Here is a 52,512-nt window from a genome sequence, read left to right on the forward strand (position 1 = left end):
GCCTTGTGCCCGGCCAAGCCCCGAAGGCCGCCTAGTAGAACATGAAGACGGACAGGCCCACGTTGTAGAAGACGACGCGCAGGCAGACCGCGCCGACAAGGGCCGCGACCACGGCCACGCCGCCGAACAGCTTCCAGCTGGCGGCGTCGCCCTTCTTGCGGGCGAGCACGCAGACGACCAGCGGCACGACCGCGCCCACGACCACGGCGCCGAGCCACAGCAGCGGGGCCTGGGCGCCCACGGTCGCGGCGGCGTCTGCCACGGCCTTGGTGGGGTGCGTCGGGTCGAAGTAGTAGCCCACCTGGGAGAACGCGCCGGCGCTCATCTGAATGAACGCGGCGTAGGCGGCGGTGCACACGGCGCCGATCGCGGAACCGGCCACGGCCGGCAGGCCGCAGGCGCCGGCATCCTCGCCCTTGGCGGCGAGCACCACCGCGCAGGTGGCCGGGCCGAGCAGGCAGGCGGCGCCCACGATGGAGAGCACCTCGAGCACGGAATCCCACGCCGGGCGCGCCGGCATCATGTAGGAGTGCGCGCACACCGCGGCCAACACGACCGAGATGGCGATGGCGACCCACGCCATCCACTTGGGCAGCGCGCCGCCGTCGTCGGACTTGCGGGCCATGACGAAGTACGCCACGGCGATCACCACGAACACCACGATCGCGATGAGCTCCTGCGTGATGCCGGAGGTGATGTGGCCGAAGCCGTTGAAGATGCGCTCCCAATGCTGCAGGTGGAAGAACACGGCGATGCCGCCGAGCGCCAGCAACACGCAGGAGACGATCGCCAGCAGCTGCTGGGACTTCTTCCCGGCGCCCTTGAGCGCCAGCGCGCCGGCTCCGCCGAGCACGCCGCAGCCCCACGCGGTAAGGGTGGTGAACAAAATCAGAGGCCATTGCAGTTCCATGATCTACTCCTCCCCTTGCCAATCGCGGTCGCGCAGGATGTACACGAAGCCGGGGCCGTTGCCCACGTCCGGCAGATGATGCACGTCGGACTGCTTGTATTCCTGCACGCATTCCTTCAGCGTGATGCGCGTATGCTCGGTCTTGTCGTAGCTCGGATCGCCCTCGGTCACGTCGACCACCCACGGCGCCTCGAACGAATCGATGCCCTTGTCCAGGTCGCCGAAGAAGCGCGCACGGCCGCCGCATTGAGCCACGCAAGCAGGCAGCTCGCCTTGCGCGATACGCTGTTCGCACAAGGTGCACTTCTCAACCACGCGCTCCTCGGTATTGAGGTAGCGCACGCCATAGGGGCAGCTCATGGCGCAGAACTGGCAGCCGATGCATTTCGACTTGTCGATCTGCACGGTGCCGTCCTCGGCGATGTGGCTGGCCCCGGTCGGGCACACCTTCACGCACTCCGGGTCCTTGCAGTGCTGGCACTGCACGGTCAGGAAGTACATCTCCACATCAGGCCACGTGCCGCAACCGTCGGCCTTCGGGTTCGGGCCGACGCGCAGCGTCTTGTTCCAGTAATCGCCCACCGGCACGTTGTTCATGGCCTTGCACGCCACGCTGCATGCCAGGCAGCCCACGCAACGGTTCAGGTCCGTTGCAATCGCATAATGGGTCATCTTCGCGCACCTCCTTTACGCTTCATCGCGAACGTCGTAGTTCGGCAGCCATTCCTTCAGACGCGGGTCGGAGGCGTCGTGGATGATCTCGTTGCCGTTGTGATCGCACGGCACGGGATTGCCGAACGGCGAGTTCTCCGCCGTTGCCTTGTAGATGTTCACGGGGTACGCGCGCAAGTAGCTGGTGCCGGAAATGCGGTCCTGATAGCCTTTGCCCGTGGTGACCAGGCAGTTGCAACCGCACAGGTCATAGCCCTTGTCGGCCTGGTCAAGCTCGGGGAACCACCACTGGTGCTCCAGGTTCACCGTGCCGGGCGCGATGCCGTGGTACAAGTCGGCCACCTGACGGATCTTGCCGTTGTCGTTCTCGATCCACACCCAGTCGCCCTGCTCGATGCCCAAGCGCGCGGCATCCTGCGGGTTGATCTCGATGCGCGGCGCCGGCCACATCTCGCGGCACCACGGCAGCTGCCTGTGCTCGGAGTGGAAGTACACCGGGATGCGGCGGCCGGTCGTGGCGGTGAACGGATACTTCTCGTTCATCTCCGGGTCGGAGATCGGGCTCAGCGGCGGCTCCTTGTACGTGGGAAGGAAGTCTTCCTCGTCCTCGGGCATGAACGTCTCGATGAGCGTGTTCCAGATCTCCATCTTGCGGGTCGGCGTGCCGAAGCCAGGCTTGGCGAACTCCTCGAGCGCGTTCTTATCGCCGTATGCCTTCAGCGGCATCATGCCCGTCTCGTAGCGGCGATACGTGCCCCACGTGTCGGGAGCAGCCACCTTGGCGTCCTTCCAGCCGTTCTTCTGGAAGTCCTCCTTGTACTCCTCCCACGTGATGGGATCGCCCTGGCGGCCGGTGTTTAGCATGATGTCAAGGTTCTCGATGCGGTCGGGCCACTTGTTCTCGTCCGGACCCCACTGCTTGCCCATGTACTTGTAGATCATCGTGGCGATCTCGATGTCATGCAGCGTATCGGCAGGGGGCTCGATGGCGCGGCACGTTGCGCCCTGGCCGCCCGACGGGCCCTGAGAAAGACGCGGGCAGTCGGTCTCAAGCCAGTGCTGCGCGGGCAGCAGGATGTCGGCCATGCCGGCGGTCGGCGTCTTCCACAGGTCCTCGCACACGAAGAAGTCCAGGTTGGGGAACGCCTTCCACTTCTGCAGGGAGTTCGACATGCACATGAAGTCGCCCGTGGAGCACCAGCCGGCCTTCACCGGGTACGGGTCGCCCGTCTCGATGGCCTTCCACACGCTGGCGTCGTCCGCCCAGCCCTGCCACCAGCCCAAAAGCGGGTAATCCTCGATGCCGAGCGTCTTGTTGAACTCCTCTGCCGAGATGTTCGGGATGCCGGGGGCCACGGCGCCAAGGCCGGCCTTGAACACGAACTCGCCCTGGGTGCCGCCGCGATGGCCTGCAGGAACGTCCCAGTTGCCCGACAGGCCGATATAGGTGTCCATGGCGCGGCACATGGCGATGGCGTTGCAGCTGTGCTCGATGGCCAGCTGATATTGCACGCCGCCGTTGCCGTAGCCGGTGGACGGGTCGATGCGCGTGGCGTGGATCTTCGCAGCGCGCTCGATGGATTCGGCCGGCACGCCGGTGATCTCGGAGACCTTCTCGGGCGTGTACTCGGCCACGCGTGCGGTGAAGTACTCCCACACGGGCTTGACCTTGGATTTGCGGCCGTCCTTCAGCTCCACCTCGAACTCACCGTACAGCGCCGGATCGATGGCCGGGTCGAACGGGGTCGGATCGGGAACCCAACCTTGGCTCACGCCGGGCACCAGATGCTCCTGCATGCCTTCGTGGCCGGCCGTGGGCTTGCTCCACGTCTCGCCTTCCCACAGGCCGCTATCGGCGTCGAAGTAGGTCATGCGGTTGTTCAGGTTGTCCCACACCATGAACTTGTGCGGGTCGCCGTCTTCCTTCAGATCGCTTTCCTTGAGCAAGCGCGTCTTGATCTGGCACTTGCCGCTGGTGAAGCGGTAGACCTCATAGCCGGAGGGCTCCACGTCGTTACAAACCAGGAACGGCGCGTCGGTCCACTTCTTGGCAAACAGATCGTCGTACAGGTCGTTGTCGATCAGCACGTTCAACCAGCCCATGGCCATGGCGCCGTCGGTGCCGGGACGCAGGTTCAGCCAGATGTCGGCCTCCTTGCCCAGGTTGGTCATGCGCGGGTCGACCACGATGTGCGTGTCGGCCTTCTCGGCGACGTCGACCACGGTACGGCAGGCGTCGTCGTAGTTCGAAAGCTCCGGACCGGTGCCCCAAGACGTGTAAACCTTCGGGCGGCCGACCGTCTCCATCCACGATGCCTGCATCATGGAGTTCAGCGCGGTGGCGAAGAAGCGCGGGCCCTTGCACACCTGCCACGGGATGCACATGTTCGGGCTGCCGACCAGCTGGCCGAGCGCGCCGTACGCGAACATGCCCCAGATACGGCTGGTGCCCGACATGCCGAAGATGGACTCCCCGCCGTAGCGGTCCATCGTCTCCTGCAGCTTCTCGGCGATGGTGCTCATCGCCTCGTCCCAGGTGATGCGCACCCAACCGGGATCGTCCTCGCCGCGGGCGTTCGTGCGCTTCATGGGGTGGTACAGACGGTCGGGGTGGTACGCCGCCTGCAGCGACGCCTGGCCCTTGCTGCAATGGTTGCCCATGGAATGGAACGCGCTCTCGTCGCCTTCCGTGCGGATAGCGCGGCCGTTCTCGACGATGACCCACACGCCGCATTCCATCTTGCCGCAGCCGCGGCAGCAGGAACGCACGCGCTTGGTCTCGCCAGCCTTGCTTTGGGTAGCGCTGCTCGACTCGGCCAGCGCGGCACCCGCAGGCGCAACCACGGCAGCGGCAGCCGCGGTGGCGGCGGCCAGCTTCGTGAACGCGCGGCGCGTCATATTCAGCTTGCCCATGCTCTCCTCCTTCTCTCGTCCTCTCGCTCCCGCGAACACGCTGCAGCAGCATCGCGTCGCGGGGAGGAAAACGCTCCCTCGGGCGCTTCCCCGAGCATCAAGCGACTTCGCCTGCATTGCCGCCGACGTGTTGCGCTCAGCCCTTGCGTTTTCACAACGCATCCGAAGATAGCGGGTGCTATAGGGCTTCGAAATCAGGCACGAGGGTCGATTTCGCAATATCGTGCGATATATATGAGACGTTTGACCTGGGGTTTTGCGAACTATAGAAATCAAGGTTCCGGCAAACGCCTCCTAAGCCCTCGAGCATTCGTATAATGAAAGCAAGTTGATATGGGGTTACCGGGGGAGCAGGTTTTGGGGAACTTGAAGACGAGCAAGGATGACAAAGGGGCGCGGCGTCAAGCCGCAGGGCTCATCACGCCCGCCATCGTCGGCATCGGCGTGGCCCTGGGGTGCACGCTGGCTTGGCCGCTTATGGCGTTTCAGAGCATGAATCTCTACGTGGGGCTTGCGCACTGCGAATGGATTCTCGATCGGGCCTACTTGCTGTCCATCGTGGCAACCACCGTCACGTTGGCGCTCTGCGGCATCTTCCACAAGCAGTTCGACCGGCTGCTGGGCTCGGTGCCGGCGCGCTACCTGTTCCCCATCGGCATGGCCGTATGCACGCTGCTGGTGCTGGGCGCAGGCAACGAGGGGACGGTCGGCACGGCGCTCGTCACCGCGTACGGCATAGGCACCGGCGTGTTCTCCGCGCTGTTCCTCATGAACTTCGGCGCGGTGCTGGGCGTGCTGTCGCTCAAGCAATCGGCCGCGGCCATCGCCATCGGGTACCTGGCATCCACCGTGCTGTTCTTCGCCTTCCTGTTCTTCGGGCGCTTCGAGTCCGTGCTGTTCTGCGCCAGCATGGGCCCGGTGGCCGCGGCGTTTCTGTTCTACGGGGTTTCCAGCTTGCAGATCGACAAGAAGCAGGCCAACGCATTGCCGCGCCAAGCCGATCCGGAAGACCCTGCCGAGCATCGCCAGCTGCTCCGCTTGATTTGCGCGTTCGGCCTGACGATGCTCGTGTGCGGCGTATCCTACGAGCTGTCGCGAACGCTGTACGTGCAGATGGGGCAGTTCGCCAGCAGCGATGTGGCGCCTTACGCCGTCGCACAGGCCTGCATCACCACGCTGACCGCCATCGGATCCATCGGCGTGGCGCTCGTGCTCATCACCTCGAAGGGCGTCCGCGGCCCCGAGGCGTGCTACCGCCTCATCACCACGTTTTTGCTTGCCGGTGCGTTGCTTCTGCCTGCACCGATGCTGTTTCCCGACGTACCCGCCTACCTGCCGTTGGCCATCGACGTCGCCGCGTTCCAATGTCTGGGCATGGGCATGTGGATTCTCGTCGCCGGTCTATGCCGCCGCTATCAGACCTCGTGCCTGTTCGCGTTCGGGCTTATCCGGGCCGCATGGTCGGCGGGCCCGCTCGTGGGTATGCTGATCGGACGATGGCTGTGGTATGGCGTCGGGCTCGATGTCGCCGGCGCGTTCACCGCAGCATGCACATGCGTGCTGCTTACCGCGCTTGTGAACAACTTCGTGTTCACCGAGAACACGCTCGCCCGGGCGCTCAGCATCATGCCGACCGATCGCAAGCAGCGATTCCAAGACCGCTGCCGCGCCGTCATCGAGCGCTACGGCCTGACCGAACGCGAAGGCGAGATCATGATCATGTTCGCGAAAGGCCGCAACCTGCCCTACGTGCAAGAGGAGCTTTGCCTGTCGAAGAGCACCGTGAGCACCCACCGCCAGCACATCTACCAAAAGCTCGGCGTGCACTCTGCCCAAGAGATGATCGACCTGATCCAAAAGGAGAACGGGTAGAGAGCGGCTGGGACATCCGCGATGCGATATGCTGTTGGGCAAAACACGGAAGGAGGCCTTATGCGGGCTTTGGTGCAGCGTGTGACGCATGCGCAGGTGGATATCGATGGCGAAACGGTTGGCTCGTGCGAGCGCGGGTACCTGATTCTGCTGGGCGTGGGCGCGGACGACGGCCCCGACCAGATCGAGCGGCTGTGGAGCAAGATCTTCAAGCTGCGCATCTTCGAGGACGAGAGCGGCAAGACGAACCGCTCGCTTGCCGACGTGGACGGACAGGCGCTCATCGTTTCGCAGTTCACCCTATACGCCAACTGCAAGAAGGGCAACCGACCCTCGTTCACCGGCGCCGGCGCACCCGACCAGGCCGAACGGCTTTACGAACAGTTCGTCGAACGCGCCCGCCAAGACGTGCCGCATGTGGAAACCGGCCGCTTCGGCGCCATGATGCAGGTCAGCCTGGTCAACGACGGCCCCTTCACCATCTGGCTTGACACCGATCAGCTGTAAGGCTTGCAGGGCGGCTGTGCGGCACGCGCATGGCGATTCCGGACACCCCAGAGGCATACCCAAGCGCGAGCCACAGCAAATAAGACAAGCAGGGGCGAGCAGCCCGGATTCACCCCCTTCAACCTAAAACGCAAAAAGGAAGCCGCCCGTGGGCGGCTTCCTTCGCATTCCGGTTGAATCCCGTTTGCTAGCAGTAGAACAGGATGTCGTTGTACGTGGGGACGGGCCACAGGTCGTGCGCAACCACGATCTCCATGGCGTCCACGCCCGCACGCAGGCGCTCCATCATCGGGACGATCTCGTGCGCGTACTTGTTCGCCTTCTCCTGCTCGTCGGCCAGGTCGCGAATGGCCAGGTGCGCGGCATGCAGCTCGTTCAAAGCGTCATTGATCTCCTTGATGCCGTCGACAACCGTGTTGAGCAGCTGATCCTGCACCGAGGTGTCGATACCGGCGCAAGCGGCCTTCATCTCGTTAATCTCGTTGGCAACGAGCGTGGCGTACTTGTTGATGGCCGGCAGGAACGTACGGCGCGTCATGCGCTTCATCGTACGGACCTCGATGTTCATGAGCTTCGTGTACTTCTCCAGCTTCACCTCGTAGCGGCTGCGAGCCTCCACCTCGGTGAGCACGTTGAACTCCTCGAACAGCTTGATGCTCTTCTCCGCAACATAGGCCGGCAGCGCGTCGGCGGTGGTGCGATTGTTGGCCAGGCCGCGGCGCTCGGCCTCGGCAGGCCACTCGTCCGAGTAACCGTTGCCGTTGAAGATGATGCGCTGATGCTTCTTCAGCGTATCCTTGATGTAGGCGATGGCGGCGGACTCGAACTCGTCGCCGGACTTGCCCTCCATGGCGTCGGCGAAGTCCTTCAGCGACTTGGCCATGGCGGTGTTGAGCACCATGTTGCAGTCGGCCAGGTTCACCGCAGAGCCCGGCATGCGGAACTCGAACTTATTGCCGGTGAAGGCGAAGGGGCTGGTGCGGTTACGGTCGGTGTTGTCCTTGAGGAAGTTCGGCAGAACCGAAACGCCCAGGTCGACGGCAACCTTTTCCGCAGAGGTGTACTCATGATCGTCCACCAGCGCGTCCACGATGGCGCCCAGCTCGTCGCCCAGGAAGATGGACACGATAGCCGGCGGGGCCTCGTTGGCGCCCAGACGGTGGTCGTTGCCGCAGGAGGCCACGGTCATGCGCAGCAGTTCCTGGTAGTCGTCGACAGCCTGGATGACGCCGGTGAGGAACACCAGGAATCGCAGGTTATCCATGGGGGTCTCGCCGGGATCCAGGAAGTTGGTCTTGCCGGCGGAAATGGACCAGTTGTTATGCTTGCCGGAGCCGTTGATGCCCTCGAACGGCTTCTCGTGCTGCAGGCACACCAGGCCGTAATGGCTTGCCAGCAGGCGCATCTTCTCCATGGTCAGGAGGTTCTCGTCGATGGCGCGGTTGCCGTTGGTGTAGAGCGGCGCCAGCTCGTGCTGCGCGGGAGCGACCTCGTTGTGCTTAGTCTTCGCCGACACGCCCAGCTTCCACAGCTCGTTGTCGAGCTCCTTCATGAACTCGTTGACCGTGGGGCGGATGGCGCCGAAGTAATGCTCCTCGAGCTCCTGGCCCTTCAGCGGAGAGTAGCCGAACAGCGTGCGGCCCGTCATGATGAGGTCGGAGCGCTTTGCATAGTCTTTCTCGCTGATCAGGAAGTACTCCTGCTCGGCGCCGACGGTGGTGATCACGCGGTCGACATGTTCGCCGAACAGCGCCAGCACGCGCTTAGCCTGCTCGTCGATGGCGCTCATGGAGCGCAACAGCGGGGTTTTCTTGTCAAGCGCCTCGCCGGTGTAGCTGCAGAAGGCGGTGGGGATGCACAGCACCTCGTCCTTGATGAACGCGTAGCTGGTGGGGTCCCACGCCGTGTAGCCGCGGGCCTCGAAGGTTGCGCGCAGGCCGCCGGACGGGAAGCTGGAGGCGTCGGGCTCGCCCTGGATAAGCTCCTTGCCGGAGAAGCTCATGATGGCGCGGCCGTCGCCGGTGGGATCGAGGAAGCTGTCGTGCTTCTCGGAGGTGATGCCGGAAAGGGGCTGGAACCAATGCGTATAGTGCGTGGCTCCCTTTTCAATGGCCCATTCCTTCATGGCATGGGCGACGACGTTGGCGACCTCAAGGTTCAAAGGCTCGCCCTTCTTGATGGTCTTCATCAAGTCTTTGTACGTTGCAGATGGCAGTCGCTCCTGCATCGTGTGCTCGTTGAACACCATCGAGCCGTAGATCTCAGGAATTTTCGACATAGGCGTGAGCTCCTTCATAGTTACCTTTCAGACGCGCGTTTCCCTTGCCACTGCAAGCTATAGGCTAGCGAACTAGTCAACTCTCGTAGCTTAGCATCTTGCACCAGCAAGCAGCACGTCAACTTGCTGTAACTTACGGTACCGGCGCTATGTTTCCGGCAGTTTTCAGCACTTGGAACGTTTCGTTACGGAAAGGGCGAACGCACCGGCTGCTTTTGCGCCCTAACAACGCGGAAAGCCCGCCCCGCTTTCGCGGAACGGGCTTTCCAGGCTTGCACGACCACGCATAGCGCAGCCAAAGGAAACAAACCTTAGCGCTTGCTGAACTGCGGGCGCTTGCGGGCCTTCTTCAGACCGTACTTCTTGCGCTCGACCATACGAGCGTCGCGCGTCAGGAAGCCAGCCTTCTTCAGCTCGGCGCGGTAGTCGCCAGCTGCCAGCAGGGCACGGGAGATGCCGTGACGCAGAGCGCCGGCCTGACCCGAGATGCCGCCGCCGTCGATGCGGGCGAGCACGTCGAAGTGATCCTGGGTATCCGTGACCTTGAACGGGGTCTTGGCATAGTCGAGCAGAGCCTCGCGGCCGAAGTACTCCTTGCCATCGCGACCGTTGACGGTCACCTTGCCGGTGCCGGGAACGAGGCGCACGCGAGCGACAGCGTTCTTACGACGACCGGTGCCGTAGTACAATGCTTCATTCGCCATGGTTTAGCCCTCCATCTTGATCTCGGTCGGCTTCTGAGCCATATGCGGGTGCTCGGCACCAGCGTAAACCTTCAGCTTCAAGCCCTGCTTGCGGCCCAGCGTGTTCTTCGGCAGCATGCCCTTGACGGCATGCTCGATGACGCGCTCGGGGTGCTTGGCCATGGCCTCAGCGAAGGTCTCGGACTTCAGTCCGCCCGGATGACCGGTGTGATGGTAGTAGACCTTGTTCAGCTCCTTCGTGCCGGTCACGCGAACCTTGTCCGCGTTGATGATGATCACGAAGTCGCCGGTGTCCACGTGCGGCGTGTACTGCGGCTTGTGCTTGCCCTTCAGAAGGGTAGCGGCCTTGGTGGCAACACGGCCGAGGACCTGATCCTCAGCGTCGATGATGTACCATTTGCGCTCAACTTCATGAGGCTTAGCGTGATACGTCTTCACTGTTTTTCCTCCATGTCCTTCCTGTTACGCTGTGCGACCACAGCGCACAGGGTGTCGTTTTTCAAAAGTGCAAGTCTGTATGCTGCCGGTTTCCTACGCCGGCGCGCTTCGTCGGGTCTGGACTTCCCTTCTTGGCGCTGCCTCCACCTTGCGTTTACGGGGCTTTTGAAAGCGAACTTTTATAGTCTACGGTTTCAGCTGCTTTGAAGTCAATGGGGCATGTGTGCCCATCTGGGGTTACTCCGCGATTTTCACACGGACTGCACGAATGCGGCGCCGCCCCGCACGCAACCGCGCTGACAAAACCGTCGCCGACCGACGTTCGCACCAGACCGACCCGCCCCGCCGAGCCGGCAATGCCAGGCGGCAAGCCCCGCCGCCAGTGCCGACCAGCGCCCCGGGCCGCTGCGCCACCAACCCATTACACCGGGCCGCCGCGCTGCGCCGACGATACCACCGATAGGCGGTTCGCCTGTTTCGCCATCGCCGAACGCAAACCTGCCGCGCAGCCGGGCCCACCACCTCTGCCGGCTGCTAAGCCCATATCATCCGACCCCCAGCATCACCCGACCTGCCCTGAACGCTGCCACCCCACCCGCCCCACCGACCCGACTCCTAGCGTTTTGGGCGGATGTCCGCCATATCCAACCACCCCTTTCTCCGCCTCGGGCCCTTTCGCGTTCGCCGTTCTTCACACCTCCCCCGAGTCCTGGATGGTTTTGCAGTTTTTGGCCCCCGTTTTTGACACCCGTCTGGAGTTCTGGGCGGTATTTCCTTCGCATCGTCTGGAAAAATGTTTGCGAACACAAACTATCAAGTCTCTGACCTGGGGTTTTCCGATACCTTCAACAACTGCACTCGCAATCATGGTTTCAAAACCGCCCAGAAGATTCTGAACACCCCACCGAAGCCCAATTCGGCGCCCACCGCAGCCCGCATCGCCGCTTCGCCGCAGCCCGTTTTGGCGCCTACCGCTGCCCACGTCGATGCCCACCACAGCCCGCACGATTCACACGAGACGAGATTTCGCATCCATCAGCAACCGAAGGCGAAACTTAGCCGTCCATGCAATCCGCAGCCCGGCAATCCCCCGGCAAACCTCCGCTGCGCTGCCGCCAAGCCGACGCTATCCCTGCAAGGCTCGCGGCCTCTTCTTGCAAGACCTCGCCAAGGGTTTCGCAAGACGACGGCGTCAAACTGCTAGCATGCCCGCGCATATTCCCGATGCGCTTGCCCACCGATGACACGAGGTCGCCAATGATCGCCTTATCCCACACTTCTGCCCTCCGATATCTGCGCAGCCAGTCCGAAATCAATAGGTTGCCGCCATCGAAAACGCCTTCCGCTTTCGGAATCTCGCGATACGACGCCCCGCGCCTAACGCAGCGGTTCGCCGCAATCGGCGATGGGACCGTTCACGTGCTCGCGACCGAACAGCGAAGGCGACGGTCCATCAGTTCCATAACATGCCACCTTGCCGAGAAGGTTCCGCCGAACGGCGTTGTCCATGTTGAGGGCGATATCTTCTGCAGCACGCCCGAGCTGTGCTTTCTGCAGATGGCGCGCGTACTACCTCTTCTTCAGCTGATCAAGCTCGGGTTCGAGCTGTGCGGATGCTATTCCCTCGCACCCGATGGACGCGCAATCGAGCAGCCGGCGCTCACCTCCAAGGACAGAATCGGCGACTTTCTCGGAAGCGCAAAAGGCGCACGCGGCATTGCGCGAGCCCGCCAGGCGCTGACGCATATAGCGGAGGGGTCGGCCTCCCCGAGGGAGACCGCGTTGGCCATGTTGCTTTGCACGCCGCCATGCTGGGGAGGCTATGGCTTTTCGAAGCCGCAGATGAACTATCCCGTTTGCGCCCCGGACCTGCGAAGGGCGCATGGCGTGCGGCAGTTTTATTGCGACCTGTTCTGGCCGAACTGGAACCTTGCGGTCGAATACGACAGCAAGGCGCACCACAGCGATGAGCGCAAGATCGTCGAAGACCAAACGCGAGCCACCATTTTGACGTCGCTTGGAATCAGCGTCATCTCGCTCCGTACGCAGCAGGTCGATGACCCGGTCCGCTTCGAACACGCCGCTGCCGCCATTGCCGCGCATCGCAAGCGGAAACGGCCCCTGCCCAAGCCCGATGCGATTCAGCAAGGCATCTTGCGCGAGTTCGCGCTGAACAGCGCATTCGATATTCACTAAGGATGCGCCGGCGCGGTCGGCACCACGGTCCGAGCGGGCGAAGTCGGGAGAAGGACGGGGTTCGGATAAAAGAAGCCAGCTCGACAGGCGGCAGGCTCGGGCAGACGAAGCTGCGCAAGGGATGGGAATTCGGAAGAGGAGAGCAACGCGACGGGCGGGGCCAAGACGGAAGGAGCTGAGCACCAGGCAGCAAACTCGAGCGGAAAGGGCCGACACGACAGGCGGAGTTCGGGCTAGAGAAGCCAGCTCGACGGACGGGCCGGGTGAACCAACCAGGGCATCGAGCGACAAACCTAGACGAAGACAACAACACGACAAACAGCGGATTCGAACGGATATAGCTGTGCAAGGAATAGCGAGGCCGAGCGGAAGAAGCCAGCGCGAGGGACTCTGGCGGAAGGAACTGCGCGAGTGCCGACCGGGCGAAACGAAGCGAACGCGCCCTTGCCCGCGACGAGGGCTTGCGCGGAAGCGGTCGCGAAGCAAGCAGGAGGGTTAGGCGACCGCAATGGGGTTGCCTAAACTTCTGGGCGGTTTTGCAGGCGAAAACGGCGAGGAGCGCCCTCTGACGCATGCGTTTCCCCAGGTCAGAAATATTCGGCACGAAATCGTCCCCCGAAAACCGCCCAGAAGTTCAGGGAAGATGTCAAATTTGGGGCCCATTTTCTGCAAAAGGGCCCAGAAGATGGGGAGCACGGCAAGTGCGTCTCCGAGACGGTTCCGGGCGCCAAAAGACAACGCCGAGAAAAGCACGAGTACAGCTCGAAACAATGTCGATGTCTTGCACTGTCGGTGTTGCGCATTGCCGATGGATTATATAAGCCGGTGGCAATACTTGACTGCATCGGCCTGCCGCCATATCAGCCCGTACACTCGGCCGGCACCGCGAAACCGCCAAACGCCGGGCGTACACCGCGCTGACATCTCGATCAGGTCGACGACCTCCAGTTGCACCCGGGATGTCCGTCACCCAGAGCCGCTTCGCCAACCCGCTGCCCCCGCTGGTCCGCCGCATCGCCTGGCCGACGCGCCGACCTGCACGCTTTGCCGGCATTGCAAGCCCACCTGTCACCGATTCTCCGCACCACGCTGCTCGCATCGCCACCCGCAGCCCGCCTGCTCGCCTGCTGCGTTTGCTTGCGGCGATAACTTGCTTTCTGGTTTACCAATAACCCGGTATTCTGAGCCTTTGATATTATGGTGCAGGCGGTAAGTTTCAGCAGGTGAACGGCGCCAACTCCGCCGCACAACCGCACATACCCGTCCCGCCCGCGCGCGGGACGCTCAATCCGGAAAGGACCGATCCATGCCAATCAGGATCCCCGACCAGCTGCCCGCGACCGAGCAGCTGGAAAGCGAGAACATCTTCGTCATGACCGAGCATCGAGCCATGCATCAGGACATCCGCCCGCTGCGCGTGCTGCTGCTCAACCTCATGCCGAAGAAGATCGAGACCGAAACGCAGATCATGCGCAAGCTGTCCAACACCCCGCTGCAGATCGAGGTGGAGCTGCTGCACACCATCTCGCATGAGTCGCGCAACGTCTCCCAAGAGCACCTGAAGACGTTCTATCGCTCGTTCGACCAGGTCAAAGACAACCGCTACGACGGCATGATCATCACCGGCGCGCCCGTCGAGCTGCACGAGTTCGAGGACGTCGACTACTGGGACGAGCTGTGCCGCATCATGAAGTGGTCCACCACCAACGTGCACTCCACGCTGCACATCTGCTGGGGCGCGCAGGCCGGCATCTTCTACCACTACGGCATCCAGAAGCACGAGCTGCCGAAGAAGCTCTCCGGCGTGTTCAACCATGACGTGCTCAAACCCTCCAGCCCGCTGGTGCGCGGGTTCGACGACCGCTTCTGGGCGCCGCATTCCCGCCACACCACCGTGTACGCCGAGGACATCGAGGCGGACCCGCGCCTGGAGATCGTCGCGCAGTCCGATGAGGCCGGCGTTTACATCGCCAAGAGCACCGACAGCCGCCACTTCTTCGTGTTCGGCCACCCCGAGTACGATACCGGCACGCTGCGCGCCGAGTACGAGCGCGACGTGAACAAGGGCATGGACGTCCCCGTTCCGGCCCACTACTTCCCCAACGACGACCCCACGCAGGAGCCGGTCAGCACGTGGCGCGCGCACGCGCAGCTGCTGTACACGAACTGGCTGAACTACTACGTGTACCAGACCACGCCTTACGACCTGAGCGACTTGGGCGCCGGCGAATAGGGAAACGCCATGCCGAAGCACTACACCATCAAACCGCAGGTCACTCCTTTGCCCGGCAAAGCCGGCAAGAGGCCGTCGACTGGAGCGGGGCGACAGTCGGCGAAGGAGGGCGCAGTGCCCGGATCCGCATCGGAGCAGCCCGCGAACGACCCCTTCATCCGCGCCGAGAACGAGGACGACGACGGCTACGATCCCTACTCGGACCGCCCGCCCACACCCGAGCCCCTGTTCCAGGAAAACCCCTGGGATTAGGGGGCGCTTCGAGGGAATCTGCCCCGCGAAAAACTCGAGCCCGCCATGGCTTCGCAGAGTTGGGAATCGGAAGGCCGCCCTCAGGGAAATCAAACCGACCAACAAACCGCGATGGGCCCGGAACGAGTAATCGTTCCGGGCCCATCGATTTTGATCAGAGAATCGGGGAACGCCTCCCGGCCCCTACTTGTTCGCCGTGCCGACGAAGAGCGGCTGCTCGTTCCAGGTGAGGAATTCCTCGACCGTGAGGTCCTCGAAGCTGCGGATCGCGTGCTCCACCGAAGCCTGCAGGGCATCCCATGTGCCGGCGTCATCGCTGTCGTATATGGCGAGCGTGCGGTAGCCGGCACCGCCGAGTGTACCGATAGCGTATGCGGAATCCTCAACGCCCCAGGTCAGCTCCTTGGACGTACCCATAATCTCACGAGCGCGGTCCCATACGTCGGGCTCGCGCTTCGTGGAACGCACGTCCTCGACCGACAGCACGCGCTCGAGATACGGGGCGAACCCGCAACGCTCGATACCGGCCATCAGGTAGGGCTTGGGGCTCGAAGAAGCCACCGTCAGATGCGCGCCCGCCTGAGCAAGCCCCTGAACGAACTCGAGCGCGCCGGGACGCGCCTCGGCGCGATGGCGGTAGAAGTCAAGCATGTACTCGTCGATCATGCCGACCACCTCGTGGTCGCTTTCGCCCAAGCCGAACTTCTCGTGGAAGAACGCGCCGCACTCGGGAATGCTCATGGGCGCCAGCGCCGCCACGTCATCGGCGGTCAGCGTGCCTCCTGCACGCTCGGCCAGCTCGTTTTGCAGCCCGTGCCACACGCCCATCGAATCGAGCAGCGTGCCATCGCAGTCGAACACCACGCCGATCTTGCTTGCGTCCATGACTCATCCTTCCCTTGCGTTTGCCTTTTCCCAAGCCTAGCAGGAAGCGCGCCCGCCCGCCAGAACTGCAGACCAACACCCGAAAACAGCAGCGGCGCCGAACGACCCATGGCCGTTCGGCGCCGCTAGGCTTCGTTATTCGATTTATCCGAAGCGATCGGGCGTGCGTTGCCTATTCCTTGACGCCGTACTGCTCGTAGTACTCGTCGATGGCGGCCTTGATGTCGTCGTTGATGACGACCTCGCCCTCGACCTCCTTGTTGTACAGGCACTCGACGACCTCGGCCATGCTGACGATGGACGCCACGGGGAAGCCGTACTTCTCCTGCACCTCTTTCTGAGCGGTGACCACACCGCCCTTGCCGACCTCCATGCGGTTCAGACTGACGATCAGGCCCTTTACCTCCACGTCGGCAGCGCCCTTGAGGATGGGATACGTCTCGTCGATGGACTTGCCGGAGGTGGTGACGTCCTCGACCATGATGACGCGATCGCCGTCGTGCAGGTCGGCGCCCAGCAGGTTGCCCTTGTCGGCACCGTGGTCCTTGACCTCCTTGCGGTTGCAGCAGTAGCGCACTTCCTTGCCGTAGAGCTCCTGCAACGCGATGGCGGTGACCACGGCCAGCGGAATGCCCTTATAGGCCGGGCCGAACACCACGTCGAAGTCCAGGCCGAAGTTGTCGTGGATGGCCTGGGCGTAGTACTTGCCCAGACGATGCAGCTGCTCGCCCGTGACGTACGCGCCGGCGTTCATGAAGAACGGGGACTGACGGCCGCTCTTCAGCGTGAAGCTGCCGAACTTCAAAACGTGGCTCTCCACCATGAAGTGGATGAACTCTTCCTTATACTGCTCCATGAAATCCCCTTTCGCAAAGAAACGGGGCGGGGAAACAATCCCTTTGCCCCGTTAAACCGGCTCCAGATAAAGTAGCAAATTCTCTTCGATTATGCCAACAAACGCGCTAGTCCTCAACGCGGATGACGCTGGGCTCGGCGCGCAGGACGTCCTCAAGCCCGCCGATCTCCTCGAGCACGCGGCGCACGCTCGCCTCGCTAGCGGTGTGCGTGACGTAGCTGAGGTTCACCGTCTCATGCTGGGCGCTGCCGCGCTGCACCACGCTGCGCACGCTAACGCCGTGCTTGGCGAACACGCCGGCCATGGCGGCCAACACGCCGGAGCGGTCGGCAACGGAGAAGCGGATGTAGTACTTCGTGCTCAGCTGCTCCATGGGAACGATGGGCAGGTTGTCGGTGCAGGTGCAGCCGACCACCGGCGGGATGCCGAGCGTCATATGGCGCGCAACCTCCAGCACGTCGCCCATGACCGCCGCGGCGGCAGGGCCCGCGCCGGCGCCCTCGCCGAAGAACATGGTCTCGCCCACGGCGTCGCCCGTGACGTAGATTGCGTTGAACACGCCGTTGACCTGGGCCATCTGATGAGCCTTCGGCAGCATGGTGGGATGCACGCGCACATCGATGCCCTCGGACGTGCGATGCGCCAGCGCCAGCAGCTTGATGACGTAGCCCATGTCGTCAGCAGTGTCCATGTCGAGCTGCGTGATGTTGCGAATGCCCTCGGTGTAGACGTCGTTGAGCTTCACGCGGCTGTTGAAGGCGATAGATGCCAGGATGGCGATCTTCGCGGCGGCATCGAAGCCGTCGACGTCGGCGGTGGGGTCTGCCTCGGCGAAGCCCTTCGCCTGAGCCTCGGCCAGCGCATCCTCGTAGGACAGGCCGTCGTCGACCATGCGCGTGAGCATGTAGTTGGTGGTGCCGTTCACGATGCCCATGACGGAGGTGATCTCGTTGCTGATGAGCGAATGCTTCAGCGGCTGGATGATGGGGATGCCGCCGCCGACGCTGGCCTCGAAGCCCACTTCCAGATTCTTCTCTCGGGCAAGGTCCATAACCTCGTCGCCGAAGGTGGCCATGAGCGCCTTGTTGGCGGTGACCACGTTCTTGCCGGCACGCAGGGCGCCGAGCACCACGTCGCGCGCGGCGGTGGTGCCGCCGATCAGCTCGATGACGATATCGATCTCGGGGTCGTTGATGATGTCGTTGAAGTCCTCGGTGAACAGGTGCAGCACGCCGCGCGCCTCGGCCTGCTCGGGATTGCGCGAGCACACGCGCACCACTTCCATGTCGACGCCCAGATGGCGCTTGAAATCCTCGCGATGGTTGCGCAGGATGTCCAGGCAGCCGCCGCCGACGGTGCCCGTTCCCACGAGTCCAAGTTTGATGGTCATATCTCCCCCTTCGAAAGGTTGAAAAGCTGTGCCCGAAGCGCCGGGCGGGTTTGGGATGGCTATGTTGCAAACCAGAGGATACCGCAGGAACGCCGGCGCCGCGCGCCGATGCCGCCCACAGGCCCCCTGGAGCCGGCGAGACGACCGCCAAGCCCGCAAAACCCGCGAAAGCGCGAAATATGCGGCGGGCGGCGGGGCTGGCGGCTGCCGGGTGGGCCCCAGCGCCGAACGAGCCCGACCGCCCCAACGCGTTTAGATATCGCGATGATACAGGTCGGCGTAGGTTTCGCGACGGGTGACCACGCGAGCCTGGCCGTCCTTCACGAACACGATGCCGGGGCGCGGCTGGCCGTTATAGTTGCTGGCCATGGTGTAGCAGTACGCGCCGGTGCCGAACACCGCGATGACGTCGCCCAGGTCGGGCGTCTGCAGCGGCATGTCGATGACCACCGCGTCGCCGCTTTCGCAGTGCTTGCCGCACAGCGTGACGATCTCGGTGCGGGGCTGGCCGGCCTTGTTGGCGATGGTGGGCTCGTAATCGGCGTGGTAGAGCGCCGTGCGGATGTTGTCGGACATGCCGCCGTCGATGGCCACGTACTTGCGGATGCCGGGCAGCGTCTTCAGAATGCCGACGGTGTACAGCGTGAGGCCCGGGGTTGCCACCAGGCTGCGGCCGGGCTCAACGGCCAGACGCGGCAGCTTAACGCCCAGACGTTCGCAGTTCTCGCGAACCGCGTTGACCGTGCATTCGGCGAACTCGTCGATAGTGGAAGGCTTGTCATCGGCCTTGTAGGCGATGCCCAGGCCACCGCCCATGTCAAGCTCCTCGACCTCGTAGCCGTAGGTCTCCTTCACGCGGGCGATGAACTCGACCATGACCTGCACGGCCTCGGCAAACGAATGCAGCGCGAAGATCTGCGAGCCGATGTGGCAGTGGAAGCCGGCCAGGCGCACGTTCGGGGCCTCAAGCGCGTCCTTGACGCACTTGAAGGCGAAGTCGTTGAGCATGGTGAAGCCGAACTTGCTGTCCTCGCAGCCCGTGCGGATGTACTCGTGCGTGTCGGCCTCGACGCCGGGGGTGACGCGCATGTAGATGTCCTGCGTGACACCCAGCTCGCCGGCGATCTTGCTGATGCGGCCCAGCTCGATGCGGCTATCCACCACGATGCGGCCCACGCCCGCCGAAATGGCCTCGCGCAGCTCCTGCGGCGTCTTGTTGTTGCCGTGCACGAACACGCGCTCCATGGGGAAGCCCGCCTGCTGCGCGCACCACAGCTCGCCGCCGCCGGACACGTCGAGGCACAGGCCCTCCTGCGCGACGATGCGCGCGGTTTCCTTATTTAGGAACGCCTTGGAGGCGAAGATGACGTCGGAGTTCTCATAGCGGCTGCGGAACGCCTTGAGGTAGGTTTCCATGCGGTTGCGCATGTCGGCCTCGTCCATGACGTAGAGCGCGGTGCCTTCCTTATGGGCAAGCTCCACCATATCGACGCCGCCGACGAACAGGTAGTCGTCACGCACCTCGGCGGTCATGGGCAGCACGGCGCCCAATTCCATGGTAGTGCGGTTATCAGGTTGCTTGGTGTGATCCGATGGTGCCAAAGACATAGGCGCGCTCGCTTTCTCGCAGTTCCCGGTGTCAAGTTGCAATTGGCAAACTGACGCTGTTCTCAATCCGTTCCATAGTATCAGGCTCGAACGCGCACCACTGTGTCAACCTGGTAAATTCGAGTGCAAATAGCAACGGCTCGGCAACCCCTACCGGCCGTTCCCTGGCACGAAAAAAGCCCCCGCGTTCGCGAGGGCTTTGCGTATGAGGTTACGTTTGCCGCGCAGGTGCGTTTAGTTGCGGGCAGCCATGTAAGCCAGGCCGGCGGCGGCGGCGAACAGCACCACGAATTCGCCCAAGAGCGGCGCCACGGTGCTACCGAACCACGCAAGGCTGATGGCCGGGGTCTGAGCTGCCACCAGGGTGAAACCCGTCAGCGATGCCACGGCAGAGGAAGCGATGGCGCACACCGCGATCGCGATTGCCAGCAGGGCGACGAACCCGACGAGCATGGTAATCGGGGTATGGTTTCCTTGGATCTGCTTTACGTTCGTTGCTGCGTTCATTTTAACCCGTCATCCTTTCTCGCTCGCCTGAATCCGTTTCAGGCTTCGGTCTACTTCACCGTTTGGCAACGTTGAAAATCTGTTCCTTGACAACTTCGTTGCGTTCGGTGCGATTGCCAATCTATCAGGGCTGCGCTAGAAGTGAAGATGTCCGTCGATTTCTTCACTATTCGGACACTTTTCGCCAACATTTTGTGCACTTGCACAAAAATACGGTCAATAGAAATACTCTTAACCGATAGGCTATGTGAATATATGTTTCACCAGGTTATCGATAGAAAATCGATTTTTGCCCTGGCGAATCGGCCACTAAAATACTGGCCGATTGATCTACGCCTCATAAGAAAATTGTTCAAGACTATCTGTTTGCTTTTACGTTTTAAAGAGCTTTTTGCAGTGTTCACAGAAGCCCCACCAGGCCTTTACGCGTGCGGTACAATTTGAGCCGCGAAAACATGCTATCGCGGCGAATCCCGCCCGATCGGCACGGCAACAACCGTCAACGTCACTTAAGGAGGCAAAAATGGCGAAACCCGAACCGTCCATGGATGAATGGCTCAAAGAAGCGAAGCAGGACCCGAAGGCCGCGCAATGCGGCATGTTCCTCACGCACAACGGCGTGGTGCGCATCACGCCCAAGGCGCAGGTGCGCGAGGGCGTCGAGGGGCTTGGCGATGTGGCGCAGGTCGACTTCAGCTACGACGCCGAAGGCCTTGAGCAGGCCGTCAAGGAGGCGCTCACGTGGCCGGGCGTCTATTATGTGCGCGTATGGCTCAACGAGGGAGTGCTGAACGTGGGTGATTCGCTCATGTACGTGCTCATCGGCGCCGACATCCGCCCGCGCTGCATCGACGCGCTGCAGCAGCTGGTCGGCAAGATCAAGAACGAGCTGGTGGTCGAGAAGGAGATCTACGCGTAGGCGAGACAGCCGGGCTTAAACAAAAATGGGGCGGCGGGTTCCAACGAACCCGCCGCCCCATTCATTGATGAGCGAAACGGTTAATGCGACGCCGTACTACTCGCGAGAGCGCCTGCGATAGGCAACCACCGCTGCGACAACCGCCGCCAAAAAGAAGCCCGTCGGCACAGGCCGACGGGCTTCTCTCGTTACTATGAAGGTAAGGAAACGCCGCGCTTAGCGCTTGCTACGCCTCTTTGCCACGACGGCGATTCCCAGTGCGGAAGCACCCAAGGCCAAGGCCACAAGGGCGCTCGGGGTCTGATCGCTGGTCTCGGCCAACTCATCATTGGAAGCTACTTGCTGCTCCTCGGGCTTGTTGCCGGAATCGTCCTTAGACCTATCGTCGGACTTAGACCTATCGTCGGACTTATCCTCGGATTCGCCGGCAGAATCCGCCTTAACCTCGTACTTGTTCGTGATGACACCCTCGTTGCCGACAGTAGCGTTATCGGTAGTATAGCCACTGACGTCTGCCTGGGTAATCTTATAGTCAACGTCATGACGCTCGCCGTTGTCGTCATAGGCGTACTGGCGAACGCCGGTGTACGTGACGGTATACGTGTCGTCGCCATTGTCCACAACAGCGGGCAGCATATCAGAAGCGACGCCATCAGCGGTCAGCGAGAGAAGTTTGGCGTAGTCCTCGGCGCTCGGGCGCAGACCGTCCTTGTTAGAGGAGTCTTTCCAGGCGATCGTAGCGCTGACATCGGTATAAGCGGGGACGATGGTGAGCGTGGCAGGGACGATGCGGATGTAGTTATAGCCGCAGATGTCGTCGCCGACCACCATCTTGTAGGTATAGCCATCGCTCATGACGACATCACCAAGGCCCGTGCGGGTTTTTGCGCTGTTGCTCGTGTAAGCTTCCGGAATCTGCTCCGGATCGGTCGTATAGGTAATCGCGTACTCGCCAGGCTGCTCGCCCGCCTTGCGGCTCAAACTAAAAGCCGAGAGGTCAAGCGGAGTCGTGGGATCGCCGACGATCAGGCTCAAAGTGGCTCCCAAGGTCGGGTCGGCTTCGCCCTCGACCTTCGTGGCATCCTGTTCCATGAACTCATACAGCGTCAGGATGTTGTGCCGCACAAAGTGAGAGCCGTTTCCCGCGTAATTGCCGATAAAGTCGATCCGCTCCCAAACGAAACCCGAGCTTACCATGCTGTCGTCGGTTGCAAGCCAGGTATCGCCGGCGCCCGTGTCACCACGGTCGCTTTTAAAGCAGAAGGATCGGTTGAAATCCGTTCCCTCCACAAGGTCTTTACCACCGTCCTTGACCGTAGACCTGAAGTGATGGGACTGACCGTCATACCACGCACTCTGAGGACCGGAAACCTCCGGCGTTCCGTAGCTTTCCGTCTCGTCAGCCCATGCGCTTACCGGCATCGCAAGGGTAAGCGAGACTATTAGCGCCAACGCTACAATGCCCAGTGTTTTTCTGAATCCTTTCATTGTTTAACCTCCTTGACAGATTCAGCTATCCGGATCGCTATTTCGCGATCCCCCAACCTATGCTTTGCCCGGTACCGGTGCATACCGACGCAAATCGCCTGTTCCATAAGCCGCCGCTATCAGTTCATCTACTGCGTTACCAGCGGCTGTAACAGTTGGTTGACCTGGTCCGTTGTTAGCTCGGCGGATTCAGCCTTCTCTGCTGGAGGCCTCAGTCTGGGCTTCTCTTCCCTTTCCCGTTATCGCCTTGCGTTGCTCGTTTTTCGTCTGGTTCGCAATCACGAAAGGACCGGGTCGTAAGAACCCCGATCAGCTATTTACAACGCTATATGCGTTCGAAAGCTGCCCCCCGTTTTCGGAGTGGCATGGCTCGACTTTGATAAGCCCTTCTCGGCTCATGCGCGTGATGGCGCGGTCGATGGTCTTGACGCTGCAGCCCATCAGCTGAGACAACTCCTTTTTCGTTGCCTGCGCCGCACCTGATATGGTCGTTTGCGCGGCGATATAGCCGAGCAGACGCTCCTGCGTGGGAGTTAGCGATATATCACTCTCATGTATCTTGCGCATATCTGCCTTTCCGCGCATACGTTGTATATACGGGCGTAAGCAAATGCAGACGTTTGCTTACAGCCCCCTCGGCCTGATAAAGCGTTACTCGTTTCGGAGTGCAAAACGCTTTATCAGGCCGTTTCTTTTCACTCAGTCAGTGAAATTAATATAGCCGACCACTCAAGTAATGTCTAGATTATTTGCCAACATCAAAAATCGGTATTGGCAAACGATGCGATTCTTGCTATAAACGCAGCTATTTGTGTGGGGTTGTGACGTCCGCTGGCCGCTGCTTCACCCACTTCAAGAACGTTGTATGCGAAACCCCCAGCGATTCCGCTGCCTGCCGGCTGTTCAAACAGCCGTCTTCCCACTTGCGGTGCACCGCATCGAACTCCTCGGGCACGGCCAGCGCCGGGCGCCCCAGCTTGACGCCGCGCGCACGCGCCGCCGCAATCCCCTCCGCCTGGCGCTGACGGATGTTGTCGCGCTCCACGTGCGCCACGTAGCTGAGCAATTCCAGCACGATGTCGGCGATCAGCTTTCCCGTCACCCCGTGGCCGGACGTCGAGCGCGTGTCGAGCAACGGCATGTCCAGCACCACGATGTCGACGCTTCTCTGTTTGGTGAGCAACCGCCACTGGCCGAGTATCTCGTCGTAGTTACGGCCAAGGCGGTCGATGCTCTTCACCACGAGCACGTCGCCAGTTTGCAGACGTTCGAGCAGCGATTGATACCCGGGACGATCGAAGTTACGCCCGCTCAGATAATCGACGAACACGGATTCCTCTGAAACGCCAATGGCGGACAGGGCATCGAGCTGCCTGTTCAGGTTTTGATCCTTGCTTGATACCCTTGCGTATCCATACATGGTCATGACTCGCTCCTTTCTGCGCCCGAAAGCGCACCAAGAACGGTCGGCATCGGCCAGTCTACCTATATAGCGTTCGAGCACAAGCGGATCTCGCGTGCGTTTCGGAACGGTTTACGATTCGAACCCCAATCGTGACGCCAGGACCAACCTAGCCACCGCAACTGCACATATCGCTTCGAGTGTACCGGGTCCCTTGCTTCGTTAAGAAACGTCCCACCTTCGCCCATGCCGCCTACGCACCTACGCGACGGTAAAAGGAGCCGAAGGCGCCTGCAACCCAAAACGCCCTGCCGGCAAAAGCCGACAGGGCGCTATCGATTCTCAAACGTTGCGCCGGCGGAATGGCCGGCGCATTCGCATTCTAGTCCGTGAAGTACTTCACGCCGCTTTCGAACAGGGGCATGAACTTGTTGCCCGGAACGTTCTTGTACAGACCGTCGCCGCGGCGCTCCACGTGGCCCATCTTGCCGAGCACGCGACCGTCGGGGCTGGTGATGCCCTCGATGGCCATGACGGAGCCGTTGGGGTTCACGTCCCAATCCATGCTGGGCTGGCCGGCCTCGTCAACGTACTGCGTGGCGATGCGGCCCGTGGCCTCGAGCTGGTGCTGCAGCTCAGGGCTGCACACGAAGCGGCCCTCGCCGTGGCTGATGGCCACGGTGTGGATATCGCCGGGCTCGCACTGGGACAGCCAGGGGCTCAGGTTGCTGGCCACGCGCGTGCGCACCAGGCGGCTCTGATGGCGGCCGATGGTGTTGAACGTGAGCGTGGGGCACTCGTCGTCCATGGGGCGGATGTCGCCGTACGGCACCAGGCCCAGCTTCACGAGCGCCTGGAAGCCGTTGCAGATGCCCAGCATCAGGCCATCGCGGTTGAACAGCAGGTCGCGCACGGCCTCGGTGACCTCGGGGGCGCGGAAGAAGGCCGTGATGAACTTCGCCGAACCGTCGGGCTCATCGCCGCCGGAGAAGCCGCCGGGCAGCATGATGATCTGGCTGTTCTTGATGGCCTCCACCAGCGCCTTCGTGCTCTCGGCAACGGCCGAGGGCGTGAGGTTGTTGATGACCAGCGTGTCGGCCACGGCGCCCGCCTGCTCGAACGCGCGAGCGGAATCGTACTCGCAGTTCGTGCCCGGGAACACGGGGATGATCACACGCGGGCGCGCGATGGTGCCGTTGTACGTGAGCGGCAGGCGGTTGTCCACCGTCACCTGCTTCACGGCCTCGCCCTCCTGGCGGTACGGGTACACGCTCTCGATGGCGCCCTCCCATGCCTCCTGCAGCGCGGCCATGTCGAGCTCCTCGCCCGCGGCGATGAAGCAGTAGTCCTCGGTAGTGGTGCCCAGCACGACCACGTCCAGGTTGTCGGTTGCGGCGGGCAGCTGTGCGTTATCTGCCAGCTCCACCAGGAAGCTGCCGTACGCGGGCGCGAACAGCGCGTCGACGTCGACGTCGTCGAGCTTCACGCCCAGGCCGTTGCCCACGCACATCTTGAACAGCGACTCGGCCATGCAGCCGTAACCCGGCGTGCAAACCGCCAGCGCAGCACCGTTGCCGATGAGCTCCTGCACGGCGTCCATGGCCGCCAGCGCATCCTCTGCCGCAGGCGCGATGCCCTCGGCGTCGTAGCAGCGCGGGGCGACCAGCGCCACGCGATGGCCGGCACCCTTGAACTCGGGGGACGTCACGCGACCGACCTTGCCCACCGCCGTGGCGAACGACACGAGCGTGGGCGGCACGTCGAGCTGCTCGAAGCTGCCGGACATGGAGTCCTTGCCGCCGATGGAGCCGATGCCCAGATCGACCTGCGCCATGAGCGCGCCCAGGACGGCAGCCGTGGGCTTGCCCCAGCGCTTCGCGTCGCCGCGCAGGCTTTCGAAGTACTCCTGGAACGTCAGGTACATATCCTGGCGCTTGAAACCGGCAGCCACCAGGCGCGCGACCGATTCGACCACGGCAACGTACGAGCCGGTGAACTGGTCGGCCTCGGTGAGGTAGGGGTTGAAGCCCCAGGCCATGCCGCTGCACGTGGTGGTCTCGCCGCCCACGGGCAGCTTGGCGACCATGGCCTGCGCCGGCGTCAGCTGGTTCTTGCCGCCGAAGGGCATGAGCACCGTGGCCGCGCCGATGGTGGAGTCGAAGCGCTCGGACAGGCCCTTGTTCGAGCACACGTTCAGGTCGGTGACCAGGGAATTCATACGCTGCGCAAGGGTATCGCCTTCCCACGTGCGCTCGTAGGCGCCCGCCTGGCCCACATGCACGGCCTGCTGCTTCGGCGCGCCGTTGCTCGCCAGGAACTCGCGGCTGAGGTCGATGATGGCGCTGTCGTTCCACATGACGCGCACGCGCGCATCGTCGGTGACCTCGGCGACCACGGTGGCCTCGAGGTTCTCCTCGCGCGCATAGCGCAGGAACTCGTCCACGTCGGAAGCGGCGATAGCACAGGCCATGCGCTCCTGGGACTCGGAGATGGCCAGCTCGGTGCCGTCCAGACCCTCGTACTTCTTCGGCACCTTGTTCAGGTTGATGCGCAGGCCGTCGGCCAGCTCGCCGATGGCGACGGACACGCCGCCCGCACCGAAGTCGTTGCAGCGCTTGATGAGGCGCGTGGCCTCGCCGCGGCGGAACAGGCGCTGGATCTTGCGCTCCTCGGGCGGATTGCCCTTCTGCACCTCGGCGCCGCAATGCTCCAGCGACTCCAGGTTGTGCTCCTTGGAGCTGCCCGTGGCGCCACCGATGCCGTCACGGCCGGTGCGGCCGCCCAGCAGCACCACCACGTCGCCCGCCTCGGGCGTCTCGCGGCGCACATGGTCGGCAGGCGTTGCGGCAACAACGGCGCCGATCTCCATGCGCTTGGCCACGTAACCGGGGTGATACAGCTCGTTGACCTGGCCGGTTGCCAGACCGATCTGGTTGCCGTAGCTGGAATAGCCAGCAGCGGCCGTGGTGACCAGCTTGCGCTGCGGCAGCTTGCCGGGCAGCGTCTCGGACACGGGCGCCAGCGGGTTGGCGGCACCGGTGACGCGCATGGCCTGGTACACGTAGCTGCGGCCCGACAAGGGGTCGCGGATGGCGCCGCCCAGGCACGTTGCCGCGCCGCCGAACGGCTCGATCTCCGTGGGATGGTTGTGCGTCTCGTTCTTGAACAGGTACAGCCAGTCCTGCTCCTCGCCGTCGACGTCCACCTTGCACTTCACCGTGCAGGCGTTGATCTCCTCGGACTCGTCCAGGCCCGTGAGCACGCCCTTGGACTTGAGCCACTTCGCGCCGATGGTGCCCATGTCCATCAGGCAGACGGGCTTGGCCTGGCGACCCAGCTCGTTGCGCATGTCCATATACTGGTCGAAGGCGGCCTGCACGCGCGGGTCGTCGATGGCAACGTCGGTCATCTCGGTGCCGAACGTGGTGTGGCGGCAGTGATCGGACCAGTAGGTGTCAATCATCTTGATCTCGGTGATGGTCGGGCAGCGGCCCTCGCTCTGGAAGTACTGCTGGCAAAACGCCAGGTCGGCCTCGTCCATAGCCAGCTCGCGGTCGGCGATGAACTGCGCCAGGCCCGCGGCGTCAAGGTCGAGGAAGCCCTCGAGCACCTCGACCGGCTCGGGCTGGGGCTGCGCCATGGCCAGCGTGTCGCGCTGCTCAAGCGTTGCCTCGCGCGCCTCGATGGGGTTGATGACGTAATGCTTGATGGCCTGGACGTCCTGATCGGACAGCGGGCCGGACAGCAGGTACACCTTCGCGCTGCGGACCTCGGGGCGCTCGCCCTGGCTGATCAGCTGGATGCACTCGCTTGCCGAAGCCGCGCGCTGGTCGAACTGGCCGGGCAGGAACTCCACGGCGAACACCTGCGCGCCGTCGGCCTGGGGCAGCTCGGTCGAGGCGACATCGACCTGGGGCTCGCTGAACACGGTGGGAACGCACTGATCGAACAGCTCCTGCGAGATGCCCTCCACGTCGTAGCGGTTCACCAGGCGCAAACCCTCGAGCGAGGTGATGCCCAGGATGCTGCGCAGCTCGTGCGCCAGCTGCTGGGCCTCAACGTCGAAGCCGGGCTTCTTCTCCACATAGATGCGGGAAACCATGGACGTCCTTCCTAGTCGTATGTGCAGATGGCGAGCCATCCGCGATCGTGCGGGACAAGGGCGACGGCCCTGCCCCGCTTCCTTCCTAAAATGCAAGCGGGCACCGCGCGGGCACCCGTTTGTTTTCCGTCTTGCTGGGCCGAGACGGGCTGGCGGCCTGTTTGGCCGTGCCTACTCGTCCTTCTTCTTTTTGCCGAAGCCGAACAGGCCCTTCTTCTGGGGCTCGGACTCGGCGGGCTGCTCGGCCGCCTGCTTCTCGGCGGCGCGCTGCTGCGCCTTGGCCTTCTTCTCGGCGGCGCGCATCTCCTTGGTGGGGTGGTTGAGCACCTCGTCGGCGTACTTCTGGCGCGCCTTGCGGCACTTGCCCATGTCGATGTAGAGGGCGGCGATGATGAACACGTAGGCCAGCGCCAGGGTGACGTACATGATGGGCGCGGGCATGCCGAGGTTGTTGCCGGCGAAGCTGACCACGGTCAGGACGATGGCCAGGATCAGGCACACCCACCAGATCTTGCGCAGGCGCTTGTACTCGGCGGTAGGCGGGTTGTAGAACTGGCGATCGCGCTCGGCGTCCTTGGCGCGCTGCTGCTTGCGCTCGGCCTTCTTCTGCTGGGGCGTCTTCTTCGTGGACTGGATGCGCACCGAGGATGCGGCCTTCGAGACCGGCTTCGCGGAAGCGGCCGACTTGCGCGTGGCGCCCTTGCGGTCCTCGGATTGGTAGCGCTCGTTCATGGGGTTGCGTTGTGTCATTCTCACTCCTTCGCCCGCCTGCCGGCAGGCGAACCTTCTTCTGCTGCGGTCGCGTGCGGCGCCCCGCATCTCCTTCGGCGCGCGGCCCGGCTTGACGCCGGCGCCGCTTGCCTGGGGCCGATCCGGGACGCCGCATGCGCCCTTGCGAACCTGTACTGCTTATGCGGCCCTGCCGGGCCTGGGGCTAGAACTCGAACTTCTTGCCGGAGATCTTCTCGTAAGCCGCGATGTACTTCTGGCTGGTGCGTTCGATGACCTCCTGGGGCAGATGCGGGGGGTTGCCCTGACGGTCCCAGTTGGCGTTGAGCCAGTCGCGCACGTACTGCTTGTCGAAGCTGGCCTGGTCGCGGCCCGGCTCGTAGGCATCGCCCGGCCAGAAGCGGCTGGAGTCGGGCGTGAGCACCTCGTCGGCCAGGATAATCTGGCCGTCGATGACGCCGAACTCGAACTTCGTGTCGGCGATGATGATGCCGTTCTCGGCAGCGTGGTCGCGGGCGACGGAGTACACCTTGATGGCCAGGTCGCGCAGCTGCGTGGCGGCGTCCTCGCCGAGGATCTCCGCGCAGCGCTCGAAGCTGATGTTCTCATCGTGGTCGCCGATCTCGGCCTTCGTGGAGGGCGTGAAGATGGGCTCGGGGAGCTTGGAGGAGTTCACCAGGCCCTCGGGCAGCTGGATGCCGCACACGGTGCCCTGCTTCTGGTACTCCTTCAGGCCGCTGCCGGCAAGATAGCCGCGCACGATGCACTCGACGGGGAACATCTCGGCCTTCTTCACCAGCATGAAGCGGCCGCGCAGGTAGTCGGCGTAGGGCTTGAACTGCTCGGGCAGGTCGGCCACGTCGGCGCTGATCAGATGATTGCCGATGACGTCCTTGAGCTGGTCGAGCCAGAACAGCGAGATCTGCGTGAGCACCGCGCCCTTATGCGGGATCTCGTCCTCCAGGATGTAATCGAACGCCGAGATGCGGTCGGTGGCCACCATCAGCAGCTTGTCGCCCAGGTCGTAGATGTCGCGCACCTTGCCCTGTGCGTCCGGCTTGATATCGATTCCGCTCATGCCTGCTTATCCTTTCCCCATGAGAGTTGCGCCGGGCGCGGGCGGCGCCCAGCCGGCATTTGCGCGCCGTTTGCGGCGTGACTGTAACGTTGCCATTATCGTCTATTTTCCGTCGTCGTGCGACCGCCCGAACGGTATCCCCGTTTTCTGCGCATGTTGCTGCGCGCGTTGCTGCTCCTTCTGCTGCCGTTGCGCCTCGCGCTGCTGCTGGCGCTGTTGCAGCTGCTGCTCGCGCTGCTGCTGTTGCTGCTGGCGCTGCTGTTGACGCTGCTCGCGCTGCTCGTCGCCCTCGTAGTACAGCGGCAGGTTGATGGTGAAGCAGGCGCCCACGCCCTTCTCGCCCTCGACGTCCACGTAGCCGTTGTGGCGGTCGACGATCTCCTTCACCACGGAAAGGCCGATGCCCAGGCCGCCGCTTTCGCGCGTGCGGCCGGCGTCCGCGCGCCAGAAGCGGGAGAACACCATCTTCGCCTCGTCGGGCGAAAGGCCGATGCCCGTGTCGCGCACGGCGATAGCGCACATGCCCTCGTGGCTGGACACGCTGACGGTGATGGTGCCGCCTTCGGGCGTGTAGCGCACCGCGTTGGAGATGAGGTTGGCTGTGGCTTGACGGATCATGTCCGCATCGCCGCGCACGCGCACGCCGCGCTCCACCTCGTAGATGAGCTTGAGGCCCGAGTCGGACACGTAGGCCTCGTGCGTGGCGATGATGCCGCTGATGAGGTCGCCCACCTCGAGCACTTCCTTCTTCATGGGCGTGCTGCGATTCTCCAGGCGCGAAAGCTTCAGGATGGCGTCGACCAAACGGCTTAGACGTTTGACCTCGCCGTTCACCGTTTCAAGGCGCTCCTCGTCGGCATCGAACACGCCGTCGACCATGGCCTCGACCGTTGCCTGGATGGCCATGAGCGGCGTGCGCAGCTCATGCGCGACGTCGGTGGTCAGGCGGCGTTCGAGCTTGCGGTCGCGCTCGATGGAGTCGGCCATCTCGTCGAAGGTCATGCCCAGGCGCGCGATCTCGTCCTCGCCGCGGATGCCCGTGCGCGCCGACAGGTCGCCTTCCTTGATGGCGCGGGCGGTCTGCGCCATGGTGTTGACGGGGCGCACCAGGGTGCGCGCGAACAGGAAGCCGATGCACGACGCCAGCACGATGGCCAGCACCGTTGCGAACACCATTGCCTGGTAGGAGTTGTTGGAGAACTGCTCGTCGGCCTGCGTGAGCAGGGTTTCGCTTCCGTACACCCAGATGCGCACGGACCCTACGGCCGCACCGCCATACTCGATGGGCGCGCTGGCGAACTGCTGGCTGGCGCTGACCGGCGGCGCCAAGGTGCGCCCGCTGTCCGAGTTCGGCGACATGCCCGCGCCCGATTCGCTTCGGGACGACCCCGTGCCGTCGTCGATGGTGACCGCCGAGGAATCGTACACGGCCTTGCCCGTGGTGTTGTCGATAACGGCCACGCCCACGCCGCTGTTCAGGCTTTCGGCGTACTTCGCCACGGCCTCGACCTGCGGGTCGTGCAGGGTGTGGGAGGTGTTGTACACCTCCTCGATGCGCGTTGCCGTGCTTTCGGCGAGCGACTCCATGTTCTCCTGCGTGTAGGTATGGAAATGTTGCTGCCACACGAACGACAGCACGCCGATGGCCACCATGGCGGTCATGGCGGCGATCAGGGCGAACGCCATGGTCATGCGCGTGGTGTACGTCAGGCTGTTCCACCAGTTCACCACGCCCTGGTACGGCTTGCGCCTTTTCTTTTCCTCGGAGGGGCGCTCAACCACGACCGGCCCCGTGGTGGCGGAGCCGGTCGAAGGAGCGTCTTGCGTTGTGTTGGTATCGGTATCCACGTGGGCTCGCGGCCTTTCTTCTGGGAAGGGAGGCGCGGCCGAGCGCTGGCGGCCGCGCGGCGGCTAGCTTACTGACCCTGCTTGGTGGGGTCTTCGAAGCGGTAGCCCACGCCGTGCACGGTGTGCAGCCACTTGGGGTTGCGCGGGTTGTCGCCGATCTTGGCGCGCAGGTTCTTCACGTGGGAGTCGATGGTGCGCTCGTAGCCCTCGAAGTCATAGCCGAGCACCTTCTCGACCAGCTCCATACGAGAGTACACGCGGCCCGGGTAGCGGGACAGCGTGGTGAGCAGCTTGAACTCGCTGGCCGTGAGGTCGATCTCCTTGCCGGAGACCATGACCTTGTGGCCGGACACGTCGATGGTGAGCTCGCCGAACTCGAGCACCTCGCGCTGGGGCTCGGAATCGGCGTGCACGCGGCGCAGCAGCGCGCGGGCGCGGGCGACCAGCTCGCGCGGGCTGAACGGCTTGACCAGATAGTCGTCGGCGCCCAGCTCCAGGCCGATGATGCGATCCTCGACCTCGCCCTTGGCGGTGAGCATGATGATGGGCACGTCGGAGTTGTCGCGGATGGCGCGGCAGACGCGCTCGCCGGGAACGCGCGGGAGCATGAGGTCGAGGATGACCAGGTCGAAGTGGTGCTTGGAGAATTCCTCCAGCGCCTCCTGGCCGTCGCCGACGGCGGTTACCCAATAACTCTCGCGCTCAAGATATGCGGTTACGGCATCGCGGATGGCCTTCTCGTCCTCCACCAGCAGGATGCGCCTGGTTTCGTTGCTCATGGTTCACTCCTTAGGAAGCTGCTTTCCATGCTTTCATCACCTCGCACGCACGTCCCCTTTGCGCGGCCGTGCGGGTGAAGGGTGTTTGGGTTTATTGTAACAAGTCAAGTCAAACCCCCTCGCGCCTGTAGGCGAAATGACATAATTACCGCCATGGCAACCCAAAGGACACCACAGGGCGGCGCAGGCCGCCAACCCTCCCGAGCAACCCGCACGAGCAGACGAGCCGCGCAGCCGGCCCGCCCCTTGCGCGGCGCCTCCGCACGCCCGCGTACCGCCGGTCGCGGCGTTTCCGCACATGGGAAGGTGAAAAGCACGGCCCCGCGCGCCGCTTCCGCACCCCGGGCGGCGGCTAAGGCGAGCGCCCCTGCGGCACGCACCGCGCAGCGCACGCAGGTGCGCGCCCAGCGCGCCGCAGCCGGTCGCGCACGTCGCGATACCGGCACCTACGTAGGCGCCGCCACCCCCACCCCGCTCTCCGGCACGCCGGGTCTGGGCGGCATCGGGATCTCCGGCGGCTCCCCCACCGGCCGCGGCACCCCGCGGCCTGCCGTCGGCGACGGCGGGCAGACGCTCATCACGCGCCGCGGCCTGCTGTTGGGCGCGCTCGGCGTGGGCGTGCTGGCCGCTGCGGGCGCCGGCGTCGCCGCGGTCGCAGGCGGCAAGGGTTCTTCCACGCCCGACATCCAAACGCTGAAGGTGCCCACCGACGCCGTCTTCTCCATCTCCGACCTGTCGCAGGTGGAGAACACCGACGATTGCGCAGAGCAGCAGGGCTCCTACGACCTGCCCTACGGCTCCCTGGTCTGGTGCAACGATTCGAAGTTCGCCTGCTGCCTGATTCCCACGGAGAAGGCAAAGCCGCTGGCGCAGGTGGCCACGCTGGCCCTGTCGTCGGGCACGTCGGCCGTGGTGCTGGACAAGGCACGCGGGCAGGACGAGGGTTTCGAGATCTACGACGCGCGCTGCACCTCTCAGGGCGTGGTGTGGACCGAGGCGAACATCATGGACGGCACCTGGCGGATCTTCGCCGGGAAGCTGAACTCAAACGGCGACGCGCTCTCCAACATCCAGCAGCTCGACGAGGGTTCCTCCGATCAGTTCGAGACCCCCACCATCGCCGCCGTGGGCGGGCACGCGTTCTGGCAGGTCATGCCGCAAGCCGACAGCACCGTCACCGCGGCGTCGCTGATTGCGCAGCTCAAGAGCGCCTCCATGGGCAGCTCGGACGCCAGCGTGGTGTACGAGTCCGCCGGCCGCATGGCAACCGCCCCGTATGCCGCGGGCGACGGTGTGGTCATCACGCCGCGCGTCACCGGCGCTTCGTCGTATTACCAGCTCACGCGCGTGAGCGAGAACGGCAACGTCACCGATACCCTGACGCTTCCCGCGTCCATGAAGCCGCTCGAGGCAGGCTACGGCAAGACCGGTTTCACGTTCGCGTTCGACGCCACGTACAGCTACGGCGACGGCATCGCCAACTTGGGCACATACGCCCCCGCCGAGTCACCGGGCAGCGGCGGCTACAGCGCGCAGAAGTGGCTGCGCTTCGACCGCACGCCCACCACCGCGCCGGCGTGGTGCGGCAACTGGCTGATGGTGAAGTCCACGAGCGCCGTGTGCGGCGTCGACCCGCAGGGCAAGCGATATTTCGCGCTGTCCGCGGAGAACGGAGCCGACGACTACGGCGAGTGGCTGGCTTCCAGCGGCCAGAACGACACGGTGGTCACATACTCCAACATCGACTACACGCCCATCGGCGGCGAAGCCGTGAACTGCTGCCGGGTGAAAGTTTGGAAAACGAAATAACCGCAGATTGAAGGCCCCGCGTTCGCGGGGCCTTTTGCGTGGGCGGGGCCTGCGGGCACAACGACTTGCTGGTTTGCGGGTCGCGAAAAGATTGCGAGCGAGGGGCTTTTGCGGATGCGGGATTGCGAGCTGGCGGATTGCGGGCGCGAAGGAGTTGCCGACTGGCGGGCCTTGCGAGTGCGCAGGGCTCTGCGGGCGCAAGGGGGCACTCGCGACACGCAGCCGGACCCACCTGCCCGAGCGGGCTGAAAGCAAGCCGCGACCGCCTCTTCGCGGCTTTCCCGCGGGAGCGAAGCTGAAAGCTATATAGGGGAACTATGTTTTGTATGGCAAACATAGTTAGCTTTGGGTTATCCTTTTGACTTAGTTAACCTGCGCGTACATTATCGCCATTCACAGATTCGCCGGTACGGGGGCTTTTGCCCGTGACTCCGCATCGGTGAACCTCCAGATGATATGGGCGCAGGGAAGCGCACCCGCATAAACAATCGAAGAAAGGAAACGGGATGATCGAACGCAATGCGATTCGACGCGTCCTGGCCTCAGCGGGAGGCAATGCCTCCAAAGGCGTGATGGCCATGGCGCTTACGTTATCGCTGACCCCGGCGACGGCACTCGCCCAAACCGACGGCAGCGAAATAGAAGGGGCAGCCGGCTCCGATGCTACCAACACTGAAACGGCTGCCCCTCTAGCGAGCGAAGACGCGGAAACGTCTTCCAGCTCAATCGAGGATTATACCTTGTCGGGGGGCGAAAGCGCCGTCTCCGCGCAAGAAGCATCCTATGATTTGACGAAGATCGCAGACGGCGAATACCAGGGCAAGGCCGTAGCCGACTCCAACGATTCCCTGAACAAGGGCGATGAGTGGAACGCGGAGAGCTACACCGTCTCGGTTACGGTAACCGTTGCGGGTTCGAAGATCTCGAAGGTGAAAGTCGCCGACTATAGCTCTCTTGGTGATGACGACTGGGATCGCATGGACAGGGCCGTGAACGGCTACGATAAAAGAGGAACATCTTACGAGGGCGTTGTCAGCCAGATCGAGAACGCCGGCAATACCAACAGTATCGACGCTGTCACTACGGCGACAATCTCTTCGAACGCTATCAAGGCCGCGGTCGACAACGCCCTCCAGGCGGCTTACGACGAGCAGAATGCAAAGCCGGCAGAGGATGAATACACCTATGGTTACGCTGGTTTGACCTGGGCCGAGTATTGGGCAGCCGAGGGAGTCCAAGCTGCAGGATCCGCAGCAAGCTCCAGCGACCTGGACTCTCGCAACGAAGCCGATAAGGGCGCGTTCGACGCGGTCACCCGCGCCACCGCCAATCACGGCCTGCATCGCGGCAGCTATCAGTGCATGGCCACCATCTACACCAACGAGGGCGCAACCTTCGAGCTGGCGACCTGGGCCACCGACGGTAAGTCGTTTACCACCACCGACGGCAAGACCGTAACGTGGAACCGCGGCGCCATGACCTGCGATGGCGCTAGCTACACCCTGAAGGACTACGAGGTCACGGGCTTGAAGTACGTGCCGGTTAAGGTGAAGACCTCTGACCTGGACGCTTTCAAAGCAACGCATAGGTTCGTGGCGAACGGCGACACGCTCGCCGGCGGCTATGGCGAGGGGCAGCTTTCATCGTATTCCGGCCTGGTAGCCGATGTCGATGCCGACACCAACGGCCTGAAGACCGTTACGGTTTCCGATGGTTCCTGCAGCTTCTCCGCTGCGGCGACCGGCACGGATTCCGGCATCAAGGACCAGGCGCTCAAGACGGCTGACTTGGCCAGCATGGGCGCAACCGTCAAGGATGCCTCCGGTTCTTACGGCGAATTCCTTCGCGTTGACTTCACGCAAGGCTTCGGCGATCTTGGCGCCAACATGCAGGCGGTGACCTGGACGTACTACGGCAACGACGCAACGCGCACCAACGCGCTGGCTACGTTCGGCACGAAGTTCGCCGCCGATAACTGGATGCACAAGGCCATGGGCATCCAGCTTGGCCTGACCGATTCGCTGCGCTGCCAGCTGCCGGACGGCACCAACGGCACCGGCTACTGGACGGTAACGGTACATGCGCTCGGCTATGCCGACGCTTCTTGGGATTTTCAGGCGACCGATGACAACATCGTCGGCGCCAAGGAGCCTGTGACCGAGGCAACGAAGGCGCAGCTGCAGAGCCTGTACGACAAGGCCGCCGCACTTGATAAGTCCAAGTACACCGAGGACTCGTGGACCGCTTCTTCCATCGAGACGGAAACCGCCGAGACCAAGGAGCTGCTTGAGAAAGCCGACCTGAGCGAATCGGAAGCTGCCGAGCAGGTCAAACACCTTCAGGGCGCGCTCGATGTGCTGGTCAGCCTGTATCCCGAGGTTGGCTCATATGTGCTCATGAACATCCCGTACAGCGATTTCTACGCTGCGGAGCAGAACAACTCCGGTACGGATGTGGTGACTTCCGCCACGAAGCAGAAGACGCTGGCCGGTTCGTTGGTCAGCGGTTCCTACCACGTGAACGCGGACGGCAGCGACATCACGGGTGCCACGTTCGCCGTTAAGGTCAGCTCCGACGATATCGATTGGTCGAAGTTCAAGCGCGTGACGGATTCCGATTCCGTTGATATCACCACCTCCATCAAGGGCAAGACCTCTACGACGACCTATTCCGGTCGCGACGCCCTGTTCCAGGCACCTAGCTATTCGTACTACGTGCTGCCCGAGAACGAAACGCCGGCAAACTACAAGGAAGCCACGGTCGACGAGTCCGGCAACATGAAGTTCGGCGCGGTCGAAGGCAAGGACGCCGTCGCCCTGTCCGATGTTGCTGCCGAGTTCACCACCAACAGCAAATACGGCGATTACGAGATCGACTTCGGCAATCTGCGCGAGCAGATGGTCGACGCCGACGGCAACCAGGCGGTCGTGTACGGCGCCGTGGTGAACGCCGCCGATGAGGCCGGCAAGGTCGAGGGCTACGGCATGCGCGCCCTGGAGAACATCTGGAAGGGCAAGGAACTTGCTTGGAGCTGTGGCTTCGTGACCGAAGCACACGGCAGCCCGCTGAGCTCGACCTATTACAAATCGATGATGGGCAAGACCATCAAGTCGGTGGTGTTCTACACGTCCACCGGTACCTACACCGTGGCCATGGATCAGTATGTTCCGGTAAAGGTTTCCGCAGATGAAGGCGCCATTTCTATTCAGGAAAGCGCATCGCTCGACGATACTTCCCTCATTGGTATGAATCCGACGCTGCCTGAAGGCTTCGACGCCGAATACAGCATCGAAGGCTGGAGCGGCAATGTCGAAGTATCGAACGCCTCTTCCGGCCCTTACAGCTCCGTCGTGAAGATCCCGGCCGGCACGCAGCCTGGCAGCTACACGCTCGTTGCCGCCGACAAGAGCGGCAAGTACGCGCCCTTGAGCGCAACGTTCACGTTGACAACGGCGAAGAATGCTGCCGCGTTCGATGCCTCCAGTCTGAAGCTGACGGCCGCCGACGGTGCCACCGAGAGCGACCTTGCAAACTATCTGGGCAACATCTCCCAGGTTACGGTGAACAACGTGGTGTACAACGCCCAGGGCAAGGGCGCCGTGAAGATCATCAACGAAGACGGTTCCCTGAACCTTGCCGCCGCGAACAAGGACGGCTCCCTGGTGTTCGCCGCGAACGGCGCATATGAGATCGAGGTCGCAGCTACGGGCTACAGCAGCAATCTGCAGTTCACGTATGCCAAGGTTGCCGACAAGGCCGCGCTTGAGAGCGCCATCCAATCCGCCTTGCAACTCGACAACGGCGAGCACGCATACACGGCAAGCAGCTGGACCGCTTTCCAGGCAGCGCTCAATGCCGCCCGGGGCGTGAACGAATCCGTTTCCGCCACCGATGAAGAGGTTGCCAGCGCGCTTTCCGCCCTGCAGAGCGCCCAAGCCGCGCTCGCCGCAACCCCCACGGCCGATCAGCTTGCCGATTTGCGCGCGGAGATCGAAGCCGGTTCCAATCTGAAGGAATCCGATTACACGTCCGAAAGCTGGGCAGCGTATCAGCAAGCTGTGAAGGCAGCCGAGGAGCTCTTCGACAATGAGGACGCATCCACTGCCGACGTCGAATCCGCAACGGCCGCCGTGAAGCAGGCCCGCGAGCAGCTGGCGAAACCGACCGTCGAGAATCCGCCTGCCGGCGGCACCGGGACGGACGGATCGGGTAGTGGCTCCGATACCGGCAACGGCGACGGGACGGACGGCAGCGGAACCGACAGCGGCAACGGCAATGGCACCGACAGCGGGACCGACAGCGGCGCGGCAGCGAGCGCAACCGGCACGGGCGCCGCTTCCGGCCTTGCCACTACAGGCGACGTCGCCCCGGTGGCGGCGACGGGCGCAGCCGCCATTGGCGCGGCAGCACTGGCCGCGGTCGCGCGCTTCATGCGCCGCCGCATGCGGGAATAGATTCCGCACAACATAAAAGCGCAGGCGGCGAAGATGCGTTCGCCGCCTGCGCCAAAGCGATGCAGTGCAGCCTTATGGCGGAGCCCAGGCTCCGCCATAAGGCCGTTTGAAGGAGAAGCGAAGACCGTGACGGACCGAAAGACCGAAGAGCGCGCCGAGGCGGAGATGCACGACGCAACGCAAGGAATCGAAGAAAAGGGGGCGGGCAAGCACGCAGCGTTGCCGCAGAAGGCGGCTACAGCGGGTTTGTTGATGCCATCGGTGCTGACGGGCGTGGCCATTGCGCTGGTCGTGGCGCAGTACCAGCCGCTCGTGTTCAATCCCGACGCATACGCATCGACCGAGCAGGCTACGACGGAAATCAAACCCGTCGAGGTAACCGCAGAACGCCAGGATGCGCAACCCGCCACCGATGCGAACTACAGCGCGGCGGACTACGGAATCGACGCCTCCAACCTGAAGGACGGCACCTACACCGGCTCCGGCCAGGGGTTCAAAAGCACCATCACGGTGGCGGTGACCATCAGCGACGGCAAGATCATCGCAATCGAAATAGTGTCCGCGGGCGACGATGAGCCGTATTTCAGCAATGCGAAGAGGCTGATAAGCTCGGTCATCGCTGCGCAATCGACGTCGGTGGACACCATTTCAGGAGCAACCTACTCTTCAAAGGGTATACTCGTCGCCATCAAGAACGCTCTTGAAAAGGCCGCAGGCGGGACGGGATCGGACACGGGGGCCTCATCTGCCCCGGCATCCGCCGCTTCGGGCAAAAGCCACGCAACGTTGAACCCGACCCAAGTGCCGACGAGCGGCTACGCCGACGGCACTTACTGCGGCGAAGGCGAGGGCTACAAAAGCACCATTCGCGTGGCCGTGACCATCGCAGGAGGGAAGATCTCCAAGATAGACATCCTTTCCCAAGGCGACGATGCGGCATATTTCAACCGCGCGAAATCGCTGATCGCAACCGTCGTCGACAAGCAAACGACGGCGGTCGACACGGTGTCGGGCGCAACGTTTTCCTCGGAAGGCATCTTGGCCGCTGTCGAAGACGCCCTACGCCAAGCGGCAGTCAAGACCGGCAACGGCACCGCGGCAGATAAACCCTCGGACGATTCCGGCAACACGGGAAGCGGCGACTCGCCGAGCAAGCCCGACGTCGACGAGCCTTCGCAAGGTGGGCAAACCGAGACCCGCTACCTTGACGGAGATTACACCGTATACGTGAAGTGCGAGAACACCGAGGACCCCGACGCGTTCGAACCGTATTACCTGGCCATGACCGTTACGGTTGAAAACGGCAAGGCATCCGCGATCAAGGACGTGCACGGAACGAACAAGGCGACCGACGAGGACGCGGTGCTCGAGGAATACGACGAATCGAACGATGCGTATCTTGAATGGGCGGCGTTCGGACGCGTCGTTCGCGGCAAGGAGTACGTCGGCGTCGTCAAGCAGCTGATCGATCTGCACGCGGCCCCGAGCAACGTGGACGTCGTATCCCGCTCCACCTATTCCTCGAAGGCCATCGTGAAGGCATACGAGAAGGCGCTCGAGCTGGCCAACGAAGCCTACAAGAAGGCGAACCCGTCGGACGACGCCGCAACGGGCGATGCCGGCGGCTCGGACGCTGCGTCCGGGAAGGGCGAAACGGGCAGCACCTCGAACGGCGGAGGCGAGGCCGACCGTGCTTAACCTTCTCGTACGCAAGCGAAACCTCATAGCGAAAACCGTGAACGTTGCGGTTATCGGAGCGTTGGCGGTCGGCTTCAGCCTATGGGCCGCCGATGCCAACACCGCCGATGCCATGGTTCAAAAGCAGATTCAAGAGGCCGAGCGCGCGGCAACCCGCGGGCCGTATGCCGTCGACGGCGTGTTCACGGGCACCGCCCAAGGATACGGCGGGCCGGTGACCACGCAGGTCACCGTGAAGGATGGCTACATCGACGCCGTTCAGGTCGTGGACGCCCCCAACGAGGACGGCCCCTACCTGGAACAGGCCGTCAAGCTCATCGACGACATGATTGCCAAGCAAACGCCGAACGTGGACACGGTATCGGGCGCCACGTTCTCGTCGGCCGGCATCATCAACGGCGCGGTTCAAGCGCTTGAAGCAAGCAACTCCGGTCAGGCAGACGCCGCAACATCGGCAGAGGATGGCGAATAGCATGGCGAAGATCAAGACGAAGGCTCTGGCGCGCCATCGCCGCCTCATCCTGAATCGCGGAGTGCGCTGGGCGGTGCAGATCGCGTTCTTCATAGCGTTCCCCGCCGTGTTCAGCGCAGCGTTCAACGGCGTGAAATACGCATTTACCCAGATCGGAGCCATGCAGCCGATCGAGCTGAGCGCTTTTATCGTCACGTTGACGGCGGTGCTGGCGTTCACCGTGGTGTTCGGCCGCTTCTTTTGCGGCTATGCCTGCGCGTTCGGAACGCTGGGCGATGCCCTGTTCGCCTTGTTCTCCCCCGTGCGCAAGAAGCTGGGCATCGGAGCAAGGAAACCGCTTTTGCTCCCGAAGCTGCAACGCGCGCTGCAGCTGCTGAAATACCTGGTGCTGGTCGTCATTTGCGGGCTGTGCCTCACGGGCACGTGGTCGAGCATCTCGGGCTACAGCCCTTGGACAGCGTTCGCGGGCATCATCGCCGGCAACATCGACGGCATTGCGGCGGGCGCGTTCGTCATCCTCGGCGCCATCGCGCTTGGCATGCTGTTCGTGGAGCGTTTCTTCTGCCAGTTCCTCTGCCCGCTCGGCGCGGTGTTCAGCCTGCTGCCGGTGCTCCCCTTCTCCGCTTTCCGCCGCGATACCGCGCGCTGCGCGAAGAGGTGCGGGCTGTGCAAGCGCTCGTGCCCGGTGTCGGTGCACCCCGATCCCGATGCGCTTACCGCAGGCGAGTGCATCTCGTGCGGTCGATGCGCCGACGGATGCCCCCTGGAGAACGTGGCGATGCTGCGCGTGCCCAACCCGAACGCTGCGGCGGCGTCGAGACTCGCGGAAGCGCCCGGCGCTAAGAAGGCCCAGGTCAGGGAATATCTTGTACGTCTACGCGGCACCGAGGTCCCCTTGGTGCTGATCAAGGCGGCAGCGCTTTTCGCGCTGTTCTGGTTGTTCGCATAGGAAACGAAAAGGATTTAGTTGATGGAGAACGGAACGATCTCACGCCGAAGGTTCCTCATGCTTGCGGCTGGCTCGGTTTGCGCAATGGCCATGCCCGCATGGCTGGCAGGCTGCTCGGCGGCGCAAAACGACGAAGGAGGTGGCGCGACGGCGGATGACGGCGCCGATAGCGCAGCTTACGAGGTCCAATCCCTCACGCTGTTTTTGTTCGACACCGTCATCCAAATCAGCGCGTTATGCGCGCCCGAGCTGATGGACCGCATCTCCGAGCGCTGCCGATTCTTCGAGGACCGCTTCTCGCGCACGAAGGAAGGCAGCGATATCTGGAACATCAACCAAGCGCACGGCGCACCGGTGGAGGTTTCCGAGGAGACGGCGCGGTGCATCGAGGCATCGCTTGCGTATTCCGAGGCTTCGGGCGGCCTGTTCGACATCAGCATCGGCGCCGTTTCCAGCCTTTGGGATTTCGTCGAGGGCATCAAGCCAGACGACGATGCGATCAAGGAGGCGGTCAAGCACGTCGACTACCGAACGATCTCAGTCGATGGCACCACGGTAACGCTGACCGACCCCGATGCGATGCTCGACCTTGGCGGAATCGCAAAGGGGTTCATCACCGACGACCTGGTCTCCATGTTGCGGGAAGCGGGATGCAAAAGCGCCATGCTCTCCCTGGGAGGCAACGTCTACGTGCTGGGGGAAAGCTTCCGCGGCGACGATTGGAACGTTGGCGTGCAGGACCCCAATGGCGCGGCGAACGACGTGATCGCAAGCATCCCGGCACGCAACAAATCCCTGGTCACAAGCGGGCTGTACGAACGCAGCTTCACTGTCGAGGACGTGTTGTACCACCACATCCTCGACCCGCGCACGGGATATCCGGCGAAGACGGACCTGGCAAGCGCCTCGATCGTGTCCGACAGCTCCACCGATGGCGATGCGTATTCCACCACGCTGTTCCTGATGGGGCACGACAAAGCCATGGACCTGCTGAACTCCGACGAGCGCTTCAGCGGCTTGCTGGTTGACATGAACGACACAGCCACGGCGTCGAACGGTTCCAGGTTCACGCTCCTGAGCGAATAGAAGGAGGTAGGTGCAGCATGACGGTTGCTCAAAAGAGGGCATACAGGCGAATGAGGGTCAACGTTATTGCGGTGCTGGTCATCACGGCGCTTGCATTGGCTGCCGCCGCGGCAGCCAACGTGCTTGGCAACGCGGTCGACGCCCGGACCGCCGTCATCCAAGATGCAGACGGCAACACGTTCGCGATGCCCCTTTCCAAAGACGACGTCCTTACGGTGGCCTCGAGCGCAGGCACGAACGTGGTCGAGGTGCAATCAGGCAAAGTACGCGTGAGCGAGGCCGACTGCCCCAACCAAGACTGCGTCGATCAAGGTTGGATCTCGAATGCAGGGCAGCAGATCGTATGCCTTCCGCATAAGCTTGTGGTGAACATAACGGATGAGGACGCCGCATCTGCCTACGATGTTGTCGGGCAATAGCGGGCCGAGCGCTTCATTATGGCCGTAAATCCCCGAATCATCGCCACGCAGCGCCTTGCGCGCATTTCCCTTTTGAGCGCGCTTGCGCTTGTACTGAGCTATATCGAAGCGATGATCCCGCTTCCCGTGGCATTGCCGGGCGTGAAGCTCGGCTTGGCGAACGTAGCGGTGGTGGTAGCGCTCCTCGGGCTCGACATGCGCGCCGCCGCCGCGGTTGCAGTGGTGAAAGTGATGGCATCGGGTTTCCTGTTCGGGTCGCCGACGATGCTCATGTACAGCCTAGGCGGCACGGCGCTCGCGTTCGCAGGGAGCGCGGCGGTGTCCCTGATCCCCGGCCTAGGCGCAGTGGCGACGTGCATGGTGGCGGCGATCTTGCATAACACGGGCCAGATCGCGGTCGCCGCCCTGTTGCTGGGAACGCCATCGGTGCTGCTGAGCCTGCCGCCGCTCGCTGTGGCGGCTTGCGCGACGGGTTTCGCCACGGGCGCCGTTGCGGCAGGCGTGCTGGCGGCGCAGCCCGACAACGTGCATGCGGGCGAAGGCTTCGAAATCCCGCAACCCCGCGCGAAAAGACAAGCGCCGTCGGGTGGAAGAGGCTTCGCACCGCTTGCCGCCGACGTTGCAACGTTCGGCGCATATCGCCCCGGAGCGACGATCGCCCATAGGCTGGATCCGCGCGTGAAGATCGTCTTCGCAACGCTGTTCATCGCGGCGGCGTTCGTCGCACAGGGCGCTGCGGCGCTGCTCATCCTGCTTGCATCTGCGGTGGGCGTGCAAGCAGCATCGGGATCAAGCGCGCGAGCAGAGCTTCGTTCCTTGAAGCCGTTCGCGTGGCTTATGGCCTTCGTGCTGGTCTTCGATACGTTGTTCGTGAATTCAGGCGATGTCATATGGTGCGCGGGCCCGGCGACGATCACCACCGGCGGAGCGTCGTGCGCGATCGAGAACGTGCTGCGTTTCGCATGCGTGCTGCTCGGCACGTCGGCGCTTATGGCCACCACATCCCCGACGCAGCTCACCGATGGGTTCTCGCTGATGCTGCGCCCGCTTGGCCGCTTCGGCGTGCGCACGGCATCCGCCGGCCTAGCGATGAGCATGACGCTGCGCTTCATCCCCACGCTGACGAAGGAGTTCAACAAGGTGTGCATCGCCCAGATGTCGCGCGGCGCCGATTTCGCGAACGGCGGCGTTCTGCATCGCGCTCTTGCGCTCGTGTCGGCGCTTGTCCCCATGTTCGCCAGCGCATTGCGCCGCTCTGAATCGATCGCGTACGCAGTCGAGGCCCGCGCGTTCGGTGCTGCCGGCGCCTCGCGGACCTGCCTGCGCGACTACCGCCTTCGGCGCATCGACTGGGCGGTCCTTGCGACGGCGACGGCCCTTCCGCTTATCGAGCTGGCATTGCGGTAGCGACACGGGCGGCCTCGTTGGGAGGGCGGCTCGATTTATGCCTGCTTATCGGTTTTCACTATGAAGCCGAAGTAGATGATATGGCCGATCCATACCGCTGCCAAAATGAGCCGTCCGACGGGGACGCGGCCCATCAGGGCGAAGCCGATGGCCAGCAGCACCGTCACCGGGACGAGGATGGTGAGCTTCGCTCGCAGCGTCATGGAGCGCTTGGTCACGTAGCCCTCCAGCACCTGCTTGTACACCTTCGTGCCTTTGAACCAGCCGTTCAGACGCGCGGAGCTGCGGGCGAAGCAGAACGCCGCCACCAGGATGAACGGCGTGGTGGGCAGGATCGGCAGCACCACGCCGACCATCCCCAGCGCAAGGAACGCGAAGCCGCCGACGGCCCACAGGGTCTGGCCGACGCGGTGGCTGCCGCCCGTTAGGCGACGCGATGTCGCGTGGAATGGGCCGCTACCGCCGGGACAGGCCGCTTCCGCCGATCGGGCGGCATCGGGATATGCCGAGCCGGAGGACACCGCCTGCTCGACCAAGGCAATCTGCTCGTTCACGTTTCACGCTCGCTAACTGTTTCTATTCGCTAACAAATCTTGAGAAGTTTACCATGGCTTCTTTAGCGAGGCAATCGCAGCGCATGGTCGCCGCATTGAAGTTACCCACGGCTATCCGTGTGGCGGTTGTGCGGAGCCGGGCAGCTGCGGCCGATTAGCGCTTGCGCTCGGACGGAGGGCCGGGTATTCTATAGCTATTGAGATTGATTCTCATTAATGATTCCAAACGGAACCACTACTTCAGACGAGAAGGAGTATCACCATGAATAAGCGCACCGAGCTGCCCACCGCAGAGAATTCCTCCAACTTCAACCGCGTCGCCGGCGCAACCTGCCAGGTCGGCACCACGCTGGAGAACCTGAAGGCCGCCGTGTGCGGCGAGACGGGCGCTTCCGCCAAGTACGCCGCCTGCGCCAAGCTTGCCAAGGAGAAGGGCTACGAGCAGCTGGGCCGCCTGTGGGAGGCCACCAGCGCCGCCGAGCAGGTGCACATCCGCCTGGAGGCCGGCCTGGTCGAGGAGCTTGAGCCGGGTTACGAGCGCCCCACGGCCGACGCCCCCGAGCTGGAGGAGATTGACCTGAACCTGATCGCCTCCGCCAACGGCGAGATCTTCGAGACCTCCGACATGTACCCAGGCTTCATCGCTAAGGCCCAGGAGGAGGGCAACGACAAGGCCGTCCAGGTGTTCACCAAGGCCAAGCTGGCCGAGGCCGTGCACGCCGAGCTGTACCTGCAGGCGTACAACAACATCGACGCCGCCGATGACGACTCCTACTTCCTGTGCCCGGGCTGCGGCTACATCGAGAAGGGTTCCGCCGCCCCCGAGAACTGCCCCATCTGCGGCGCTCCCGCCAAGGTGTTCAAGCAGTTCTAAGCCGTAGGCAAACGAATCGCAAAGGCCGCCCACCGGGCGGCCTTTTTGCTGTTTGCTGCCAAAAATCGCGCGAGTGCGTGTCCATCCAGGGCCGAGCAAAAACTCGGTCCTTTTCGTTTCCGTCGAGGAATACCGGCAAGTACGAAAGGGGCTGCCCAAGTCGGGAAAGACACCAGCAACACGCAAGCGGCCGCCCGATCGGGCGGCCGCTTCGCTATCTATTTCCCCATCTCCATCAAGACTTCGCCTTCGAGCGATTCGACGCGAGCCGCGCGAACGCGGCCCGCTTCCAGCTCGATAAAGCCGACCGATGCCGGGAACCCGCCACGCGGGCGGCTGCAGCTTCCCGGACAGATGAACAGGCTTGCCGGGTACGCATCGCGGCCGGTGAGGATCTCGGGGATATGGGTGTGCCCGTGCACGCACACTTGCGGCAGCGGGTCGCCCGGCGCGATCGCGCGCGAGCCGTTGAAGCCGATGCGCGCGTCGTTGGGATAGTGCGCAACCAAGAAGCGCACGCCGTCGATAACCGGATAAGCGAACCGCGTCACGTTCTTGCCGTATTCGTCGTAGTCGTTGTTGCCCAGCACCGCCGTAGTGGGCGCCATGATCTGCAGCTCGCGCAAAATGCCGGGGTCGCAGATATCGCCCGCATGGATGATGTGGTTGCAATACGCCAAAGCGCCCAGCGCCGCATCGGGCAGACGCCCATGCGTATCCGAGACCAATCCAACCAGCTTCATGCAAGCATCACCTTCTCCTTTAGGCGAACAGCGCCCTACCCTTTCTCCACCAGATCGATCAGGTCCTGGTGCGAATGGATGTCCAGCTTCGCGTATATGTGCTTGACGTGGGCTTTCACCGTGTTGCGCGATACCACCAGCTGCTCCTGGATGTAGGCGCGGTCGCGGCCGCGCGCGAGCATCTGGAACACCTCGAGCTCGCGCGGGGTCAGGCTGTACTGGCTTGCCAGCGCCTGGCAGCGCTCATCGAACGTGGCCTTGGGCGTCTCGACCACCGCCGTCTCGACCGGCGTCACGCCGTCGATGACCTCGCGGAAGCTGAACCGCCGCAGCCCGATGAGCGCATAGCCGACGAACAGCAGGATCAACGCCGCAGCGAACAGGTCGAACAGCGGCGTGCCCATGCCGGCGAGCACGTTCGCGCGCACGCCCACCGCCGCACCCAGCGTAGATCCCAAACCCGAGATGCCGCGACCCCACGCGAACGCCGCCACCGCGCCGCGGCTGTTACGCGCCGCCACCGCGACGAGCACGGCCCATGCGACCATGTCGAACAGCGTGTTGCCCGTGGACAGCAGCAGCACCGTGGCGATGCTCGAGCGCGGCAAGTCCATGGTCATGGCCAAAAAGCCCGCCACGATGAACAGCACCGACACCTGCACGAGCAGATCGGCGGGGAAACGCTTCTCGGACAGCAGCGCCCAGACGGCCACCACGGCCACGGGCAGGATCGCGAAGAACGAAGACAGGGGCACGCCACCGACCTCGCCGAAACGCAGCGAGCAGCCGAACGCCACGCGGAACAGGAACAGGCACACGAACAGCTGGCTGGCCAGCGGCAGAAACGACGAAGGGCGCGTGACCGAGAAGTCGTGCGGCGCCTCGCCGGCCTGCGTCTGCTCGAGCACCGGGCGCGCATCGCGCCACGACAAGGCCCATGCGGCGAAGGGCGCCGCAAGGAAGAACACCGTGCCCGCCCACACAGGCAAAAGCCACGCGAACGCCGACGCCGCAGCTTGCGCCACGAACGCCAGCGGGATCAGCACGCTTGCCTGAGCGGTGGACAGCCGCGACGCGGCGATGCCCGCGGTCAACGCGCACCACGCGCGGCCAACCGCCAGCGCGCACGACGTCAGCACCAGCAACGGCGCGCTGCCCAATCCCAGCGCCAACGGAAGGGCGCAGCCTACCACCATGAGCGCAAAAACGCCCGCGTTCAGCTCCCGCACATGCAAAAGCGCAGGTCGGAAGGTCGCCAGCAAGCCAATGGCTATGAGAACCGCCGCGTTGGCGGTGATGGATATGTCACGCGCGTACGTGAAAATCCCGTCGAAGGCCGGGAACACCGATACGTTCATGAACGACGAGACGGAAAGCACCAGCGACAGCGCAGCGAACGAGCGCCAGAACGCCGGCGTGAACAAGTCGCGCACGTTAGCGCGGTCGGCTTCGGTATGCACATCGGCGGCTTTCTCGTGGGCGTTCACAGCTTGGCCTTCGCCGTATGTCATCTTCTTCGTCATACGCCCCATTCTAGCATGCTGCGATTCTCATCCGTTAGCAGGCAGCGGTCCGTCTCACCCTGCGACGGCCCCTCCTTGCGCGCAGCGCCACCGCGCCCCCGGCAACGGGAAAGCGCCGCACACCCGAAGGTGCACGGCGCTTCATAGGTCAGCGCGTAGCGGGCTCCCGCGATCCGCAAACTCGCAGGATCTCTCCCGGCAGGCCCTACGCCTGGCCGGTTGCCGCCAGCATGCCGGCGCGACGGCCTTCGACCATGGTGCGGCCGCAGGCCAAGCCCGTGAACAGGTTCGGGTAGCTGGTGCTAAAGAAGCCGCCCGAGCAGTCGCCGGCCATGTACAGGCCGTCGATCTCGGAACCGTCGTCGCGGGTGGGATGCATGTTCGTGTTGATGCGCACGCCGTCGAGCGTTGCCAGGAACCATGCGCCCGTGCGGATGCCGTAGTACGGCGGGGTCTTCAGCGGCATCAGACGGTAGGGCTCCTTGTTGTAGTCCTCATCCTTGCCGTTCTCCGCCATCTGGTTGTAGCGATTGAACGTCTCCACGAAGTTGTCCACCGGGAGGTTCAGCTTCTGCGCCAGCTCCTCGGGGGTGTCGGCCTTCTGCAGATAGCCCTTCTCAAGCAGCGGATCGAAGAACATCTTGGGCATCAGACTGATGGGCATGTTCGACGGGCTGCCGTTGTCGAACGGGTACAGGCGGCAGCAGCCGACCTCGTTCATCTGCTTGACCTGCTCGACATAGTCGCTGTCGAAGATGTCGCAGTAGGTGTGGCCAGGCTGCATGACGGTGGAGTGCAGCATGTAGTCATAGGGGCCGGACTCGTTGCAGAAGCGCTTGCCGTTGAGGTTCACCTTCATGAACGGCTGCTCGCCGAACCAGTACCACTCGCCGACGATGCCGTCGCCGGCCTTCTCGTCAGGCTTGACGGCCGCACGGTTGAACATGCACGCGGCGCCGATGGGGTCCATCTGGCCGCCGACCCACATCGCGGCTTTGATGCCGTCGCCCGTGGGGTTGCCACCGGTGCCGTTGCGGGCGATGGAGATGCGCATCTTCTGGTTCCAGGGCTGGCGCGCCTCCATCATCTCCAGGTTGTTGCCGTAGCCGCCCGTCGCCAGGATGACGCCCTTGGGGGCGTTGATGCGGATGTAGTGGCGGTCGTTCACGTCGCGGGCGATGATGCCGACCACGCGATCGTTCTCGTCCTGCTCCAGCTTGATGAGCTCGGTGGACCAGCGGAACTCGGCGCCCTTGTCCTCGGCGTATTCCTTGAGCGACACGCCGAAGTTGAAGTTCTTGTCCTCCTTGCCCTTGTCGGTCTTGTTCGGGCTATGGCCGGTCGCCCACGCCTTGTCGCGCGCGCCCTGGCCCTCCGTGCCCACGGAGCCCTCGAACTGCATGACCAGACGACCGTCGCGCTCGACGATCTCGGTGAGCCAGTCGATCAAGGCGCCGGATTCGTTCGCCCACACCTTCACCAGGTCGTAGTCGATGAAGCCGTTGGCGTAGCGGACGATGTCCTCCATGGCCTCCATCTTGTCAATCTTGAACTGCGGGTACTCGTCGAACGAGGCCAGCTGCAGCTTCGAGTCGATAGCGCCGATGTCCTCGCGCGGGCACAGGACGCTCGGGGTGCGGTCGATGCCGAGCACCTTCGCGCCGTTTTCTGCAGCGGAGATGACGGCGGGCAGGCCGGCGGTGCGGCAGCCCACGACCAGCACCTCGGTGTCGATGGTCTCGGTGATGTCGCGTTCGGCGACCTCGGGGGCCTGGCCCAGCCAGCTGGGCGTGCCGGGCACCTGGCCGGCGCTCGTGTTTACCGGCTCCTCGCCGGCGGGAACGGTGTAGCCGTTGCCGCAGCCGGTCAGCGCACCCATGGCGGCGGCTCCGATGGCCGTGATGCCGGCGCCCTTGAGGAAGGTGCGACGGTCGAGTCCGTTATGCTGCATTCGGGGCCTCCCATCCCTCGGGCATGTTCAAGTTGTGGCACTGGTTGCACATGAGCACGCTCTTCTCGTGAGCCTTGTGGCAGTCGCCGCACTCGAGCGCCAGGTCCTGGTGGCTGCTATGCGGGTTGAACTTCTCGTCGTTGCCCTCGAAGCCCCAGGTGCTGGCGACCACGTCGTCCATGTCGTGGCAGCCGCTCTTGGCGCAAAACTCCTCGCTGGCCATGTCGGCGCCATCGGCCAGCTTCGTGCCGTCGGCGGTCATGGGGTAGTCGTCGGCGGTCCACTTCATGACCTCGCCCACCTGCTCGGTGATCACGGGCTCATGACAGCTCAGGCAATTGTTGCCCGCCTCGGCGTGCGCGGTCACCAGCATGCCCTGGTCGCCGCTGTAGTACGTGTCGACGTAGCTGTCCATGGGGCTGTGGCAGATGGCGTTGCAGAAACTGGGCGTCTCATGCCACACCCAGAAACCTGCGCCCGCCACCACGATCACGGCGGCCACGACGCCGCCGACGATCCAACCGCGCTTGGCCTTGCGCTTCGGGGAAGGCGTTTGCGCGTCCTCGCCGGGCTGGGAGAACTTCTCGTCTTCAGCCATTCGTTCCTCTCCTTTTCCTTGGAACCTTCGACAAGCCCGGCGGGTGCGACGACGCTCGAGGAAGACGTCGGCGGCCGGATGGCGGCCGCATGCTGGCGAAAGCGACGCGTTGCGCCGTGCCCCACCCGCCGGACTTGCCGCGGGGCCCTCCACGGCCCCACCCAACGCGCACATCATGCGCCCGTACAAGCGCGCACGCCTAGTACCCCCGTGGGGTAAACTTTGCGTTTACCCAGGTGAGAGCGTGGTAGGGGAACGCGGAAAACCCCGCCGCGGGTATACCGCGACGGGGTTTTCGTAAGGAGGTGAGAGTTGAGAAAAAGCTCGAGGGGCCAGGAAGAGCCGATTCGGAATCGCTGCCCAATCCGGCTAGTCGATGGAGATGGAACGCGAGGTTTCGGGCTCGGGCTTGGCGATCTTCTTCGGCACGTCGATCTGCAGGGTGCCGTTGTCGAACTTGGCCTTGATGTCGCCTTCCTCGATGTCATCGCCGACGTAGAAGGTACGGCTGCACTTGCCGCTGAAGCGCTCCTGGCGCACGTAGGTGCCCTTCTTGTCCTCGGTCTCCTGCTTGGTTTCGGCCGTGACGGTCAGATAGCCGTCCTTCAACTCGGCCTGCACGCCTTCCTTATCGAAGCCCGGCAGGTCGATGGTCAGCTCGAAACCGGTCTCGGTTTCGCGGATGTCGGTGCGCATCAGGTTCGGCGTGGTCTTCACGCTCGGCGCCGCCATGGTGCCGAAGAAGTTGTCGAACGGGTCGGTCATAAGATCGTTGAGGAAGCGATTAGAACGAGGTACCAACATGGACATCATCGTCATCTCCGTTTCTTGGGGCGAAACGCGCTGCCCGGCGCCGGCCGATCCCCGGTCGAGCGCCTTGCCCGATACGCTTGCCCGGCAGGCGGTTGCGCCGCATCGCGCAACGACCACCGAGCTTGCGAACGGGCCGGCAAGTTGTTCCGCCGCCGTTTCGGTTGCTTTCGTTGCGGCCCCGTTCCGGGGGCCGTTCCTTTGAACAGTTATCGTTATAGACCCTGCGTTAGCACTCTGCAAGCGAGAGTGCTAACGCGTTACCTTCACGTCATTTTCGCGTCACGATGCGGGAACTTGAGGGATCGAAGGAGCCGCAAACCGCACGGCGGAGGCCGAGGGCGCGCAGCAGGCGAGGCCCGGAGCCGGCCAGCCACCCGCGATCAGCGCGGCAGATGACGGGACCGCGCGCCATCTTCATGCGGCGTTCACGCTTCTTTAAGGCTTCTTTAAGGCTTCTTTAAGGCGACGCGCCTACTATATGAACCGTTCCTTATCCCTTCCCTTTACGGATCGCGCCCTCCCATCCGCGATCCAGCCAGGCGGATTCTCCCACTCCCGCCTGGCGCGCGGGGCGCGGGAGGGCCCCCCCCCCCCCC

At 63.4% G+C, this 52,512-nt stretch carries 40 protein-coding genes; 15 read left to right on the forward strand and 25 right to left on the reverse strand.

What is annotated here, in order from left to right; all coding sequences use genetic code 11:
- Window positions 1–31: 31 nt before the first annotated feature.
- The 3 genes from RDW26_RS05965 to RDW26_RS05975 are packed head-to-tail and all read right to left on the reverse strand — an operon-like array spanning window position 32 to window position 4,495.
- Complete coding sequence (locus RDW26_RS05965; protein ID WP_307982894.1) at window positions 32–910, reverse strand: DmsC/YnfH family molybdoenzyme membrane anchor subunit; 879 nt, start codon at window positions 908–910, stop codon at window positions 32–34.
- Window positions 911–913: 3 nt separating this feature from the next.
- Entirely contained in the window at window positions 914–1,582 is a 669-nt protein-coding gene (locus tag RDW26_RS05970; RefSeq protein ID WP_307982895.1) for a 4Fe-4S dicluster domain-containing protein, read from the reverse strand.
- A gap of 15 nt (window positions 1,583–1,597) precedes the next feature.
- Window positions 1,598–4,495 (reverse strand): molybdopterin-dependent oxidoreductase, encoded by a 2,898-nt coding sequence (locus tag RDW26_RS05975; protein WP_307982896.1) that lies wholly within the window; start codon window positions 4,493–4,495, stop codon window positions 1,598–1,600.
- Between the two features lie 333 nt (window positions 4,496–4,828).
- Here RDW26_RS05975 and RDW26_RS05980 point away from each other — a divergent pair, with 333 nt between their 5' ends.
- Entirely contained in the window at window positions 4,829–6,367 is a 1,539-nt protein-coding gene (locus RDW26_RS05980; protein ID WP_307982897.1) for a LuxR C-terminal-related transcriptional regulator, read from the forward strand.
- A 60-nt stretch (window positions 6,368–6,427) separates the two neighbouring features.
- Window positions 6,428–6,874: a D-aminoacyl-tRNA deacylase gene (dtd, locus tag RDW26_RS05985; RefSeq protein ID WP_307982898.1), complete on the forward strand. Its 447-nt coding sequence runs from the start codon at window positions 6,428–6,430 to the stop codon at window positions 6,872–6,874.
- 187 nt (window positions 6,875–7,061) lie between these two features.
- Here dtd and RDW26_RS05990 read toward each other — a convergent pair whose 3' ends face one another.
- The 3 genes from RDW26_RS05990 to rplM all read right to left on the reverse strand — a co-directional run bounded on the left by RDW26_RS05990 (window position 7,062) and on the right by rplM (window position 10,294).
- The gene (locus RDW26_RS05990; RefSeq protein ID WP_307982899.1) at window positions 7,062–9,152 is read right to left on the reverse strand and encodes a glutamine synthetase III; all 2,091 of its coding nucleotides are present in this window, start codon (window positions 9,150–9,152) and stop codon (window positions 7,062–7,064) included.
- A 311-nt stretch (window positions 9,153–9,463) separates the two neighbouring features.
- Window positions 9,464–9,856, reverse strand: coding sequence for a 30S ribosomal protein S9 (rpsI, locus tag RDW26_RS05995; protein ID WP_042432566.1), 393 nt, complete (start codon window positions 9,854–9,856; stop codon window positions 9,464–9,466).
- A 3-nt stretch (window positions 9,857–9,859) separates the two neighbouring features.
- Complete coding sequence (rplM, locus tag RDW26_RS06000) at window positions 9,860–10,294, reverse strand: 50S ribosomal protein L13 (protein ID WP_042432563.1); 435 nt, start codon at window positions 10,292–10,294, stop codon at window positions 9,860–9,862.
- 1,887 nt (window positions 10,295–12,181) lie between these two features.
- On the opposite strand from rplM, the gene RDW26_RS06005 reads away from it, so the two are divergent.
- The 3 genes from RDW26_RS06005 to RDW26_RS06015 all read left to right on the forward strand — a co-directional run bounded on the left by RDW26_RS06005 (window position 12,182) and on the right by RDW26_RS06015 (window position 14,975).
- Window positions 12,182–12,490, forward strand: a complete 309-nt coding sequence (locus RDW26_RS06005; RefSeq protein WP_307982900.1) for a hypothetical protein — start codon at window positions 12,182–12,184, stop codon at window positions 12,488–12,490.
- A gap of 1,306 nt (window positions 12,491–13,796) precedes the next feature.
- Window positions 13,797–14,723 carry a homoserine O-succinyltransferase gene (gene metA / locus RDW26_RS06010; RefSeq protein ID WP_294415068.1) on the forward strand — a complete coding sequence of 309 codons (927 nt, stop codon included), beginning with the start codon at window positions 13,797–13,799 and terminating at the stop codon, window positions 14,721–14,723.
- 9 nt (window positions 14,724–14,732) lie between these two features.
- Window positions 14,733–14,975 carry a hypothetical protein gene (locus RDW26_RS06015; protein ID WP_307982901.1) on the forward strand — a complete coding sequence of 81 codons (243 nt, stop codon included), beginning with the start codon at window positions 14,733–14,735 and terminating at the stop codon, window positions 14,973–14,975.
- Window positions 14,976–15,158: 183 nt separating this feature from the next.
- Here the strand turns inward: RDW26_RS06015 and RDW26_RS06020 are convergent, their stop codons facing one another.
- The 5 genes from RDW26_RS06020 to RDW26_RS06040 all read right to left on the reverse strand — a co-directional run bounded on the left by RDW26_RS06020 (window position 15,159) and on the right by RDW26_RS06040 (window position 20,221).
- Window positions 15,159–15,860 (reverse strand): HAD family hydrolase, encoded by a 702-nt coding sequence (locus RDW26_RS06020; RefSeq protein ID WP_307982902.1) that lies wholly within the window; start codon window positions 15,858–15,860, stop codon window positions 15,159–15,161.
- Between the two features lie 172 nt (window positions 15,861–16,032).
- On the reverse strand, window positions 16,033–16,716 hold the full coding sequence (pyrE, locus tag RDW26_RS06025; RefSeq protein ID WP_118350860.1) for an orotate phosphoribosyltransferase: 684 nt from the start codon (window positions 16,714–16,716) through the stop codon (window positions 16,033–16,035).
- A 106-nt stretch (window positions 16,717–16,822) separates the two neighbouring features.
- The gene (locus RDW26_RS06030; RefSeq protein WP_302799946.1) at window positions 16,823–18,106 is read right to left on the reverse strand and encodes a homoserine dehydrogenase; all 1,284 of its coding nucleotides are present in this window, start codon (window positions 18,104–18,106) and stop codon (window positions 16,823–16,825) included.
- 252 nt (window positions 18,107–18,358) lie between these two features.
- Window positions 18,359–19,714: a diaminopimelate decarboxylase gene (lysA, locus tag RDW26_RS06035; RefSeq protein WP_307982903.1), complete on the reverse strand. Its 1,356-nt coding sequence runs from the start codon at window positions 19,712–19,714 to the stop codon at window positions 18,359–18,361.
- A gap of 234 nt (window positions 19,715–19,948) precedes the next feature.
- Window positions 19,949–20,221 (reverse strand): hypothetical protein, encoded by a 273-nt coding sequence (locus tag RDW26_RS06040; protein WP_307982904.1) that lies wholly within the window; start codon window positions 20,219–20,221, stop codon window positions 19,949–19,951.
- Between the two features lie 523 nt (window positions 20,222–20,744).
- Between RDW26_RS06040 and RDW26_RS06045 the strand changes: the two genes are divergently transcribed.
- Complete coding sequence (locus RDW26_RS06045; RefSeq protein ID WP_114620130.1) at window positions 20,745–21,140, forward strand: molybdenum cofactor biosynthesis protein MoaE; 396 nt, start codon at window positions 20,745–20,747, stop codon at window positions 21,138–21,140.
- A 216-nt stretch (window positions 21,141–21,356) separates the two neighbouring features.
- Here RDW26_RS06045 and RDW26_RS06050 read toward each other — a convergent pair whose 3' ends face one another.
- The 8 genes from RDW26_RS06050 to RDW26_RS06085 form a co-directional block, all read right to left on the reverse strand.
- Window positions 21,357–22,628, reverse strand: coding sequence for an MBG domain-containing protein (locus tag RDW26_RS06050; RefSeq protein WP_307982905.1), 1,272 nt, complete (start codon window positions 22,626–22,628; stop codon window positions 21,357–21,359).
- A 309-nt stretch (window positions 22,629–22,937) separates the two neighbouring features.
- A complete protein-coding gene (locus RDW26_RS06055) occupies window positions 22,938–23,195 on the reverse strand; it encodes a hypothetical protein (protein ID WP_042432529.1) in 258 nt (85 codons plus the stop codon).
- A gap of 238 nt (window positions 23,196–23,433) precedes the next feature.
- Window positions 23,434–24,054 carry a recombinase family protein gene (locus RDW26_RS06060; RefSeq protein ID WP_307982906.1) on the reverse strand — a complete coding sequence of 207 codons (621 nt, stop codon included), beginning with the start codon at window positions 24,052–24,054 and terminating at the stop codon, window positions 23,434–23,436.
- A gap of 358 nt (window positions 24,055–24,412) precedes the next feature.
- Entirely contained in the window at window positions 24,413–28,132 is a 3,720-nt protein-coding gene (locus tag RDW26_RS06065) for a phosphoribosylformylglycinamidine synthase (protein WP_307982907.1), read from the reverse strand.
- Window positions 28,133–28,303: 171 nt separating this feature from the next.
- Entirely contained in the window at window positions 28,304–28,882 is a 579-nt protein-coding gene (locus tag RDW26_RS06070; RefSeq protein ID WP_307982908.1) for a hypothetical protein, read from the reverse strand.
- A 184-nt stretch (window positions 28,883–29,066) separates the two neighbouring features.
- Entirely contained in the window at window positions 29,067–29,939 is an 873-nt protein-coding gene (locus RDW26_RS06075; protein ID WP_307982909.1) for a phosphoribosylaminoimidazolesuccinocarboxamide synthase, read from the reverse strand.
- Window positions 29,940–30,041: 102 nt separating this feature from the next.
- Window positions 30,042–31,787 (reverse strand): HAMP domain-containing sensor histidine kinase, encoded by a 1,746-nt coding sequence (locus RDW26_RS06080; RefSeq protein WP_307982910.1) that lies wholly within the window; start codon window positions 31,785–31,787, stop codon window positions 30,042–30,044.
- 68 nt (window positions 31,788–31,855) lie between these two features.
- Window positions 31,856–32,566, reverse strand: a complete 711-nt coding sequence (locus RDW26_RS06085; RefSeq protein WP_307982911.1) for a response regulator transcription factor — start codon at window positions 32,564–32,566, stop codon at window positions 31,856–31,858.
- Between the two features lie 306 nt (window positions 32,567–32,872).
- On the opposite strand from RDW26_RS06085, the gene RDW26_RS06090 reads away from it, so the two are divergent.
- From RDW26_RS06090 to RDW26_RS06125, 8 genes are all read left to right on the forward strand, one after another.
- The gene (locus RDW26_RS06090; RefSeq protein WP_307982912.1) at window positions 32,873–34,375 is read left to right on the forward strand and encodes a hypothetical protein; all 1,503 of its coding nucleotides are present in this window, start codon (window positions 32,873–32,875) and stop codon (window positions 34,373–34,375) included.
- Window positions 34,376–34,881: 506 nt separating this feature from the next.
- Window positions 34,882–38,829: a penicillin-binding Tp47 domain C-containing protein gene (locus RDW26_RS06095; protein ID WP_307982913.1), complete on the forward strand. Its 3,948-nt coding sequence runs from the start codon at window positions 34,882–34,884 to the stop codon at window positions 38,827–38,829.
- 126 nt (window positions 38,830–38,955) lie between these two features.
- A complete protein-coding gene (locus RDW26_RS06100; protein WP_307982914.1) occupies window positions 38,956–40,527 on the forward strand; it encodes an FMN-binding protein in 1,572 nt (523 codons plus the stop codon).
- Entirely contained in the window at window positions 40,520–40,999 is a 480-nt protein-coding gene (locus RDW26_RS06105; protein WP_307982915.1) for an FMN-binding protein, read from the forward strand. The genes RDW26_RS06100 and RDW26_RS06105 overlap by 8 nt, the downstream gene beginning before the upstream one ends.
- 1 nt (window position 41,000) lies before the next feature.
- Window positions 41,001–41,948 carry a 4Fe-4S binding protein gene (locus tag RDW26_RS06110; protein ID WP_307982916.1) on the forward strand — a complete coding sequence of 316 codons (948 nt, stop codon included), beginning with the start codon at window positions 41,001–41,003 and terminating at the stop codon, window positions 41,946–41,948.
- A 21-nt stretch (window positions 41,949–41,969) separates the two neighbouring features.
- Complete coding sequence (locus tag RDW26_RS06115; protein ID WP_307982917.1) at window positions 41,970–43,034, forward strand: FAD:protein FMN transferase; 1,065 nt, start codon at window positions 41,970–41,972, stop codon at window positions 43,032–43,034.
- A 50-nt stretch (window positions 43,035–43,084) separates the two neighbouring features.
- Window positions 43,085–43,453 (forward strand): NusG domain II-containing protein, encoded by a 369-nt coding sequence (locus RDW26_RS06120; protein ID WP_307982918.1) that lies wholly within the window; start codon window positions 43,085–43,087, stop codon window positions 43,451–43,453.
- An 18-nt stretch (window positions 43,454–43,471) separates the two neighbouring features.
- Complete coding sequence (locus RDW26_RS06125; protein ID WP_307982919.1) at window positions 43,472–44,860, forward strand: Gx transporter family protein; 1,389 nt, start codon at window positions 43,472–43,474, stop codon at window positions 44,858–44,860.
- Between the two features lie 35 nt (window positions 44,861–44,895).
- Here RDW26_RS06125 and RDW26_RS06130 read toward each other — a convergent pair whose 3' ends face one another.
- On the reverse strand, window positions 44,896–45,414 hold the full coding sequence (locus RDW26_RS06130; RefSeq protein ID WP_307982920.1) for a YbaN family protein: 519 nt from the start codon (window positions 45,412–45,414) through the stop codon (window positions 44,896–44,898).
- Window positions 45,415–45,676: 262 nt separating this feature from the next.
- On the opposite strand from RDW26_RS06130, the gene ngr reads away from it, so the two are divergent.
- Window positions 45,677–46,288, forward strand: coding sequence for a nigerythrin (ngr, locus tag RDW26_RS06135; RefSeq protein ID WP_294381248.1), 612 nt, complete (start codon window positions 45,677–45,679; stop codon window positions 46,286–46,288).
- A 218-nt stretch (window positions 46,289–46,506) separates the two neighbouring features.
- Here ngr and RDW26_RS06140 read toward each other — a convergent pair whose 3' ends face one another.
- From RDW26_RS06140 to RDW26_RS06160, 5 genes are all read right to left on the reverse strand, one after another.
- Window positions 46,507–47,031 carry a metallophosphoesterase family protein gene (locus tag RDW26_RS06140; RefSeq protein ID WP_307982921.1) on the reverse strand — a complete coding sequence of 175 codons (525 nt, stop codon included), beginning with the start codon at window positions 47,029–47,031 and terminating at the stop codon, window positions 46,507–46,509.
- Between the two features lie 35 nt (window positions 47,032–47,066).
- Window positions 47,067–48,554, reverse strand: coding sequence for a helix-turn-helix transcriptional regulator (locus RDW26_RS06145; protein WP_307982922.1), 1,488 nt, complete (start codon window positions 48,552–48,554; stop codon window positions 47,067–47,069).
- 205 nt (window positions 48,555–48,759) lie between these two features.
- A complete protein-coding gene (locus RDW26_RS06150; protein ID WP_307982923.1) occupies window positions 48,760–50,505 on the reverse strand; it encodes an FAD-binding protein in 1,746 nt (581 codons plus the stop codon).
- Complete coding sequence (locus RDW26_RS06155; protein WP_298629153.1) at window positions 50,495–51,103, reverse strand: cytochrome c3 family protein; 609 nt, start codon at window positions 51,101–51,103, stop codon at window positions 50,495–50,497. The genes RDW26_RS06150 and RDW26_RS06155 overlap by 11 nt, the downstream gene beginning before the upstream one ends.
- 369 nt (window positions 51,104–51,472) lie before the next feature.
- Window positions 51,473–51,922 carry an Hsp20/alpha crystallin family protein gene (locus RDW26_RS06160; protein WP_298629151.1) on the reverse strand — a complete coding sequence of 150 codons (450 nt, stop codon included), beginning with the start codon at window positions 51,920–51,922 and terminating at the stop codon, window positions 51,473–51,475.
- Window positions 51,923–52,512 lie beyond the last annotated feature (590 nt).

Origin of the sequence: uncultured Senegalimassilia sp. (assembly GCF_902464545.1) — a bacterium.
Classification (GTDB): domain Bacteria; phylum Actinomycetota; class Coriobacteriia; order Coriobacteriales; family Eggerthellaceae; genus Senegalimassilia.

What these genes read in the sequence shown, in the direction of transcription:
- RDW26_RS05965 (WP_307982894.1), bottom strand. Translation starts at nt 910, where the DNA reads ATGGAACTGCAATGGCCTCTGATTTTGTTCACCACCCTTACCGCGTGG.
- RDW26_RS05970 (WP_307982895.1), bottom strand. Translation starts at nt 1,582, where the DNA reads ATGACCCATTATGCGATTGCAACGGACCTGAACCGTTGCGTGGGCTGC.
- RDW26_RS05975 (WP_307982896.1), bottom strand. Translation starts at nt 4,495, where the DNA reads ATGGGCAAGCTGAATATGACGCGCCGCGCGTTCACGAAGCTGGCCGCC.
- RDW26_RS05980 (WP_307982897.1), top strand. Translation starts at nt 4,829, where the DNA reads ATGGGGTTACCGGGGGAGCAGGTTTTGGGGAACTTGAAGACGAGCAAG.
- dtd (WP_307982898.1), top strand. Translation starts at nt 6,428, where the DNA reads ATGCGGGCTTTGGTGCAGCGTGTGACGCATGCGCAGGTGGATATCGAT.
- RDW26_RS05990 (WP_307982899.1), bottom strand. Translation starts at nt 9,152, where the DNA reads ATGTCGAAAATTCCTGAGATCTACGGCTCGATGGTGTTCAACGAGCAC.
- rpsI (WP_042432566.1), bottom strand. Translation starts at nt 9,856, where the DNA reads ATGGCGAATGAAGCATTGTACTACGGCACCGGTCGTCGTAAGAACGCT.
- metA (WP_294415068.1), top strand. Translation starts at nt 13,797, where the DNA reads ATGCCAATCAGGATCCCCGACCAGCTGCCCGCGACCGAGCAGCTGGAA.
- RDW26_RS06015 (WP_307982901.1), top strand. Translation starts at nt 14,733, where the DNA reads ATGCCGAAGCACTACACCATCAAACCGCAGGTCACTCCTTTGCCCGGC.
- RDW26_RS06020 (WP_307982902.1), bottom strand. Translation starts at nt 15,860, where the DNA reads ATGGACGCAAGCAAGATCGGCGTGGTGTTCGACTGCGATGGCACGCTG.
- pyrE (WP_118350860.1), bottom strand. Translation starts at nt 16,716, where the DNA reads ATGGAGCAGTATAAGGAAGAGTTCATCCACTTCATGGTGGAGAGCCAC.
- RDW26_RS06030 (WP_302799946.1), bottom strand. Translation starts at nt 18,106, where the DNA reads ATGACCATCAAACTTGGACTCGTGGGAACGGGCACCGTCGGCGGCGGC.
- lysA (WP_307982903.1), bottom strand. Translation starts at nt 19,714, where the DNA reads ATGTCTTTGGCACCATCGGATCACACCAAGCAACCTGATAACCGCACT.
- RDW26_RS06040 (WP_307982904.1), bottom strand. Translation starts at nt 20,221, where the DNA reads ATGAACGCAGCAACGAACGTAAAGCAGATCCAAGGAAACCATACCCCG.
- RDW26_RS06045 (WP_114620130.1), top strand. Translation starts at nt 20,745, where the DNA reads ATGGCGAAACCCGAACCGTCCATGGATGAATGGCTCAAAGAAGCGAAG.
- RDW26_RS06050 (WP_307982905.1), bottom strand. Translation starts at nt 22,628, where the DNA reads ATGAAAGGATTCAGAAAAACACTGGGCATTGTAGCGTTGGCGCTAATA.
- RDW26_RS06055 (WP_042432529.1), bottom strand. Translation starts at nt 23,195, where the DNA reads ATGCGCAAGATACATGAGAGTGATATATCGCTAACTCCCACGCAGGAG.
- RDW26_RS06060 (WP_307982906.1), bottom strand. Translation starts at nt 24,054, where the DNA reads ATGACCATGTATGGATACGCAAGGGTATCAAGCAAGGATCAAAACCTG.
- RDW26_RS06065 (WP_307982907.1), bottom strand. Translation starts at nt 28,132, where the DNA reads ATGGTTTCCCGCATCTATGTGGAGAAGAAGCCCGGCTTCGACGTTGAG.
- RDW26_RS06070 (WP_307982908.1), bottom strand. Translation starts at nt 28,882, where the DNA reads ATGACACAACGCAACCCCATGAACGAGCGCTACCAATCCGAGGACCGC.
- RDW26_RS06075 (WP_307982909.1), bottom strand. Translation starts at nt 29,939, where the DNA reads ATGAGCGGAATCGATATCAAGCCGGACGCACAGGGCAAGGTGCGCGAC.
- RDW26_RS06085 (WP_307982911.1), bottom strand. Translation starts at nt 32,566, where the DNA reads ATGAGCAACGAAACCAGGCGCATCCTGCTGGTGGAGGACGAGAAGGCC.
- RDW26_RS06095 (WP_307982913.1), top strand. Translation starts at nt 34,882, where the DNA reads ATGATCGAACGCAATGCGATTCGACGCGTCCTGGCCTCAGCGGGAGGC.
- RDW26_RS06110 (WP_307982916.1), top strand. Translation starts at nt 41,001, where the DNA reads ATGGCGAAGATCAAGACGAAGGCTCTGGCGCGCCATCGCCGCCTCATC.
- RDW26_RS06115 (WP_307982917.1), top strand. Translation starts at nt 41,970, where the DNA reads ATGGAGAACGGAACGATCTCACGCCGAAGGTTCCTCATGCTTGCGGCT.
- RDW26_RS06120 (WP_307982918.1), top strand. Translation starts at nt 43,085, where the DNA reads ATGAGGGTCAACGTTATTGCGGTGCTGGTCATCACGGCGCTTGCATTG.
- RDW26_RS06125 (WP_307982919.1), top strand. Translation starts at nt 43,472, where the DNA reads ATGGCCGTAAATCCCCGAATCATCGCCACGCAGCGCCTTGCGCGCATT.
- ngr (WP_294381248.1), top strand. Translation starts at nt 45,677, where the DNA reads ATGAATAAGCGCACCGAGCTGCCCACCGCAGAGAATTCCTCCAACTTC.
- RDW26_RS06140 (WP_307982921.1), bottom strand. Translation starts at nt 47,031, where the DNA reads ATGAAGCTGGTTGGATTGGTCTCGGATACGCATGGGCGTCTGCCCGAT.
- RDW26_RS06145 (WP_307982922.1), bottom strand. Translation starts at nt 48,554, where the DNA reads ATGACGAAGAAGATGACATACGGCGAAGGCCAAGCTGTGAACGCCCAC.
- RDW26_RS06150 (WP_307982923.1), bottom strand. Translation starts at nt 50,505, where the DNA reads ATGCAGCATAACGGACTCGACCGTCGCACCTTCCTCAAGGGCGCCGGC.
- RDW26_RS06155 (WP_298629153.1), bottom strand. Translation starts at nt 51,103, where the DNA reads ATGGCTGAAGACGAGAAGTTCTCCCAGCCCGGCGAGGACGCGCAAACG.
- RDW26_RS06160 (WP_298629151.1), bottom strand. Translation starts at nt 51,922, where the DNA reads ATGACGATGATGTCCATGTTGGTACCTCGTTCTAATCGCTTCCTCAAC.